This is a genomic window from Streptomyces sp. NPDC051913 (assembly GCF_044593635.1).
In the GTDB taxonomy this organism is placed as follows: domain Bacteria; phylum Actinomycetota; class Actinomycetes; order Streptomycetales; family Streptomycetaceae; genus Streptomyces.
In genome coordinates, this window is sequence record NZ_JBIUCI010000032.1 from 1 (window position 1) to 57219 (window position 57219).

At 71.5% G+C, this 57219-nt stretch carries 46 protein-coding genes and 1 pseudogene (1 of these 47 only partly in view); 29 read left to right on the forward strand and 18 right to left on the reverse strand.

The annotated features are described in order from the left end of the window. Together ACIHIX_RS46045 and ACIHIX_RS46050 are read left to right on the forward strand one after the other, a co-directional pair. Positions 1-512, forward strand: a 512-nt coding sequence (locus ACIHIX_RS46045; RefSeq protein WP_399966651.1) for a cbb3-type cytochrome c oxidase subunit I, incomplete at its 5' end; no start/stop codon positions are given. Next, positions 509-826, forward strand: coding sequence for a hypothetical protein (locus ACIHIX_RS46050; protein ID WP_399966652.1), 318 nt, complete (start codon positions 509-511; stop codon positions 824-826). The genes ACIHIX_RS46045 and ACIHIX_RS46050, both read left to right, overlap by 4 nt. On the opposite strand, the gene ACIHIX_RS46055 is transcribed toward ACIHIX_RS46050, so the two are convergent. After that, a complete protein-coding gene (locus ACIHIX_RS46055) occupies positions 823-2787 on the reverse strand; it encodes a ricin-type beta-trefoil lectin domain protein (protein WP_399966653.1) in 1965 nt (654 codons plus the stop codon). The genes ACIHIX_RS46050 and ACIHIX_RS46055 overlap by 4 nt on opposite strands. Positions 2788-2992: 205 nt before the next feature. On the opposite strand from ACIHIX_RS46055, the gene ACIHIX_RS46060 reads away from it, so the two are divergent. Beyond that, complete coding sequence (locus tag ACIHIX_RS46060) at positions 2993-4222, forward strand: glycosyltransferase (RefSeq protein ID WP_399966697.1); 1230 nt, start codon at positions 2993-2995, stop codon at positions 4220-4222. A gap of 63 nt (positions 4223-4285) precedes the next feature. Here the strand turns inward: ACIHIX_RS46060 and ACIHIX_RS46065 are convergent, their stop codons facing one another. Further along, complete coding sequence (locus ACIHIX_RS46065) at positions 4286-4939, reverse strand: TetR/AcrR family transcriptional regulator (RefSeq protein WP_399966654.1); 654 nt, start codon at positions 4937-4939, stop codon at positions 4286-4288. Positions 4940-5127: 188 nt separating this feature from the next. On the opposite strand from ACIHIX_RS46065, the gene ACIHIX_RS46070 reads away from it, so the two are divergent. Then, positions 5128-6372 (forward strand): YncE family protein, encoded by a 1245-nt coding sequence (locus tag ACIHIX_RS46070; protein ID WP_399966655.1) that lies wholly within the window; start codon positions 5128-5130, stop codon positions 6370-6372. Between the two features lie 3 nt (positions 6373-6375). Here ACIHIX_RS46070 and ACIHIX_RS46075 read toward each other — a convergent pair whose 3' ends face one another. The 4 genes from ACIHIX_RS46075 to ACIHIX_RS46090 all read right to left on the reverse strand — a co-directional run bounded on the left by ACIHIX_RS46075 (position 6376) and on the right by ACIHIX_RS46090 (position 12330). Further along, a complete protein-coding gene (locus tag ACIHIX_RS46075) occupies positions 6376-7569 on the reverse strand; it encodes a glycosyltransferase (RefSeq protein ID WP_399966656.1) in 1194 nt (397 codons plus the stop codon). Further along, positions 7566-8354 carry a MerR family transcriptional regulator gene (locus ACIHIX_RS46080; protein WP_399966657.1) on the reverse strand — a complete coding sequence of 263 codons (789 nt, stop codon included), beginning with the start codon at positions 8352-8354 and terminating at the stop codon, positions 7566-7568. Before ACIHIX_RS46080 ends, ACIHIX_RS46075 begins: the two co-directional genes overlap by 4 nt. A gap of 61 nt (positions 8355-8415) precedes the next feature. Further along, positions 8416-10278, reverse strand: coding sequence for an endoglycosylceramidase (locus ACIHIX_RS46085; protein ID WP_399966658.1), 1863 nt, complete (start codon positions 10276-10278; stop codon positions 8416-8418). An 87-nt stretch (positions 10279-10365) separates the two neighbouring features. Further along, positions 10366-12330 carry a GTP-binding protein gene (locus ACIHIX_RS46090; protein ID WP_399966659.1) on the reverse strand — a complete coding sequence of 655 codons (1965 nt, stop codon included), beginning with the start codon at positions 12328-12330 and terminating at the stop codon, positions 10366-10368. A gap of 242 nt (positions 12331-12572) precedes the next feature. On the opposite strand from ACIHIX_RS46090, the gene ACIHIX_RS46095 reads away from it, so the two are divergent. From ACIHIX_RS46095 to ACIHIX_RS46125, 7 genes are read left to right on the forward strand one after another with little or no spacing between them, the layout of a single operon-like run. Then, positions 12573-13046: a (2Fe-2S)-binding protein gene (locus ACIHIX_RS46095; RefSeq protein WP_399966661.1), complete on the forward strand. Its 474-nt coding sequence runs from the start codon at positions 12573-12575 to the stop codon at positions 13044-13046. Next, complete coding sequence (locus tag ACIHIX_RS46100; RefSeq protein ID WP_399966662.1) at positions 13043-15403, forward strand: xanthine dehydrogenase family protein molybdopterin-binding subunit; 2361 nt, start codon at positions 13043-13045, stop codon at positions 15401-15403. Before ACIHIX_RS46095 ends, ACIHIX_RS46100 begins: the two co-directional genes overlap by 4 nt. Then, complete coding sequence (locus ACIHIX_RS46105; protein WP_399966663.1) at positions 15400-16254, forward strand: FAD binding domain-containing protein; 855 nt, start codon at positions 15400-15402, stop codon at positions 16252-16254. The genes ACIHIX_RS46100 and ACIHIX_RS46105 overlap by 4 nt, the downstream gene beginning before the upstream one ends. Positions 16255-16311: 57 nt before the next feature. Further along, complete coding sequence (locus tag ACIHIX_RS46110; protein ID WP_399966664.1) at positions 16312-17175, forward strand: AAA family ATPase; 864 nt, start codon at positions 16312-16314, stop codon at positions 17173-17175. After that, positions 17175-18335, forward strand: a complete 1161-nt coding sequence (locus ACIHIX_RS46115; RefSeq protein ID WP_399966665.1) for a VWA domain-containing protein — start codon at positions 17175-17177, stop codon at positions 18333-18335. The genes ACIHIX_RS46110 and ACIHIX_RS46115 overlap by 1 nt, the downstream gene beginning before the upstream one ends. Then, the gene (locus ACIHIX_RS46120; RefSeq protein WP_399966666.1) at positions 18328-19431 is read left to right on the forward strand and encodes an XdhC family protein; all 1104 of its coding nucleotides are present in this window, start codon (positions 18328-18330) and stop codon (positions 19429-19431) included. Before ACIHIX_RS46115 ends, ACIHIX_RS46120 begins: the two co-directional genes overlap by 8 nt. An 11-nt stretch (positions 19432-19442) precedes the next feature. Next, entirely contained in the window at positions 19443-20042 is a 600-nt protein-coding gene (locus ACIHIX_RS46125) for an SRPBCC family protein (protein ID WP_399966667.1), read from the forward strand. 20 nt (positions 20043-20062) lie between these two features. On the opposite strand, the gene ACIHIX_RS46130 is transcribed toward ACIHIX_RS46125, so the two are convergent. Both ACIHIX_RS46130 and ACIHIX_RS46135 read right to left on the reverse strand, forming a co-directional pair. After that, the gene (locus ACIHIX_RS46130; protein WP_399966668.1) at positions 20063-20983 is read right to left on the reverse strand and encodes an aminoglycoside phosphotransferase family protein; all 921 of its coding nucleotides are present in this window, start codon (positions 20981-20983) and stop codon (positions 20063-20065) included. A gap of 100 nt (positions 20984-21083) precedes the next feature. Continuing rightward, the gene (locus tag ACIHIX_RS46135) at positions 21084-21584 is read right to left on the reverse strand and encodes a metallophosphoesterase family protein (RefSeq protein WP_399966669.1); all 501 of its coding nucleotides are present in this window, start codon (positions 21582-21584) and stop codon (positions 21084-21086) included. Positions 21585-21742: 158 nt separating this feature from the next. On the opposite strand from ACIHIX_RS46135, the gene ACIHIX_RS46140 reads away from it, so the two are divergent. After that, complete coding sequence (locus ACIHIX_RS46140) at positions 21743-23698, forward strand: glycosyltransferase family 2 protein (protein ID WP_399966670.1); 1956 nt, start codon at positions 21743-21745, stop codon at positions 23696-23698. Between the two features lie 76 nt (positions 23699-23774). Here the strand turns inward: ACIHIX_RS46140 and ACIHIX_RS46145 are convergent, their stop codons facing one another. The 4 genes from ACIHIX_RS46145 to ACIHIX_RS46160 all read right to left on the reverse strand — a co-directional run bounded on the left by ACIHIX_RS46145 (position 23775) and on the right by ACIHIX_RS46160 (position 29259). Next, positions 23775-24593 (reverse strand): hypothetical protein, encoded by an 819-nt coding sequence (locus ACIHIX_RS46145; protein WP_399966671.1) that lies wholly within the window; start codon positions 24591-24593, stop codon positions 23775-23777. Positions 24594-24635: 42 nt separating this feature from the next. Then, positions 24636-25610: a dTDP-glucose 4,6-dehydratase gene (gene rfbB, locus ACIHIX_RS46150; protein ID WP_399966672.1), complete on the reverse strand. Its 975-nt coding sequence runs from the start codon at positions 25608-25610 to the stop codon at positions 24636-24638. After that, entirely contained in the window at positions 25607-26674 is a 1068-nt protein-coding gene (locus ACIHIX_RS46155; protein WP_399966673.1) for a glucose-1-phosphate thymidylyltransferase, read from the reverse strand. Before ACIHIX_RS46155 ends, rfbB begins: the two co-directional genes overlap by 4 nt. A 140-nt stretch (positions 26675-26814) precedes the next feature. Further along, positions 26815-29259: a SpoIIE family protein phosphatase gene (locus tag ACIHIX_RS46160; protein ID WP_399966698.1), complete on the reverse strand. Its 2445-nt coding sequence runs from the start codon at positions 29257-29259 to the stop codon at positions 26815-26817. A 207-nt stretch (positions 29260-29466) separates the two neighbouring features. Here ACIHIX_RS46160 and lanKC point away from each other — a divergent pair, with 207 nt between their 5' ends. The 4 genes from lanKC to ACIHIX_RS46180 all read left to right on the forward strand — a co-directional run bounded on the left by lanKC (position 29467) and on the right by ACIHIX_RS46180 (position 35879). Continuing rightward, positions 29467-32064 (forward strand): class III lanthionine synthetase LanKC, encoded by a 2598-nt coding sequence (lanKC, locus tag ACIHIX_RS46165; RefSeq protein WP_399966674.1) that lies wholly within the window; start codon positions 29467-29469, stop codon positions 32062-32064. A gap of 61 nt (positions 32065-32125) precedes the next feature. Then, positions 32126-32242, forward strand: a complete 117-nt coding sequence (locus ACIHIX_RS46170; protein WP_329342519.1) for a SapB/AmfS family lanthipeptide — start codon at positions 32126-32128, stop codon at positions 32240-32242. A gap of 86 nt (positions 32243-32328) precedes the next feature. Then, complete coding sequence (locus ACIHIX_RS46175) at positions 32329-34032, forward strand: ABC transporter transmembrane domain-containing protein (protein ID WP_399966675.1); 1704 nt, start codon at positions 32329-32331, stop codon at positions 34030-34032. Next, positions 34032-35879, forward strand: coding sequence for an ATP-binding cassette domain-containing protein (locus ACIHIX_RS46180; RefSeq protein WP_399966699.1), 1848 nt, complete (start codon positions 34032-34034; stop codon positions 35877-35879). The genes ACIHIX_RS46175 and ACIHIX_RS46180 overlap by 1 nt, the downstream gene beginning before the upstream one ends. On the opposite strand, the pseudogene ACIHIX_RS46185 reads toward ACIHIX_RS46180, so the two are convergent. Then, positions 35802-36491, reverse strand: a pseudogene (locus ACIHIX_RS46185) (LuxR C-terminal-related transcriptional regulator); the annotation flags it as partial. The gene ACIHIX_RS46180 and the pseudogene ACIHIX_RS46185 sit on opposite strands and share 78 nt — an antisense overlap. A gap of 252 nt (positions 36492-36743) precedes the next feature. On the opposite strand from ACIHIX_RS46185, the gene ACIHIX_RS46190 reads away from it, so the two are divergent. Next, the gene (locus ACIHIX_RS46190) at positions 36744-38888 is read left to right on the forward strand and encodes a PP2C family protein-serine/threonine phosphatase (RefSeq protein WP_399966676.1); all 2145 of its coding nucleotides are present in this window, start codon (positions 36744-36746) and stop codon (positions 38886-38888) included. A gap of 68 nt (positions 38889-38956) precedes the next feature. Here the strand turns inward: ACIHIX_RS46190 and ACIHIX_RS46195 are convergent, their stop codons facing one another. Beyond that, positions 38957-40339, reverse strand: coding sequence for a S1 family peptidase (locus ACIHIX_RS46195; protein ID WP_399966677.1), 1383 nt, complete (start codon positions 40337-40339; stop codon positions 38957-38959). A gap of 199 nt (positions 40340-40538) precedes the next feature. Between ACIHIX_RS46195 and ACIHIX_RS46200 the strand changes: the two genes are divergently transcribed. The 5 genes from ACIHIX_RS46200 (at position 40539) to ACIHIX_RS46220 (ending at position 47587) form a co-directional block, all read left to right on the forward strand. Beyond that, on the forward strand, positions 40539-40952 hold the full coding sequence (locus ACIHIX_RS46200) for a PaaI family thioesterase (RefSeq protein WP_399966678.1): 414 nt from the start codon (positions 40539-40541) through the stop codon (positions 40950-40952). 458 nt (positions 40953-41410) lie between these two features. Next, positions 41411-41626 (forward strand): hypothetical protein, encoded by a 216-nt coding sequence (locus ACIHIX_RS46205; protein ID WP_046256964.1) that lies wholly within the window; start codon positions 41411-41413, stop codon positions 41624-41626. Positions 41627-41743: 117 nt separating this feature from the next. Next, positions 41744-42550 carry an HlyD family efflux transporter periplasmic adaptor subunit gene (locus ACIHIX_RS46210; protein WP_399966679.1) on the forward strand — a complete coding sequence of 269 codons (807 nt, stop codon included), beginning with the start codon at positions 41744-41746 and terminating at the stop codon, positions 42548-42550. Continuing rightward, complete coding sequence (locus ACIHIX_RS46215; RefSeq protein ID WP_399966680.1) at positions 42547-44769, forward strand: NHLP family bacteriocin export ABC transporter peptidase/permease/ATPase subunit; 2223 nt, start codon at positions 42547-42549, stop codon at positions 44767-44769. Before ACIHIX_RS46210 ends, ACIHIX_RS46215 begins: the two co-directional genes overlap by 4 nt. A 1-nt stretch (position 44770) precedes the next feature. Next, positions 44771-47587: an NHLP bacteriocin export ABC transporter permease/ATPase subunit gene (locus tag ACIHIX_RS46220; protein WP_399966681.1), complete on the forward strand. Its 2817-nt coding sequence runs from the start codon at positions 44771-44773 to the stop codon at positions 47585-47587. 7 nt (positions 47588-47594) lie between these two features. On the opposite strand, the gene ACIHIX_RS46225 is transcribed toward ACIHIX_RS46220, so the two are convergent. The 3 genes from ACIHIX_RS46225 to ACIHIX_RS46235 are packed head-to-tail and all read right to left on the reverse strand — an operon-like array spanning position 47595 to position 49305. Next, on the reverse strand, positions 47595-48104 hold the full coding sequence (locus tag ACIHIX_RS46225; RefSeq protein WP_399966682.1) for an SRPBCC family protein: 510 nt from the start codon (positions 48102-48104) through the stop codon (positions 47595-47597). A 5-nt stretch (positions 48105-48109) separates the two neighbouring features. After that, on the reverse strand, positions 48110-48442 hold the full coding sequence (locus ACIHIX_RS46230; protein WP_399966683.1) for an ArsR/SmtB family transcription factor: 333 nt from the start codon (positions 48440-48442) through the stop codon (positions 48110-48112). Between the two features lie 32 nt (positions 48443-48474). Continuing rightward, positions 48475-49305, reverse strand: coding sequence for an alpha/beta hydrolase (locus ACIHIX_RS46235; RefSeq protein ID WP_399966684.1), 831 nt, complete (start codon positions 49303-49305; stop codon positions 48475-48477). A gap of 124 nt (positions 49306-49429) precedes the next feature. Here ACIHIX_RS46235 and ACIHIX_RS46240 point away from each other — a divergent pair, with 124 nt between their 5' ends. From ACIHIX_RS46240 to ACIHIX_RS46250, 3 genes are all read left to right on the forward strand, one after another. Further along, positions 49430-50935: an MFS transporter gene (locus ACIHIX_RS46240; RefSeq protein WP_399966685.1), complete on the forward strand. Its 1506-nt coding sequence runs from the start codon at positions 49430-49432 to the stop codon at positions 50933-50935. Between the two features lie 145 nt (positions 50936-51080). Next, positions 51081-52088 (forward strand): Ppx/GppA family phosphatase, encoded by a 1008-nt coding sequence (locus ACIHIX_RS46245; RefSeq protein WP_399966686.1) that lies wholly within the window; start codon positions 51081-51083, stop codon positions 52086-52088. A gap of 14 nt (positions 52089-52102) precedes the next feature. Then, on the forward strand, positions 52103-52282 hold the full coding sequence (locus ACIHIX_RS46250) for a hypothetical protein (protein WP_399966687.1): 180 nt from the start codon (positions 52103-52105) through the stop codon (positions 52280-52282). Positions 52283-52445: 163 nt separating this feature from the next. Here ACIHIX_RS46250 and ACIHIX_RS46255 read toward each other — a convergent pair whose 3' ends face one another. Then, complete coding sequence (locus tag ACIHIX_RS46255) at positions 52446-52868, reverse strand: protease inhibitor (RefSeq protein WP_399966688.1); 423 nt, start codon at positions 52866-52868, stop codon at positions 52446-52448. A 324-nt stretch (positions 52869-53192) separates the two neighbouring features. Here ACIHIX_RS46255 and ACIHIX_RS46260 point away from each other — a divergent pair, with 324 nt between their 5' ends. From ACIHIX_RS46260 to ACIHIX_RS46275, 4 genes are all read left to right on the forward strand, one after another. Continuing rightward, positions 53193-53744, forward strand: coding sequence for a hypothetical protein (locus tag ACIHIX_RS46260; RefSeq protein ID WP_399966689.1), 552 nt, complete (start codon positions 53193-53195; stop codon positions 53742-53744). A gap of 201 nt (positions 53745-53945) precedes the next feature. Then, positions 53946-55529: a purine-cytosine permease family protein gene (locus tag ACIHIX_RS46265; RefSeq protein ID WP_399966690.1), complete on the forward strand. Its 1584-nt coding sequence runs from the start codon at positions 53946-53948 to the stop codon at positions 55527-55529. A gap of 106 nt (positions 55530-55635) precedes the next feature. Further along, positions 55636-56805, forward strand: a complete 1170-nt coding sequence (locus ACIHIX_RS46270) for a lactate 2-monooxygenase (RefSeq protein ID WP_399966691.1) — start codon at positions 55636-55638, stop codon at positions 56803-56805. Continuing rightward, positions 56802-57219 carry the 5' end (the start) of a 2-hydroxyacid dehydrogenase gene (locus tag ACIHIX_RS46275; RefSeq protein WP_399966692.1) on the forward strand. Its footprint extends 578 nt past the window's final position, so only the first 418 of its 996 coding nucleotides appear in the window; the start codon lies at positions 56802-56804; its stop codon lies beyond the right edge, outside the window. Before ACIHIX_RS46270 ends, ACIHIX_RS46275 begins: the two co-directional genes overlap by 4 nt.

Below are 57219 nucleotides of genomic sequence, written 5' to 3' on the forward strand. Positions count from 1 at the left end.
CCGACTCGTACTTCGTGGTGGCGCACTTCCACTACGTCGTCTTCGGCACCGTCGTCTTCGCGATGTTCTCCGGCTTCCACTTCTGGTGGCCGAAGTTCACCGGCAGGATGCTCGACGAGCGCCTCGGCAAGATCACGTTCTGGACGCTGTTCATCGGCTTCCACGGCACGTTCCTCGTCCAGCACTGGCTGGGTGTGAACGGCATGCAGCGACGGATCCCCGACTATCTGGCGGTGGAGGGCCTGACCACCCTCAACACCCTGTCGAGCATCTTCTCGCTCGTGCTCGGCGCCTCGCTCCTGCCGTTCTTCTACAACGTCTGGAAGACCGCCAAGTACGGCAGGCCGGTGGAGGCCGACGACCCCTGGGGCTACGGCCGTTCCCTGGAGTGGGCGACCAGTTGTCCCCCGCCACGACACAACTTCCTCACCCTGCCTCGCATCCGCAGCGAATCGCCGGCCTACGACCTGTACCACGCCCCGGCGCCGGCAAGGGAGTTGACCACGCGATGAACGACACCTTCCTGAACGACATCGAGGGCCACCTGCTGCTCAGCGCGACGCGCCAGGAGGGCCGTACCGCCGCCGAGCGCTTCAGCGCGCCGCTGCACTGGCTGACCGAGGCCCAACGGGCCGAGGTGGAGCGGCGTTTCGAGGCGGAGTACCTCGTACTCGCCCGCGCCTCCTGGCAGCGCACCGCGGTGCGGGCCGGGAGACTGCGGGACGAGTACGAGGCGAGGTACCGGAGCCTGCGCCGACGGCTGCTCGCGTGCCTGCTCCTGGGCTGCGCGGCGGCCGTCGGCGTCCTCGTCCTCTGTCTGGCCTAGCTCTGCGTCCACTTCTGGTTGGTCTGGCCGTTGCACGTCCACAGCACCATCAGCGTGCCGTTGGCCGTACCCGCGCTGTTGGCGTCCAGACAGAGACCGGCGTTGACATTGGTGATCGTGCCGTCGCTGTTGACGTTCCACTTCTGGTTGTTCTGGCCGTTGCAGTCCCAGATGACGACCTTGGTGCCGTTGGTGGTGCCGAGGTTGTAGGCGTCCAGGCACTTGTTGCCGTACACCACGAGTTCCTTGCGCGAGGTGTACGTCCACTGCTGGTTCTGGCCGCCGTTGCAGTCCCACAGCTCGGCCTGGGTGCCGTTGGTGATCGTGTTGTTGTAGAGGTCGAGGCAGCGGCTGGACTGGGTGCCGACCACCAGGGTGCTGTTGGCGCCGGGCAGCGGGCGGACCGTTATGTCGGCGAGGGTGGGCGCGTTCGTGAACGTCAGTGTGTTCGCCGAGCCCTTCGAGAGGCCGACCATCACCGAGACCGTGCCCTGGGAGGAGCCGGTGGGCGGGAACGAGACGGTGGTCGAGCCCTGGCCGTTGACCTTGAGGGTCGCGGTGCGGGCGCTGGAGGTGTTGTTGGTGTAGGCGACGTCGACGACCTTCACGCCGGTGCTGCCGGCGACCACGCCGGAGAAGCCCGCCGTGCCGGTGTAGGTGCTCGCCGACTGCTCGGTGCCGCCGGTGACGCTCAGCATGACCGACCCGCCCGCGGGGACGCTGGTGGTGTAACTCGTGCCGTAGGAGCCGATGGTGGAGCGGGCCCACAGATCACGCACGGTCGCGCTCGCGTTGGTCAGACCCAGGTCGGACCAGCGGACGGTGATGTTCTGCGCGGAGGACGTGCGGTTCATCAGCACGACGGCGCGGTTGCCCTGGCCGGACAGGACCTTGCCGTACACCTGGAGTCCGGTGCCGTCCTCGGCGACCTTGACGCCCTGGAGGCCGCGGGCGTCCTGGTCGACGGCGATGACCTCGGGGTTCTTGAGGATGTTCGCGGTCTCGGTGCTCATGGAGGCGAGGTTGTTGCCGGCGAGGAGCGGGGCGCCGGAGATGGCCCACAGGTTCATGTGGGTGCGGTTCTGGGCGGCGGTGAAGCCGGTCATGCCGACCATCAGCATGTCGGGGTCGTTGTAGTACCCGGTGTGCTGCGCGAGCGGGTGCAGGCCCTGGTCGAAGTTGGACAGCATGTTCGTCTGGGACGGGTTGTTGCCCCAGTAGACGATGTCGGTGCTGGTCCGGTACATGGGCGCGAGCCCGGGGGCCCAGTTCCAGGTGTTCTGGTAGCCCCAGTTGCAGAGGGAGAGGGTGAGCGGGCGCCCGGTGGTGGCCGTCGCCGCGGCCACGGCGTCGCTGATCGACTTGTACGTCGTAGCCGCGTCGAGCCCTTCCGCATCACCGCCGCACCAGTCGACCTTCACGAAGTCGAAGCCCCACTTCGAGAACTGGAGCATGTCCTGGTCGTAGTGGCCCTCGCTGCCGGAGCCGGGGGCGGCGGGGCGGCCGGTCGGGAAGTAGTAGCCGCAGCCGTCCTTTCCGGCGTCGGTGTAGATGCCCGCCTTGAGGCCCTTGCCGTGGATGTAGTCGGCGATGGCCTTCATGCCGCCGGGCCACTCGGACTCGTCGACGGTGATGTTCCCGGCGCTGTCCCGGGTGCCCTGCCACCAGCCCTCGTCGATGTTGATGTACTTGTATCCCGCGTCCGGCAGGCCGGCCGCCACGAACGCGTCGACCTGCTGCTTGATCACGTCGTAGTCGATGGCGGCGGCGAAGCTGTTCCAGGAGGCCCAGCCCATCGGGGCGGTGGGCACGGCTATCTGCCGGCTCGTCGCCGCCTGGGCCGGGGTGGGCTGGGCGAAGAGCAGGGCGGCGGTGGCGGTCAGGGCGAGGACGAGGGCCCGCACGGCGGCGGCTCTGGCGCGGCGTACGAACCCGCGGGGTGAGGGGGGTGGGGGAAACATGCGGCTCCTTCGGAGGGGAAGAACGCACGACAGGGTCGATATCTCGAACGAGGATCGAATACCCGAACGTATCGCGCGCCGAAAGTAGAGCCCCCGGAGGCGGAAGTCAACGGCTGCGACAGGCGTGAACTCGCCGCTTCGCACACGTCGTTCGCCCCGCTCGTGCCGCCGCCCCGACATACTGGCGCTCGTGCGCGTAGCAATCATGACGGCGGGTTCCCGGGGCGATGTCGCCCCCTTCACCGGACTGGGGCACGGCCTGCTCCGGGCCGGACACGAGGTCACCCTGGTCACCCACGGCGCCTTCGAGCCGCTGGTGGCGGGCTCGGGTCTCGGCTTCCACGCCCTCCCCGTGGACCCGCGGACGGTACTGGAGTCCGAGCGCGGCAAGGGCCTGCACCGCAGCGCCACCGGCCCGGGCAAACTGCTGCGTGCGGTCACGATGGCACGGGCGCTGGCGGGCACGATGGCCGACGACCTGGTGGCGGCTGCCCGCGCCGCCGACATCCTCCTCCTCTCGGCCTCCCTCGCCCCGCTCGGCCACACCATCGGCGAGGGCCTGTCCCTGCCGACCCTCGGCCTCAGCCTGCAACCGGTCGCCACGACAAGGGAGTTCGCCCCTCCCATGCTCGGCGGCGGCTCCTGGGGCGCCGTCGGCAACCGCGCGGCCGGACACGGCGTGGGCCTCGCCATCGAGCACGTCTTCTCGTCCGTCGTCCCCGAGGTACGCACCCGCCTCGGCCTCGGCCGGATCGGGAGCACCGCGGCACTACGCCGCCGGGAGCGCCGCGACTGGCCCGTCCAGCACGGTTTCAGCCCCCTGGTGGTGGCCCGCCCGCGCGACTGGCGGCCCGGCCTTGACGTGGCGGGCTACTGGTGGCCGTACGACGTCTCCACCCAACTCCCCCCGGAGGTGCGGGACTTCCTCGACGCCGGTCCGCCACCCGTCTTCGTCGGCCTCGGCAGCGCCACGGTGCCCGACCCCGAACGCCTCAGCGCCGCCGTCGTGCGGGCATTGCGCCGGGCAGGGCTACGCGGGGTGTTCCAGCAGGGCTGGGCGGGCCTCGCGGCCGACGGCGACGACATGCTGACCGTCGGCGAGCTCGCCCACTCGGCGCTCTTCCCGCACATGGCCGCCGTGGTCCATCACGCGGGCGCGGGCACGACCGGAGCGGGCCTTCGGGCAGGGGTGCCGGCAGTACCCGTGCCGATCCAGTTCGACGCGGGCTTCTGGTCTGAGCGGCTGGTCAAACTGGGCGTGGCTCCAGGCGCGGTACCGCTGCGCCGCCTGACCACGGACAGACTGGCGTCGGCATTGACGCGGATCACGCGCGACGACGGGTACCGGGAGCGGGCACGGGAACTCGGGGCGCGCATTCGCAAGGAGGACGGAGTAGCCCCGGTACTGGAGGCACTGAACCGTCTGAGCGACTGAGCGGCAACGCCCCAAGAGGCGCGGGGAACTGCGCGACCAGCCACAGCGGCGCCGCGCAGAACATCAGTCCTCCCACCCCACCGGCCGCAAAATAGCCAACAACTGCCGCACCAGTTCCTCCACCACCTCATCCAACGAGGCGTCCACCCACCCGGAGCTCCAGTCATGGAGCAGACCGTTCACGGCCCCGATGAACGCGGTGGCCGGCAGCCGATAGTCCCGGGGCGCCGCCTCCCCCCGCGCCACCGCCGCCCCCGCCTCCGCACACACCAGCTCGACCCACCGCGCCCGCCGAGCCAGCCGCTGCTCCTCCAACTGCGGACTGACCCCGATGATCTCGACGAAGGTGATCCGGACCCGGCGCGGATCACCGGTGACATTCGCCGCGTACGCCCGGAAGATCGCCGCGACCCGCTCGGCCAGCGGCAGCGCCTCCGCGTCGGTCACCGCCGCCACCACCGCCTCCTCCGCCCAGCCGTTGACCTGGAGATGCAGCGCGGCGAGGACGTCCTCCAGCGTGCGGAACTCCTCGTAGAACTGCCGCGTGGACAGCCCGGCGGCCTCGCTGAGCGCGGCGACGGTCGTGTTGCGGTAGCCCGGCGTGTCGCCGAACAGCTGGAGCGCGGCGTCCAGGAAACGCCGGCGCCGTTCCGCCTGCCGCTCCTCGGCGGTCTTGCCGCCGTAGCGGCCGGTCGGCGCCTTGAGCCTGCCCGCCACGGTCACCTCCGTTGATCGTCCGGTAGCTCGCCAATTTTGTCGTGCACGCAGTCTTGTGGACAGGGCGCCTCTTCCTTACTTTTCAGTAAGTTAACTCTGAAAGCATCCGTGTTCAGTTTCCGAGCCGCCTTCCCGATCCCGTCTTGGCATGTCCCACTCATGAACCCCACTCAGAGGAGAGAGCCGTCATGCCTGCCATCAGACCCCGTCATCTGTGTGCCCTGGCCGCAGCCGTCGTCCTGACCGCCACCGTCCCGGCGACCGCGGCGTCCGCCGCGGACGCCGCCGCCCTGCGCGAGGTGCTGTTCGTCGGCAACAACTGGGACGGCACCGCCGACGTCCTCCAGTCCAGCGGCAATCTGGCCAAGGTCGGCCGGATCAACGTCATCCCCGACAAGGACGCACGGATGGCGGAGATCAACGCCGACCCGATCAAGTGGATCTACTTCATGGCGATCCGCAACGGCGTCGGCGAGGGCCACGACCAGTTCGTCGACGACATGTACACCACCCCGGACGGCGCCTCGGTGGTCGTCTCCCGGCCGAGCTTCGCCGACGTCGTGTCGATCAACCTGGCCACCGGGGCCATCAACTGGCGCTTCCCCGTGTCGGGTTACCGCTCGGACCACATGGCGGTCTCCCCGGACGGCACCCGGGTCGCGGTGTCCGCGTCGACCGCGAACACCGTGCACGTGCTCGACATCAACACCGGCAAGCAGGTCGGCAAGTTCGCCACCGGTGACAAGCCGCACGAGAACATCTTCACCAAGGACGGCAAGTACATCTACAACATGGCGATCGGTGACGTGAACACGGACACCGACGCCCCGTGGCTGGACTGGACGAAGGGCGACCGGCACATCACGGTCGTCGACGCGAAGACGTACCAGCAGGTCAAGACCATCGACATGCGGCCGAAGCTGGACGCGCTCGGTCTCACCGACTACTCCGACGCGGTCCGCCCGGCCGTGTTCTCGCCGGACGAGTCGAAGCTGTACTTCCAGGTGTCGTTCTTCAACGGCTTCTTCGAGTACGACCTCGCCACGGACAAGATCACCCGGATGAAGACCCTGCCGAAGAACCCGGCGACCAGCGACGACCGCACCACGTACGTCAACGACTCGCGCCACCACGGTCTGTCGATGAGCCCCGACGGCAGCAAACTGTGCGTCGCCGGGACCATGGACGACTACGCGACCGTCGTCAACCGCACCACCCTCCAGGAGGGCCCGCTGGTCACCGCCTCCAAGCCGTACTGGGCGACGGTCAGCGGCGACGGCAAGAGCTGCGTCGTCTCCGAGAGCGGCGCCGACCAGGTCACGGCGATCGACTTCACCACCGGCCTGAAGACCGTGTCCGTCCCGGTCGGCGACCACCCCCAGCGGGTACGGCTCGGCCATGTCGCGGCGAACTGGACGAGCCCGACCTCCTGAGGTTCAACCCGCCAGTCGTTCGACGGCCTTCACCGCCGTGCCCGCCCCGTCCTCGGCGGCCATGAGCCGCGCGGCGCTCGCGGCGGCACGGCTGTAGGTCGGCCGCCGTACAACGCGGCCGAGCGCTTCGGCGAGCGTCTCGGCCGTGAGCGACCGGAAGGGGATCGGAGCGGGCGCGGCACCGAGGGCGGCCAGCCGCCCCGCCCAGAACGGCTGGTCCGCCGTGACCGGCACCGGGACCGCGGGCACCCCGGCCCGCAGTGCCGCGGCCGAGGTGCCCGCGCCGGCGTGGTGGACGACCGCGGCGACGCGCGGGAACACCAGCTCGTGCGGTACCTCCCCGACGGTCATGACGTCGTCGCCGTCGCCGGCGAGCCCCGCGGCCCCTGTCTGGAGGACCCCGCGCAGCCCGGCCTGCCGCAGCGCCCGCACGGCGAGCTCACTCAGCCGCTCCCCCTGTCCCGTTGCCATGCTGCCGAAGCCGATGAACACCGGTCGCGGTCCGGCGGTGAGGAAGTCCTCCAGTTCGGCGGGCAGCCGCCGCGCCTCGTCGACGTACGGCCACCAGGTGCCGACGACGTCCAGGCCCGGCCGCCAGTCGGCGGGGCGTGGCAGCAGCGCCGTGCTGAAACCGTGCAGGACCGGCCACCCCTCCCGCTCCTGCCGACGCCGCGTCGCCTGGGGTGTGAGCGGGGACAGGCCCAGGCCGCGACGGAGTTCCGCGACCGCACCGGCATACAACCGATCGGTCATGCGGAGCGCGAAGCGGCCGGCCGTGCGGTTGCCCAGCCGGCCCAGTGAGCGGGATCCGGTGATCACCGGCGGGAAGTCGCCGGTCGGGGCGGCGGGTACGACGTAGGCGCCCACGGTCGGTGTTCCGGTGGCCTCGGCCAGGTGCAGGCCGAGGGGTGCCGTGGTCGTCGACAGCAGGAGCAGGTCCGCGGACGATGCCGGTAGGTCCACGAAAGCCCGGCCGAGCTCCGTGACGTACTCGGCAGCGGCACGCAGCAGTCGACGGTCGCCTCCCCCGGCCCCCGGAAGCCCGTGGAACTCCGGTCCGGCCTCCTTCACCAGGGGTGCGAAGCCGTCCGGGGCGGCGACCGTCACCTCGTGTCCGGCCCGGCGCAGTGCGGCGCCCAGACCCGTGTAGGGGGCGACGTCGCCGCGTGATCCGGCGGCGGCGATCAGGATCCTCATGCTGCGTCCTCCGGGGAGCCGGTGCGGGCCGCGTTGGCGTGGACGGCCTTGGCCAAGTAGGCGGCGAGGCTGCCCCGTTGCTGCGACGGGGGGACGACGAGGGCGAAGGCGCGCGGGTCGGCCACGAAGTCGTCCGCGATCCGCCGGTGCATGGCGGGCGGGCAGGTGGTGAACCAGCGGGTGATGTGGAGGCGGTGCTCCTCGGCGAGGCCCATGGCCGCCGGCCCGTCGCTCGGTTCCCCGGCGTCGAAGGCGGCGAGCAGCCGTACGCGCCACTGTGCGGCCTCGCCCATCGCGCGCCGCCAGTCCTCCTTGGTGAGGGCGGCGGCCCGCGCCATGGCCTCGCGATGTCCCGCCGAGTCGGCCCATCTCACCTGCCGTTCGGTGGCGTAGCTGAGGTCGAAGCCGATCTCGCCGAAGACCTCGAAGCGTTCCCGCGGGGTGAGCGTCACGCCGGTCTGCTGGACCTCGATGGCCCGTTCGGCGACCTCGGAGAGCCGCTGGAGCCGCTCGATCTCCTCGCTCAACTGCCTTTGCCGGGACCGGAGATGATCCAGGACGTTCGCCTGCGGGTCCTGGAGGATGGTGCCGATCTCGTCGAGGGAGAAGCCGAGCTCCCGGTAGAAGAGGATCTGCTGGAGCCGGGCCAGGTCCGTCTCGTCGTAGAGGCGGTATCCGGCCCGGCTGCGGGTGCCGGGCGTGAGCAGGCCGGTCCGGTCGTAGTGATGGAGCGTGCGCACCGTCACTCCGGCCCAGGACGCGACCTGCCGCACGGAGTAGCTCATTCACCTGCCCTTTCGTCGGGGTCCAGGCTCAACCCTGACGCAAGGAGAGGGTCAAGCCCGCTCAGCTGAACTTCGCCGCCATCCAGGTCGCCAGTTCGGACTTGGCCGCGCTCAGCACGGACGCCGAGGGCGCGGCGGCCCCGTTGGTGACGAGGGCGTAGTGCAGGGTGCCGGAGTCCGAGTCGGTGAGGAGAAGGCGGCGGCTGCCGGTGCCGCCCGGCTCGGCGGCCGTGCCGACGGGGGTCGAGGACGTGTAGGCGGGCGGGGCGTAGGCCGTCCCCAGGTCGGAGACGACCGTGGTGGTCGCCGTCGGGAACGAGGCGGGCAGATGAAGTTCGGTGGGAGTCGTGCCGCTGCCCGAGCGCCACACCAGCAGCCCGTACTGCCCGGAGCCGACCAGTGCGGACACGTTCGGCAGCGAGCTCGGCACCGGGTTCCAGGTCAGGGTGGTGGAGCCGTCACGGGAGCGGTCCTCGTAGGTGAAGGCGAGGGTGCTGCCCGAGGTCGCGCTCGGGTAGAGGCGGTCGAGGAGCCTGGAGTCCTGACGGAGCGTCACCACGCCGTTGTCGTCGAGGCGTACGGCTGACAGGTCCTCGTCGTTCCAGGCGTCCCCGCTGGTCTGCACCTTGTCGGGGTTGCCGTTCATGAGCTCGCTGTGGCGGCCGTTGTAGATGTCCCACTGCCACTGCGAACCGGACAGCACCGGACCCGAACCAGCGGGCGAGGCCCACCAGTTGGCGCCCTTCACCCGGGAGTCGAGGGCCTGGTACATCGCCTTGAGGACGGTCGGCGCCTTTCCGGCGGTGGAGCCGTTCAGGGGGTGGCCGAACTCGCTGACGACGGCCGTGGTGCCGAGCGCCGAGGCGCGGTCGCGGACGGTGCCGAAGTCGGTGACGTACTGGCCGTCGGAGGCGTTGCCCCACATCAGGATGCCGGAGATGGCCTTCTGGTCGTAGAAGTGGGTGTTGAAGACGTACCGGGAGCCGATGCTGCCCGCGTCGAGGAGGCCGCCCTCCTGCTTGCTGACGTTGCCGTTCCAGAAGAGGTTGGGCTCGACGAGGGCGGGCTTGTCCTGCCAGCCCGCCGCGTCCATGCGGGCCCGGAACTTCACATAGAAGGGCCACAGCACGTTCTGTTCCCAGGTGCGGCTGGCCTGGCCGGAGTCATAGGTGCCGGCGTACGGCTCGTTGTAGGGGTCGAAGCCGAGAACGCCTGCGAACTCCTCGGTGGAGACGTTCTGTTTGATGTACGCCATGACCTTCTGGGCCGTGGTGAGGAAGGCGTCCTGGAGACCATAGGCGTTGTGCCAGAAGTCGTACTGGCCGGCCTTCACCGCCCCGTTCTGGGTGATGTTCTGGCCCCACATGATGCAGATCCCGCACGATTCGTCGGGGTAATCGCCCAGGTCCACGGCCCACTTGGGGGCGCCGTCGCCGGTGTACCAACTGTCGTCGTCGAAGAGGTACCGGGAGTACAGGTCCTGGTGGAAGTCGGGGTAGACGCGGATGCCCGCGTCCAGGAAGGCGCGCATCTGGGCGGTGGCGGCGGCCAGATAGGCGGTGTCGACCTGGCCCTGCACCGGTTCGGCGTAGGCCCAGGAGAGCAGGAAGCGGACGGAGTTGCCGCCGCCGAGGGCGCGCAGGGCCTTCGCCGACTTCTGGGCGTCGGCGACGGAGGCGAAGGGCAGGCCGTGGTTCTCGGCGAGCTTGGTCTCGCCGGAGACGTTGTAGCCGCGCAGCACGACCTCACGGCCGTGTCCGTCGATGAAGCGACCGCCGGACACCGTGAGCGCCGTGCCGTCGAAGGAGAGGGAGTCGGGGACGGTGGCCGCGGTGGCGGGCGGGGAGCCCGCCACCGTCAGGAAACCGCAGAGTCCGCAGAGGACAACCAGAACAACCAGCAGACGGGCCCGGATATTCGGCATGTTCACTACAGTCCGGGGAGATCAGGACACCGTCAATACCTTCTGACTCATGAGTAAGTATCAGGTTTTCCCGACCCTTTGGCCTCACTAACCCCTTCGGCCCGTTACGTTCAGCAGGTACTCCTTGCGGTTGAGCGGGTTGTGGTCCGTCCGGGGGCGCTCGGGGACGTCCTCCCGGCCCGCGACCGGCGCATAGTCCTCGAAGGCGCTCTCCCACTCGGCCTCGCCCCGGGTCAGACCCGGCAGCCGCTGTTCGAGGCCGTGCACCCGGGCGGCCGGGACCACGCCTTCCAGCACACACAGCGCGCCCCGGGTCTCGGTCGTCTCCGGCACCGCCCGCGCCGCGGAGAGCACCGGCAGCAGCGCGCCCAGCGTGTCCGCCGGTGCCTCCAGACGGAAGCGGTGCATCGGCTCGTACACCCGGGTGCCCGCCCGGCGCAGCGCCTCGGCGAGGACCAGCGGGGTCAGACCGCGGAAGTCGGCGCCGGTGGTCGACATGCTCTTGTCGAAGCCCTGGTGGGCATGGCTCTGCCGGGGCCAGTAGCCGGAGTGGGTCATGGTGACGGCGCAGTCGGCGACCTGCCAGCCGTGCAGCCCCTGGGTGAGGGTCTCGCGGACGGTGTCCTCGACGGCCCGGAAGAAGGCGTACGGCATCGCCCCCAGCTCCACCTCCAGGCCGAAGGTGACGCCGCTGCCGGGCGGGGTCGGGTCGACGCGCAGACCGACCGTGGCGAGGAACGGGTTCGCGTCCTTCTTGATGAACTCGGCGGCGGCGCCCGTCCCCAGGGGGCGTTCGACACACAGCGGTGTGGTCTCCCGGAAGCCGACGGCGAGCCCGAACTCCTCGGCGAGGGTGGCCTCGATGACCTCCTTCTGGACCTCGCCGTAGAGGGAGACGGAGAGTTCCTGGCGTACCTCGTCGTGGCGCAGGCCGATCAACGGGTCCTGCTCGGCGAGCTGGGTGAGGGCGAGGTGCAGCGCCCCGCGGTCGGTGCCGGGGCCGGGGACGACGACGGTCTCCAGGGTGGGCGGGGAGAAGAAGTGGCCGTGCCGCTTGCGGGGTTCGCCGATCGTGTCGCCGATGCGGATGTTCCCCAGCCCCCACAGCCGCGCGATCCGTCCCGCCGGTACGGCGTCCGCGCGAAGGTCCGTGCCGTGGTCGAAGACGCTGACGGCGGTGACCCTGCCCTCCTCCCGTCCGGGACCGAAGGGGACACGGTCACGGGTGCGCAGAGTCCCGGAGAACATCCTGGCGTACGCGACCTTCTCCCCCGCCGGCCCCCTCTCCACCTTGAACACGCTGCCGGAGACGGGCCCTTCGGGATCACCGTCGGCGGCGGGCAGCAACTCCTTGATCCCGGCGATCAGTTCGGGCACACCCGCACCGGTGACGGCGGAGCCGAAGTACACGGGATGGGCGAGGGCCTGCCCGGTCCGGGCGACGAGAGCCGCCCGCACCCGATCGTCCGCGAGTGACCCGTCGACGTACGCGGCGAGCAGCTCGTCGTCCTGGTCGGCGAGGACATCGGGTGCCACCGCACACGGCACGAACCGCGCCTCGCGCGTGCCGAGTCCGACGGCCCGCCCCATCGGCACGACCGCGGGCGTGAGCCGCTCGGCGAGGGCGTCGAGGACACCCTCGTACCGCGCCCCGCGTCGGTCGATCTTGTTCACGAAGATCAGCGCGGGGATGCGCAGCCGCTGAAGCGTCCGCATCAGCACACGCGTCTGCGCCTGGACGCCCTCGACGGCCGAGACGACGAGCACGGCGCCGTCGAGCACCCCGAGGACCCGTTCCACCTCGGCGATGAAGTCCGGGTGGCCGGGGGTGTCGATGAGGTTGACGGTGACGTCGTCGACCGCGAACGAGACGACGGCGGACTTGATGGTGATGCCGCGCCGGCGCTCCAGCGCGAGGGTGTCGGTGTGTGTACTGCCGGCGTCTACGCTGCCGATCTCGTCGATCACCCCGACCGAGTGCAGCAGCCGCTCGGTCAGGCTGGTCTTACCGGCGTCGACATGGGCGAGAATCCCGAGGTTGAGCAAGTGCACGAAGCGTCATGTCCTTCGAAGAGGGGGTCATTCCTTCTTGGGTGGACATGCGTGCAGAGCGCACTACTGCTCTCCTTCATCGATCGCCGATCGGTCGCCGACGGGTTCCTTGCAGTGCAGCAGACCCACGCTCGGGACGCCAACGGATTAACGCTCAACAAAGCCGCGTCACGGCCCTCGCCGCCTCCTCCGACCAGTCCTAGAGTGACGCCCATCACGTCCGGTGTTTCCTGGGAGGGCACATGACCCGTGTCTCGGTGAAGGTGGACGGAACGAACTACGAGGACGAGGTGGAGCCCCGTCTCCTCCTGATCCACTACCTGCGTGACCGTCTCGGCCTGACCGGCACCCCGATCGGCTGCGACACCTCCAACTGCGGGGCCTGCACGGTCGACCTGGACGGCGAGAGCGTCAAGAGCTGCTCGGTGCTGGCCGTCCAGGCGGACGGCAGTGAGGTGACCACCGTCCAGGGCCTCGCCGACGAGAACGGCGAGTGGACGGCGCTCCAGCGAGCCTTCCACGAGCGGCACGCCCTCCAGTGCGGCTACTGCACCCCGGGGATGATCATGGCCGCCCGGGATCTGCTGCGGGACAACCCGAGCCCCACCTCGGACGAGGTACGCCACGCCCTCGAAGGAAACCTGTGCCGCTGCACGGGTTACCAGAACATCGTGCGGGCGGTGCTCGCCGCCTCCGGACAGGAGGTCGGCACATGAGCGACACCGTCGAGCGGGAGGTCGGCCGGGCCCGGCCCCGCAAGGAGGACGCGCGGCTCGTCACCGGACAGACCCACTGGACCGACAACATCGCCGTCAACGGCCTGCTCCACCTCGCCGTCCTGCGCAGCCCCATGGCCCACGCCCGCATCGACCGTGTCGATGTGAGCCCCGCCCTCGAACGCCCCGGGGTGGTCGCCGCGTTCAGCGGCGCCGACCTCGCGGAGGGCCTCGGTTCACTCCCCTGTGCCTGGCCGGTGACCGAGGACATCGTGCTGCCCGACCATCCCCCGATCGCCACCACCGAGGTGCGCCACGCCGGTGACCCGGTGGCGGTCGTGGTGGCCCGCGACCGGTACGCGGCGGCGGACGCCCTGGAGGCGATCGACGTCGAGTACACGCCGCTGCCCCCGGTCCTCGACCTGGAGGCCGCACTGGCCGAGGGCGCGGCCCTGGTCCACGCCGACAAGGGCACCAACCGCTGCTACGACTGGCCCCTGAAGGTCGGCGAGGACTTCGAGGCCGTACGGCAGCGCGCCGAGGTGACGCTGAAGCGCCGCTACCACCAGCAGCGCCTCATCCCCAACGCGATGGAGCCGCGCGCGGTCGTGGTCACCCCGCTCACCGCGTCCGGCGAGTACACCCTGTACTCCTCCACCCAGATCCCGCACATCCTGCGGATCATGCTCGCCGTGGTCACCGGCATACCCGAGCACAAACTGCGGGTGATCGCCCCGGACGTGGGCGGCGGCTTCGGCTCCAAGCTCCAGGTGTACGGCGAGGAGGCCATCGCCCTCGCGGTGGCCCGCCGCACCGGCCGGCCGGTGAAATGGACGGAGTCCCGCAGCGAGGGCTATCTCGCCACCCATCACGGGCGCGGCATGATCCAGGACATCGAGATCGCCGCGCACCGCGACGGCACCCTGCTCGGCCTCAAGGCCGATCTGCTGGTCGACATGGGCGCCTATCTGATGCTCGTCACACCGGGCATCCCGATCCTGGGCGCGTTCATGTACCCGGGGATCTACAAGATGGGTTCCTACGAACTGAACGTCACCGGCGTCTTCACGACCAGGACCCCGACGGACGCCTACCGGGGCGCCGGACGCCCGGAGGCGACGTACGCCATCGAACGGATCATGGACGAGCTGGCGGCCGAACTCGGTCTGGATCCGGTGGAGTTGCGCCGCCGCAACTGGATCGGCCACGAGGAGTTCCCGTACACGACGGTCGCGGGCCTGACGTACGACAGCGGCAACTACGAGGCCGCCACCGAGAAGGCCCTTGCCCTGTTCGACTACGACAAGCTGCGCGCCGAGCAGGCCGACCGCAACCATCGGGGCGACAGTGTGCGGTTGGGCATCGGGGTGTCGACGTACACGGAGATGTGCGGGCTGGCGCCGAGCCGGGTGCTGCGGGATCTGCGGTACGCGGCCGGTGGCTGGGAGGCGGCGAGCATCCGCATGCTGCCCACCGGCAAGGTCGAGGTGGTCACCGGCAGCAGCCCGCACGGGCAGGGCCATGTGACCTGCTGGAGCCAGATCGCCGCCGACGTGCTGGGCGTGCCGTTCGAGGACGTCGAGGTCGTCCACGGCGACACCCGGGCCGCCCCGCAGGGCATGGACACCTACGGCTCGCGCTCGCTCGTCGTGGGCGGCACGGCGGTCCATCACGCGGCGGTGAAGGTGGTGGAGAAGGCCCGCAAGATCGCCGCGCATCTGCTCGAAGCCAGCGAGCGGGACCTGGAGTTCACGGACGGCGCCTTCTCGGTGAAGGGCTCGCCGGACGCCCGCAGAACCATCCAGGAGGTCGCCTTCGAGACGTTCACCTCGCACGACCTGCCCGACGGCCTGGTGCCCACCATCAACGCCGAGCACCTGGTCGACCCGGACAACTTCTCCTACCCGCACGGCACCCACCTGTGCGCGGTCGAGGTCGACACCGAGACCGGGCAGACCCGTATCAGGTCGTACGTCTGTGTCGACGACGTCGGCCGGGTCGTCAACCCGATGATCGTGGAGGGGCAGGTGCACGGCGGTCTCGCCCAGGGCATCGCGCAGGCGCTGTTCGAAGAGGCGGTCTACGACGACCAGGGCAACCTCGTGTCCGGGACGATGGCGGACTATCTCGTGCCGTCGGCGGCGGATCTTCCGGAGTTCACCACGGACCGCACGGAGACGCCCGCCACCTCGAACCCGCTGGGCGTCAAGGGAGTCGGCGAGGCGGGCACGATCGCCTCCACGCCCGCCGTCGTCAACGCGATCGTGGACGCGCTGCGCCCGCTGGGCGTGCGTGACGTGCGCATGCCCTGTACACCCGAGCGGGTCTGGCAAGCGGTGAGGGAGGCCTCGCGATGATTCCCCCGGCATTCGAGTACGCCCGCCCGGCCGGCGTCGACGAGGCGGTGCGCGCGCTCGCCGACGCGGGCGAGGACGCCAAGGTGCTGGCCGGCGGGCAGAGCCTGCTGCCGCTGCTGCGGCTCCGGCTGGCCTTCCCCGAACTGGTCGTGGACGTCGGCCGTATCGCCGAGTTGCGCGGCGTGCGCGAGGACGGCGACACGCTCGTCATCGGCGCGATGACCACCCACCACGAGGTGATCCGCGACCCGCTGGTCCGCCGCCACGCCGGTCTGCTGGCCGCCGCCACGGCGACCGTCGCCGACCCCGCCGTACGACATCGCGGCACGCTCGGCGGCTCCCTCGCGCACGCCGACCCGGCCGGCGACCTGCCCGCGGTGGTCCTCGCGCTGGACGGGCGGCTGGTGGTGCAGGGCCCGGGCGGACGGCGCACGGTCCCCGCCCGGCAGTTCTTCGTCGACTACCTCCAATCCGCCCTGGAACCCGACGAGTTGCTGGTGGAGGTGCGGCTGCCGAAGACCGACGGCTGGGGCTTCCACTACGAGAAGTTCCACCGGGTCGCCCAGGCCTGGGCGATCGTCGGCGTGGCCGCGCTGGTACGCCGGGACAACGGCCGGATCGCCGAGGCACGCGTCGGTCTGACCAACATGGGCACGACCCCCCTGCGCGCCACGGCCACCGAGGAGGCCCTCACCGGTGCCGGGGACGCCGAGGCGGTGGCGCGGGCGGCGGAGTCGGCGGCGGTGGCCACCCAGCCGTCCCGGGACACCTCGGCCTCTCCGGAGTACCGGGCGCATCTGGCGCGGGTGCTGACCAAGCGCGCGGTGCTGGCCGCCGCCGGGATGGGGTGAGCGGCGATCACGGAGATCGACGGCCCGTTCCACGGCTCGTTCGATGGCCCGGAACAGGTGAGGGCCGGTCTGGAGGCGACCGGGTATCTCGTCGACGAGGGGCTGGCCGTCGCCTGCTTCCTGGCCCTGCGGCTGGCCCGGCCGATCTTCTGCGAGGGCGACGCGGGCGTCGGCAAGACCGCGCTCGCCGCCGCCCTCGCCGAGGCGCTCGGCGCCCCGCTGATCCGGCTCCAGTGCCATGAGGGCATCGACGCCTCGCAGGCCCTGTACGACTGGGACTTCCCCCGTCAGCTGCTGCATCTGCGAGCCGCCGAGGCGGCGGGGATCACGGATGCCGAGCGGCTGGAGAGCGAGCTGTACGACCGGCGTTTCCTGGTCGCTCGGCCGCTGCTGCGGGCGTTGGAGACGCAGCCGTCGGTGCTGCTGGTCGACGAGATCGACCGGGCCGACGACGAGTTCGAGGCGTTCCTGCTGGAGCTGCTCTCGGACTACGCGGTGACGGTTCCGGAGCTCGGCACGCTGCGGGCCGAGTCGCCGCCCGTGGTCGTGTTGACCTCCAACCGCACGCGTGAGGTGCACGACGCGTTGAAGCGGCGGTGTCTGTATCACTGGTTCGACCATCCCGGCTTCGGTCGTGAACTGGCCATTGTGCGGCTGCGGTTGCCGGGTGTGTCGGTGCGGTTGGCTGAGCAGGTGACTGGGCTTGTGCAGGCGCTGCGGGCTGAGGATCTTGTCAAGCCGCCCGGGGTTGCGGAGACCATCGACTGGGTGCAGGCGTTGGATGCGCTGGGGGCGAGTGAGGTGGATGCGGAGTTGGCGGTGTCCACGTTGGGGTCGGTTCTCAAGTATCGGGAGGATGTGGAGCGGGGGCGGGGGTTGGATTTCACCGCGTTGCTCAGTGTTTCCACGGAAGTTCAGTGATGGAGTCGTCTGCGGGTTCGTCGTGGCTGGTCGCGCAGTTCCCCGCGCCCCTGAGCGGCGTGGACGCAGGCCTTCTTGGATTTGCTCGGGCCCTTCGCGCGGCGGGGGTCGGCGCCAGTGCCGAGCGGGTGCATGCCTTCTTGCGGGCCGTGGATGTGCTGGGGCCCGCGCGGCGAACGGATGTGTATTGGGCCGGGCGGCTGACTCTCTGCGGGGAGCGGGACGATCTGGAGCGGTATGAGCGGGTGTTCGCCGCCTGCTTCGGCTCCGTCGAGTCGACGGCGCGCCCGCTGCCCGTCCTTCCCACCATAAGACTGCGGGCCGTCCCGCGGGACGCCGCCGGGTCTCGTACCACCACCCAACGCGAAGCCGAAGCACCTCCCATGGCCGCCCTCGCCGGTTCCGCCGAAGTGCTGCGCCACCGGGACTTCGCCCAGCTCAACGCCGATGAGAAGGCTCAACTGCACCGGATGCTCGCCGCGTTCGCGCTGCGCGGCGAGACGCGGCGCAGCGCGCGACGGCGGCCGGCCCGGCGTGGCGACGTCGATCCGCGTCGGACCGTGCGGGAGCTGTTGCGGCGCGGCGGTGAGCCCTCTCGGCTGCTACGGCACACCCAGGCCGATCGCCCCCGGCGGGTCGTGCTGCTGGTGGACGTCAGTGGATCCATGACGCCGTACGCCGACGCGCTGCTGCGGTTCGCTCATGCCGCCGTTCGGGGGCCGCGCACCGAGGTGTTCACGGTCGGGACCCGGCTGACACGGGTGACGCGGGAGCTCTCGCACCGTGATCCGGATCTGGCGATGGCCGCGGTGTCGGCGGCCGTGCCCGACTGGCGGGGCGGTACCCGGCTGGGCGTGTTGGTGCGTGAGTTCCTGGACCGGTGGGGGCAGCGCGGGATGGCTCGTGGTGCGGTCGTGGTGCTGCTGTCCGACGGGTGGGAGCGTGGCGATCCGGAGCTGCTGGCGGCCCAGATGCGACGCTTGCGGCGGCTGGCGCACCGGGTGATCTGGGCGAATCCCCGCAAGGCTCGCCCCGGGTACGCGCCCCTGGCCGCCGGGATGGCGGCGGCGCTGCCGAGCGTGGACGCGTTCGTCGAGGGGCACAGCCTGGCCGCTCTGGAGAGCCTGGCGGCGGTCGTGAGAGGAGCGGATCGTGCGTGAGATTCTGCCGGCGCTGAGCGCCTGGTACGCGGCGGGATCGCCGTTCGGGCTGGCGACCGTCGTCGCCGTGAGCCGTAGCGCGCCGCGGGACCCGGGGGCCGCGATGGCGGTCGGGCCCGGTGACGAGGTGGTCGGCAGTGTGTCCGGGGGATGTGTGGAGGGGGCGGTGTTCGAGCTGGCGCAGGAGGTGGTGGCGAGCGGCGAGGCGCGGTTGGAGACCTTCGGGTACAGCGACGAGGACGCCTTCGCGGTCGGTCTCACCTGCGGCGGCGAGATCACGCTGTTGGTGCGGCCCGTCACCGCGGCGCTGGACCCGTCGTTCGGCGAGGTCGCCGATTCCGTGGCCGCGGGTCGGCCGGTGACCGTGGCCACGGTGACCGACGGTCCGGCGCCGCGCGGCGCCACGCTCGCGGTGTGGCCGGACCGGGTCACCGGCACCCTCGGGGCGACCGGTCTCGAGGTGGCCGTCACCGCCGACGCGCGCGGTGAACTCGCCCTCGGGGCCACCGGGTTGCGGCACTACGGGCCGCACGGTGAACGGCGCGAGGACGCGGTGAGCGTCTTCCTGCACTCCTTCGCGCCGCCCCCGCGGATGCTGGTCTTCGGCGCCATCGACTACGCCGCCGCGGTCGCCCGGATCGGCGACTTCCTCGGCTACCGGGTCACGGTCTGCGACGCCCGCCCCGTCTTCGCCACCCCCAAGCGCTTCCCGCCGGGCGTGGAGGTCGTCGTGGACTGGCCGCACCGCTACCTCCAGCGGACGGACACCGACGAGCGCACGGTGATCTGCGTCCTGACCCACGACCCCAAGTTCGACGTCCCGCTGCTCCAGGAGGCGCTGCGCCGGCCCGCCGCCTACATCGGCGCGATGGGCAGCCGACGTACCCACGACGACCGGATGAAGCGGCTGGTCGACGGCGGCCTCACCGACCATGAGCTGTCCCGGCTGCGCTCCCCGGTCGGGCTCGACCTCGGCGCCCGTACCCCCGAGGAGGTGGCCGTCTCCGTCGCCGCGGAGATCGTCGCGCTGCGCTGGGGCGGCACGGGCACGCCGCTGACGGCGACCGCCGGGGCCATCCATCCCCAGGGAACCTGACGGAGGAAGTCATGGAACTGCACCACGAGTTCACCGTGCCCGTCCCGGTCGACGACGCCTGGCGGGCGCTCCTCGACATCGAGCGGGTGGCGCCCTGTATGCCGGGGGCGAGCGTCGAGGACTACGACGGCAAGACCGTGACCGGCTCCGTGAAGGTCAGGGTCGGTCCGATCACCGTGACGTACCGGGGCACCGCCGTCTTCGAGGAGCAGGACGACGCCGCCCACCGCATGGTGCTCATCGCCGGTGGCCGGGAGACCCGGGGCCAGGGCACCGCCCGCGCCACCGTCACCGGCACGCTCACCGCACAGGACGGCGGCGGTACGGCCGTGCAGGTGTGGACCGATCTGACGGTGACCGGGCGCCCGGCGCAGTTCGGGCGCGGGGTGATGGCGGAGGTGGGCGACCGGATCATCGGCCAGTTCGCCGCGTGCCTCGCGGAGAAGCTGGCCGCGGTGCCGGACGACACGGCGTCCCCCGCGGAGGAGGAGTCGCTCGACCTGCTGCGCACGGCCGGGGTGCCGCTCGCCCGGCGCCTCGCGCCGGTGGTCGTGGCGACCGTGGCGACGGTGCTGGTCGTGTCGCGGCTACGGCGGCGATGGCGGCGCTGAACCCCCCGCCGCCCGCCGGTTCACGCGTACCGTCGGTGATCCTCGACGACCTGCGCCAGATGGTCGAGGGCCGCCGTCACCCGCGCCGGGTCCTGCTGGAAGAACGGGTCGTCGGGTACCGGCAGCGATCCGGCGAGGGCCCAGCCGCGAGCCCGTGCCCAGGTGGCGTCGTCGGCGTCGACCGCGGCGCGGAAGGCGTCGCGAGCCCGCGCGGGCAGGAACATCCACGCCGGTTGCAGGTCGACCGCCGGATCGGCGACCGCGAGCGTCCCGAAGTCGATGACGGCGCTCAACCGGCCGTCCCGCATCAGCAGATTGCCGGTCGCGAGGTCGCCGTGGATCCACACCGGCGGCCTGTGCCAGGCCGGTGCGGCGAGAGCCGCCTCCCACACCTCCGTCACGGCGTCGATGTCGACCATCCCCGTCCCCCGCAGCGCCTCCAGCTTGGGCCGAACCCGCGCCTCGGCGGCCAGTGAGTCGCGCGGGTCGCCCATGGGGACGCCGCGGAAGGCGTTGCTCTGCTCGGGGCCGGGACCGCCGGTCGCGTCGATGTCCTGCAACGCGGTGACGAACCCGGCGAGGTCGAGGGCGGCCCGCACCGGGTCGGCGAGTGCCTCGGTGGTCGCCGTCTCCCCGTCCAGCCAGCGGTACACGGACCACGGGTAGGGGTAGCCCTCTGCGGGTTCGCCGATCTCCAGCGGCTCGGACACGGTCAGCGGCAGGTGCGGGGCGAGCTTCGGCAGCCAGCAGTGCTCGCGGGCCACCTGGCCCGCCCAGTGGGCGTACCGCGGCAGCCGTACGGACAACTCGTCGCCGAGGCGGAAGGTCGCGTTGTCCATGCCGGACTGCGGCACCGGGGCGAGCGGGAGGTGGGCCCATTGCGGGAACTGCGCGGTCAGCAGACGGCGTACGAGCGTGGTGTCGATCAGCACGTCCCCCATCTCAACGGGGTGACGGGGTCAGCGTCCAACGAATTAAGGGGTGGAGACCCAGCCTGGGACGTCCCGGCGTCGGCGAGGACTCCTGCTCCTGCGGCGGTGGTCAACGGGGCGGGAGAAGGTGCAGTTCGACGTCGCTCAGCCGGCCGTCGGCCACTTCGCAGGTCAGATAGCTGCACCGCGGCTGACGGCGGCGGTCCGTCGGGGAACCGGGGTTGAGCAGCCGCAGCCCGGTCGGGGCGGTGGTGTCCCAGGGGATGTGGCTGTGCCCGAAGACCAGCACGTCGGTCTCGGGGAAGCGGGCGGCGCAGCGTGTCTCGCGGCCCTGCGCGGGACCGGTCTCGTGGACCACCGCGAAGCGCAGGCCGCCGAGTTCGGCGTACGCGACCTCGGGCAGCCGGGCGCGCAGCGGCGGTCCGTCGTTGTTGCCGTACACGGCGACGAGCCGCCGGCTGAGGCGTTCCAGCAGATCGAGGGTGGCGGTGTCCACCCAGTCCCCCGCGTGGAACACCACGTCGGCGCGCGGGAGTTCGGCCAGGAGCGGCGCCGGAAGCTCTTTGGCGCGCTTGGGCAGATGTGTGTCGGACATCAGGAGCAGTCGCACGTGGTCAGACTATCCGCACAAGATCGTCAACCTTGACACGATCGGTATGTGTTCCGAGCGGTGGTCGAAACATCAACCGCCCCGGCGGCGGGTTAGCATCTGGCCACAAGCACCGCACCATGACAGAAACGACAAGCGACCCAAGGGGGACCGAGCTCATGCCGGTCAAGGTCAGCGTCGTCGTCCCCGTGTACAACCCCGGGGTCTACATCGAGGACTGCATCGCGTCTCTGAAGAGGCAGTCGCTGCCTCCCGACGAGTACGAAATGATCTTCGTCGACGACGGTTCCACCGACTCAACGCCCGGCCGGCTCGATGAGCTCGCTGCCGAGGACCCACGCGTCCGTGTCATCCACCAGGAGAACTCCGGCTGGTCCGGCAAGCCCCGCAACGTCGGGATCGAGGCCGCCCGAGGCGAGTTCGTGATGTTCGTCGACAACGACGACTACCTCGGCGACGAGGCCCTGGAGCGGATGTACGACTACGGCGTGGCCAACGGCGCCGATGTGATCGTGGGCAAGATGGCCGGCAAGGGACGCCCCGTGCCGGTCGAACTGTTCCGCCGCAACCGCCCGCGCGCAAGCGTCGAGAACGCGCCGCTGATCGACAGCCTCACCCCGCACAAGATGTTCCGACGGGCCTTCCTCGACGACATCGGCCTGCGCTTCCCGGAGGGCAGGCGGCGCCTTGAGGACCATGTCTTCATCGCCGAGGCGTATCTGCGCGCGGACAACGTCTCCGTGCTCAGCGACTACGTGTGCTACTACCACGTACGCCGGGACGACGCCTCCAACGCCGGCTTCCAGCAGTTCGAGCCGGCCGGGTACTTCAAGAACCTGCGCGAGGCGCTCGACGTCGTCGAGACGTACACGAAGCCGGGCGACCTGCGCGACCGGCTCTTCCGTCGCTGGCTGCGCAACGAGATGGTCGAGCGGATGCGCGGCAGGCGGCTGCTGGGGCTCCCCGAGGACTACCGGCGGGCACTGTTCGCGGAGATCCACTCGACCGTCGTGGACCGCTTCGGTCCCGGTGTCGCCGCCGGACTCCCGCCCGCCCAGCGGGTGGTGGCCGCACTGATCACGGCGGACCGCCTCGACGACATCGTCGCGTTCGCCGAGTGGGAGGCCGGAATCGCCCTGACGGCCGTCCCCGAGGGCGTCGAGTGGCAGGACGGGGTGCTGGAGGTGTCGCTGAGCGCCGAGTTCACCTCGGGCGGCGAGCCGATGCGGTTCCCCGCGCGAGGCGCCCTGGCGAAGGACGCTCCGCCGCTGGACGCCGCCGAGGCGATCGCCTGGGTGTGCGCCGACTCCGCCGCCCGTTTCGACCAGGCCGCGGGCGACCTGCTGCTGCGTGAACGGGCCAGCTCCGCCCAGCACTTCCAGCCCGTGCGGGTCGTCCGGGAGAAGGTGCCCGACAAGGGCGGCGACCGGGTACGCCTCGTGCTGCGGGCGTCCGCCTCCGTCGACCCCGCCACGGCGGCCGGCGGGACGGCGCCGGACGACGGCCTGTGGGACGCCTTCGTACGGGTCCGGCTGGGTGGCTGGACCAAGGAGTGCCGGCTCGGTCCGGCCCCGGCCGAGGACCGGCCCACACCGCAGGCCGGGGTGGCGGGCGGGCGTGTGGTCCTGCCGTACTGGACCCATCCGCACGGCAATCTCGCCCTCGACGTGGACCGGGCGACCAAGCGGCTCGGTCTCGACCGGGTCACGCCGGGCACCGTCGCGGTCGACGGGCCCCGGATCAGCACGGTCGTGCCGTTCCAGGTGGCCGAGGAGACGAAGGTGGTGCTGCGGCTCGGCGCGGCCGAGATCGTCGATGTGCCGGGCACCCTCTCCCCCGCCGACGACGAGAGCCTGGGCTCGGTGCTGGAAGCCGATCTGCCGCTGGCCGAGTTGAGCGGCGCGAGGTGGCGGGTGGCGCTCAGCCCGGTGCCGAACGCGCACGAGCCGCGTTTCCTCGTCCTGCCGCTCGCCCTGCGGGTCTCCGGCGAGACCGTCCGCGCGGTGGCCGCGCCCGGCCACGGCGGTGCGCGGCGGCTGGCCCGCAAGGTCAGGCGCACGCTCGGCAGGGTGCTGCGCGGGGCGGCGCACCGCGTCAGGAACCGCGGCCAGTAGCCGACAGCGACTGAGCGCGGCCCCCGTGAACTTCACGGGGGCCGCGCTCAGTTGTTCTCCCGGACGGGGACGCGGATCACTTCTTGGCGTAACGCGCCTTCAGGGCACTGCGCTTGTTGGTGCCCTCGGCGTTCTTGCCCTTCTCGATGATCACGAGGTTGTGGTAGAAGTGCACGCCCACGATGTTGAGGTCCGTGTAGCTGGGCTGGTAGTGCTCGTCCACGAACTCCTCGTAGTTCAGCCCGTCGGTCAGCCGCTTGAGCATCGCCATGCTGGTGTTCGGGTCGTCGAGGTCCTCGCTGCCCATCCACTCCGGCCAGTACGACGACTGCGTGTCCTCGACGACGTAGATGCCGCCGTCCTTGAGGCGCGGGAAGAGCGTGGCGAACGTGGTGAGCACGTGCGGGGGACGGTGGCTGCCGTCGTCGATGATGACGTCCAGGTCACCGATCTTGTCGGCGACGGCGTTCAGGGACGAGGGGTCGGACTGGTCGCCGATGAACGTCGTGATGCGGTCCTCGTCGACATGGGACTTGTCCTGGATGTCCATCCCGAAGATCTGCGCCTTCGGGAAGAACGCCTTCCACATGCGCAGCGAGGCGCCGCCCTGACCGGGCCGGTTGTAGCCGCCGATGCCGATCTCCAGGAGGTTGAACTCCTCGTTCTTCAGGTGCTGGAGATGCCGCTGGTAGTGCTGGGTGTAGCGGTGGGCCCCCCACTTGTCCGTCTTGAAGTGCACGGCGAGCTTGTTGAGATCGTGGGAGATCGCGGCCAGTCCGGTGGGCTTCTTCTTGACCGGCTGCGGGGGCTGGCCGGAGATACGTCGCTTCAGCTGGCGCACCACACGCACGTTCTTCTCACCCAACACGTTCTTCACAGTTGTTCTGATCGACATGGTTCGACGGGGTCCTTTCACAGGTGAACGGTCGGATGGTTCTCAGTGCGGGGTGGTGCGTCGCTTGAGCGGTTCCCACCAGGTGCGGTGGTCCCGGTACCAGGCGACGGTGTCGGCGAGGCCGGTCGCGAAGTCGTGCCGGGGCTCGTAGCCGAGTTCGGTGCGGATCTTCGTCCAGTCGACGGAGTAGCGCAGGTCGTGGCCCTTGCGGTCCTCGACGTGACGGACCCTGTCCCAGCCCGCGCCGCACGCTTCGAGGAGCAGGCCGGTCAGTTCCTTGTTGCTGAGCTCGGTGCCGCCTCCGATGTTGTACACCTCGCCGGCCCGGCCGCCGGTGCGGACGAGGTCGACGCCCTGGCAGTGGTCGTCCACGTGCAGCCAGTCGCGGACGTGGCGGCCGTCGCCGTACAGCGGGACGTTCCTGCCGTCGAGGAGGTGGGTGATGAAGAGCGGGATCACCTTCTCCGGGAACTGGTGCGGCCCGTAGTTGTTGGAGCAGCGGGTGACGCGGACGTCCAGGCCGTGGGTGCGGTGGTAGGCGAGGGCGAGCAGGTCGGAGGAGGCCTTGGAGGCGGAGTAGGGCGAGTTGGGCGCGACAGGGTGGGTCTCGGGCCAGGAGCCCTCGTCGATCGAGCCGTAGACCTCGTCGGTGGAGACGTGCACGAACGGTCCGGTGCCGTGCCGCAGGGCGGCGTCCAGCAGGGTCTGGGTGCCGACCACGTTGGTGAGCACGAAGTCGCCGGCCCCGGTGATCGACCGGTCGACATGGGACTCGGCGGCGAAGTGCACGATCTGGTCCGCGTCGGCCGTCAGCTCGTCGACCAGCTCCGCGTCCCGGATGTCACCCTGCACGAACTCCAGGCGGGGGTGGTCGAGTTCGAGGTTGTCCAGGGTGCCGGCGTAGGTGAGCTTGTCCAGCACGGTGATCCGCGGCGCGTCCGAGGACTCCGAGGCGAGGAGCCTGCGCACGTACTGGGAGCCGATGAAGCCGGCGGCGCCGGTGACGAGAAGCTTCATGAACGGATCTGCACCTTGCTGTGGTCTCCGAGCACCAGACGATGGGCAGCGGGCATACCGGTCGTCGGGGTCACTTCCACGTGACGGCCGATGAGGGAGGACTCTATACGTCCCACGCCCCGGATCGAGGAGTCCCTCAGCACGATCGAGAACTCCAACTCGCTGTCGGTGATGCGGCAGTTCTCGGCGAGGGAGGTGAAGGGGCCGATGTAGGAGTCCTCGACGACGGTGCCGGCGCCGATGATCACGGGTCCGACGATGCGGGAGTTGACGATCCGCGCGCCCTCCTCCAGGACCACGCGACCGACGAGCTCGGAGCCTTCGTCCACCTCGCCGTCGAGGCGGTGCTCGACGGTCTCCAGGACGGTGCGGTTGACCTCCAGCATGTCCGTGACGTTGCCGGTGTCCTTCCAGTAGCCCTTGATCTCCGTGGAGCGGACGTCGGCGCGTTCGTCGATCAGGTGCTGGATGGCGTGGGTGATCTCCAGTTCGCCGCGCCAGGAGGGGGTGATGGCGCGGACCGCTTCGTGGATCACGGGCGTGAACAGGTAGACGCCGACCAGGGCGAGATCGCTCTTCGGGGTCTCGGGTTTCTCCTCCAGGCCGATCACCTGGCCCGCGGCGTCGAGTTCGGCGACGCCGAAGGCGCGTGGGTCGGGGACCCGGGTGAGGAGGATCTGCGCGTCGGGGCGGTGGGTGCGGAACTCGTCGACGAGGGCGGCGATACCGCCGACGATGAAGTTGTCGCCGAGGTACATCACGAAGTCGTCGTCGCCGAGGAACTCCCGGGCGATCAGCACCGCGTGGGCGAGACCGAGGGGGCGCTCCTGGGGAATGTAGGTGACCTCCAGGCCGAACTTGGAGCCGTCGCCGACCGCTTCCTCGATCTCGGCGGCGGTGTCCCCGACGATCACGCCGACTTCGGTGATGCCGGCGGCCGCGATGGATTCCAGGCCGTAGAACAGCACGGGTTTGTTGGCCACGGGAACGAGTTGCTTGGCCGAGGTGTGGGTGATCGGCCGCAAGCGGGTTCCGGCACCACCAGAGAGGACAAGAGCCTTCATTTGGTTCACCTTAGACCCGTTCACCCGTTACCGACCGTGCGCGGTGCGGCTTGCATGCTACGAAAGGCCGAGGTGGCGCGGGGTGGATTCGATCAACTGGCGTCGTGCGCGATCGGTTCACGGTGCACTCGTACGAGTGGTCACAGCGTCACCTCGCTCCACACCTGCTTGCCGCCGCTGACCGGCAGGCTCCCCCAGGCCGCCGACATGGCCTCGACCAGCAGGATGCCGCGCCCGCCGGTGGCCTCCCAGCCGATGCTGGTGGGCTTGATCGGGGTGCGGGGCGAGGAGTCGGCGACGGCGACGCGCAGCCGGTGGTTGACCAGGGTGAGGTCGAGGCGGACCCGGCCGTCGGTGTGCACGAGGGCGTTGGTGACGAGTTCGGAGACGATGAGCAGGACGGCGTCCTGGGCGTCGCCGGTGACGTTCCAGGAGCGCAGGGTGCGCCGGGTGAAGCGGCGGGCGTGGCCGACGGCCTGCGGGACCCGCCACACCGTCCAGCTCTCGCGCAGCGGAAGCGAGGCCATGCCGTCGTAGCGGACCAGGAGCAGGGCGACGTCGTCGCTGCGGCGGGCGTTGCCGAGCAGGGCGTCGGCGACCAGGCCGAGGTGGGTGGGGTCGGAGACGGACAGCTCGCGGGCGAAGCGGTCCATGCCCTCGTCGATGTCGGAGTCGGCGGACTCCACCAGCCCGTCGGTGGTCAGCGCGATCAGGGTGCCGGGCCGCAGCCGCAGCGGGGTCATCGGGAAGTCCGCCTGGGCGACGACCCCGAGCGGCGGGCCGCCCTCGGCCTCGGCGATGTCGGTGGTGCCGTCCGGGTGCCGCAGCACCGGCGGGAGGTGGCCGGCCCGGACGCACCAGGCGGAGCCCTCCTCCATGTCGAGGTCGACATAGGCGCAGGTGGCGAAGAGGTCGGTCTCCATGTCCGTCAGGAGCCGGTTGGCGTGCGAGACGACCACGTCCGGGGGGTGGCCCTCGACGGCGTAGGCGCGCAGGGCCGTGCGCATCTGGCCCATGAGGGTGGCGGCGCCCGCGCTGTGGCCCTGGACGTCGCCGATGACGAGGGCGACGTGGTTGTCGGGCAGCGGGATCACGTCGTACCAGTCGCCGCCGAGCTCCAGGCCCGCCGTGCTGGGCAGATAGCGGGCGACGGCGGTCGCGCCGGGCAGTTTGGGCAGCCGGCGGGGCAGCAGCTGGCGCTGGAGCATGCCGACGAGTTCGTGTTCGGCGTCGAAGGCGTGGGCGCGCATCAGGGCCTGTCCGGCGAGGCCGGCGGAGGCGGTGAGCAGGGCGCGTTCGTCGGGGCCGAAGTCGTGCGGGGTGTCCCAGCCGATGAGGCAGGCGCCGGCCATGCGTCCGGCGGCGGGCAGCGGCAGGACGGCGAGGCCGCCGGGGCCGACCTCGGCGAGGGCGGGCTCCAGGGCGGTGCCGGCGGGCCAGATCTGGGCGCGGCCCTCGCTGAGGGCGGTGGCGAGGGTGGGCATGGCGCGCACGGGGGCGTCGGGCCACTCGGTGCGCCACTCCAGGCGCCACAGCTCGGGCCAGGACTCGGGGTCGGGCGGGTCGAGGACGGTGACGACGAGCCGGTCGTTCTCCAGCTCGGCCAAGGCGATGCGGTCGGCCCGCAGGGGCTTGCGCAGGGCGGAGACGACGGCCTGGCTCACGTCACGGACGGTGCCCGCGGTGGCGAGGGCGGCGGCCAGGCGCTGGACGCGGGCCACGTCGGTGACGTCGGAGCGCAGGGTGGAGGCGTCGGCGACGGTGCCGACGAGGCGGGCGGGCTGGCCCTCGCCGCCGGGCAGCAGCCGTCCGCGCAGTCTGAGCCACTTGGGTGGTCCGGTGGGCTGAAGGGCCCGGAACTCCAGCTCGCGGTCGCCCAGGGACATGTGGTCCGCCTCGGTGACCGACATCAGGGCGGGCAGGTCCTCGGGCACGGTCAGCGCCAGCAGGGTCTCCACCCGGCCGTCGAAGTCGTCCCGGCCCAGGGCGAACAGGTCGAGGATGTCGTCGCCGACCTCGACGCGCCCGGTGTCCATGGCGAGGCTGAACGCGCCGGCGGGCAGTTCCCCGCCCTCCGCGGCCTCGGCGGCCGGGACGGGGCAGGAGACGGCGTCGGCGAGCAGTTCCAGGCATTTGCGGTCGTCGGTGTCGAAGCCGTCGAGGCGCTCGCTCACGGCGACGAGACAGCCGCCGCCCCCGTCGCCGTGGGCGGGCAGGGCCGCCAGATGGAAGTCCCGGGACGGGACGCGCCGCGCCTCGGCGGACTCGGCGAGGTCCTGCGGGCCCAACCAGGCCGCCCGTCCGGTGCGGTGCACGTCGGCCACGGGGGATCCGCCGGCCCTGGGATAGCCGTCCCGCAGCCCGTACAGGGTCCGCGGTACGCCGACGGCCTCCACGAGGCAGAGCAGCTCGCCGTCGTCGCTGGGGGCGTACACGGCGGCGAAGGACGCCCTGGCGAAGACGAGTACCTGTTCGAGGACGCTCCGTAGTCGTTCGGGTGCGCCGGGACCGGCCGTGAGCGCTTTGAGGGCAACTTCGGCACGCAGCGTTCTCGTTCTGCGTCCCGCAGCTCCCTCACTGACCACGTCCGCCATTACAGCGCTTATGCGGCACCCGCGCAGCCCCTGTGACCGTTCCGTGGAGTCTCTGCGGGGACGGCGCGGGGGCGAGGCTCGAAAGTCGCCGAACAAGTCTTTACGCATGCGTTCCGCACGGTGATCTCGTGACAGCGGCGACTGTCCGCACCCCGTGCCGCCGCTGGAAGCTCGTTGCCGGGCCAGGGAAGGGGAGGCATGGACAAGCGGTACGAGGTGTACGCGCTCGCCGACCGGCACTTCTACGACACGCCGGACCGGCTGTCCGCGGGAGCACGGCAGGCCACGCCCCTGTACGAGGCGGCGCGGCGCGAGGTACCGGAGGGCTGGGACGCGACACGGATCGGCGACTGGCTGACGCTGACGCCGCTGGGGACGGACGGTGAGCGGGTGGCCGGCCCGGCGCAGGGCTGGAAGGTCCACGCCTCGGCCACTCGGGCGAACGCGGAGCGGATCGCGGCGATCGTGTGGGACTACTGCGTGCCGCGGCGGATCCCGTTCAAGTTCGTGCCGGGACCGCATCTGCTGCATCTGCGCAACACCAAGTACGCGGCCCGCGACAGCAGCGGCAAGTTCGTCACCCTCTACCCGGCCGACGAGGAGCAGCTGCATCTGGTGCTGCGCGAGCTGGGGAAACTGCTCGAGGGGTTCGAGGGGCCGTACATCCTGACCGATCTGCGCTGGGGCGAGGGACCGCTGTACGTCCGCTACGGGGCGTTCGCACGCCAGTTCGTCGTCGACGAGCGGGGTTCGCTGGTGCCGGCGGTGCGCGACGGCGAGGGAACCCTGGTGCCGGACCGCAGGGCGCCGTCCTTCCAGGTCCCCGAATGGGTGACGCTCCCGGCGTTCCTGGCCCCGCATCTGGCGGCGCGCAACACCACGACGGTGGGCGAGCTGCCGTACCGGATCGAGAAGGCGCTGCACTTCTCCAACGGCGGCGGGGTCTACTCGGGCACCGACACCAGGGACGGCAGCAGAGTCGTCCTCAAGGAGGGCCGGCCGCACGCGGGCCTGGCCGCCGACGGGGCGGACGCCATCGCCCGCCTGGAGCGGGAGAAGGACGCCCTTGAGCAGGTGGCGGGGACGGGTGTGGTGCCGCGGGTGCGGGACTGGTTCACGCTCGGCGACCACCGGTTCCTGGTCATGGACTTCCTTGAGGGACGCCCGCTGAACTCTTTCTTCGCCGAGCGCCACCCGTTGCTCACCCCGGATCCCGATCCGACGGCCGTCGCCGACTACACGGCGTGGGCGCTGCGCGTGTACGACGGCGTCGAACGGGCCGTGGAGGCGATCCACGCGCGCGGGATCGTCTTCAACGACCTGCATGTCTTCAACATCATGATCGGGCCCGACGGGGAGTCGGTGTCGCTGCTCGACTTCGAGGCGGCGGCGCCGGTCGGCGAACAGGGCCGCCAGGTGGTCGCGCACCCCGGCTTCTTCGCCCCGCCGGACCGCACGGGCGTCGACGTCGACCGTTACGCGCTGGCCTGTCTGCGGATCGCCCTGTTCCTGCCGGTCACCACGCTGTTCGTGGTCGACCGCGGCAAGGCGGCCCATCTGGCCGAGGTGATCTTGCGTCAGTTCCCGGACGTGCCGAAGGAGTTCCTCGACGACGCGGTCGCGGAGATCACCCGGGAGACCGGAACAGCGGTCCCCGCCCTGGTGAAGCCCTTCGTGGAACCCGCCGACTGGCCCCACAGCCGTGACTCCATGGTCAAGGCGCTCCTCGCCTCGGCCACGCCGGAACGCGACGACCGGCTCTTCCCTGGCGACATCACGCAGTTCAACGACGGCGGCGGCCTCGGCCTCGCACACGGCGCGGCCGGCGTCCTGTACGCCCTGGACGCGGTCGGCGCCGAGCGGTACGAGGAGGGCGAGCGCTGGCTGCTGGCCCGCACCGCGCCACCGCCCACCGGCACGCCGCTCGGGCTGTACGACGGGCTCGCGGGCGTCGCCCATGTGCTGGACCGGCTCGGCCACCGGCAGCGCGCCCTAGACCTGGTCGGCTCGATCCTCGCCGAGCGCTGGCAGAACCTCTCCTCCGACCTGCACGGGGGTCTGGCCGGTCTCGGCCTGGTTCTCGCCGAACTCGCCCGCACGAGCGGCGAGTCGGAGCTGCGGGACCGTGCCGCCGAGGCGGCCGACATCCTCGTACGACGTCTGGAGGAGCCTCTCGCGGACAGCCCCCGGCGGCGCCGGGCCGGGCTGATGCGGGGGGCGAGCGGGCCCGCGCTGTTCCTGCTGCGGGAGTACGAACGCACCGGTGAGGAGCGGCTGTTGAAGGCGGCCGGGACCGCCCTGCAACGGGACCTCGACGTCTGTGTGACGCACCCGAACGGCTCACTCGAGGTCGACGAGGGCTGGCGGACGCTGCCCTACCTCGGTGAGGGGAGCGCGGGCGTCGGCATGGTCCTGGACGACTATCTCGCCCACACCGGTGGCGAGTTGACGGACGTCAGGACCGGCATCCTGACCGCCGCCACCTTCCGCTTCTACGTACAGCCGGGCCTCTTCCAGGGCCGGGCCGGGCTGATCCTGCACCTCGCCCGCACCTCCACGCCGGGCGCCAGGGCACGGCTCGCCGAGCAGATCGACGGACTCGGCTGGTTCTCCATGTCCTACCAGGGCCAACTGGCCTTCCCCGGACACCAGATGATGCGGCTGTCGATGGACCTGGGCACCGGTACGGCAGGTTGCCTGCTCGCGCTCGGCGCGGCCCTCGACGCCGGGGCGGACCCGCATCTGCCCTTCCTCCCGCCGCTCCGGCGGCCCCCACAGCGCGGTTCCGTGAACTGACGGAATCGTGATCCGACCCCGTCCCCACAGGTGACGGCAACCCCGAAGAGAGGAAACCGACATGGCACTTCTCGACCTGCAGACCATGGAGTCCGACGAGACGACGGGCGGCGGCGGCGTCAGCAGCCTCAGCCTGCTCTCCTGCGTCAGCGCCGCGAGCATCACGCTCTGTCTCTGACGCACCTCGTGCCTCCAAGGCTCCGGGCGGCCCGCTCCCGCGAGGGAAGGGCCGCCCGGGGTCCCGCACGTACCGGGGAGGGCCCCATGACGACCGCACCGGCAGCGCGTACCACCACGACGGTGTTCGGGCCCCTGGGTCCGGCCCCCGCCCGGTGTCTGGCCCTGTGCCTGGTGAGCACGGCCGCCACCGGCGCCGGGCTGCTGCTGCCCGCCGTGCTGGGCCGCGCCCTCGACCTGCTGCTGGCCGGAGCCCCGGCGACCCGCTGGGTGGCGTACTGCGCCGCGCTCGTCGCGCTGCTCGCCCTGCTGGACGCGGTCGAGACCGTGCTCGGCGGCACCCTCGACGCCCGCACCACCTCCTGGCTGCGCAGGCGCCTGACCGGACATGTCCTGGCCGTCGGCCCACGCGCCGCCGAACGCTTCGGCCCCGGCGACCTCGTCGCCCGCCTCGTCGGCAACGCCGCGCAGGCCGGCACCGCGCCCACCGCCCGCGCCGCCCTGCCGGCCGCCCTCGCCGGACCGGTCGGCGCACTCGTGGCCCTCGCCCTCATCGACCCGTGGCTCGCGGCCGTACTGCTGGCCGGGGCACCCGTACTCGCGCTGCTGCTGCGCGCCTTCGCCCGCGACACCCGGGAGTGTGTCGCCCACTACCAACGGGAGCAGGGACGCATCGCGGCGGCTCTCTCGGAGGCCGTCGGCGGCCACCGCACCATCCAGGCGGCCGGTAGCGCGCAGCGGGAAGCCGAACGCGTCCTGCGGCCGTTGCCCGAGCTGTCGCGGGCCGGGCACCGCATGTGGCGGGTGCAGGGGCGGGCCGCGGGCCAGTCCGTCGCCGTCGCCCCGCTGCTCCAGCTCGGTGTCGTCGCCGTCGCCGGGCTGTTGCTCGCTTATCACCGGCTCACCGTCGGCGAGTTGCTCGCGGCCTCGCGGTACGCGGTGCTCGCCGGCGGCGTCGGCATGCTCGTCGGGCAGCTCGCGAGCATCGCCCGCGCCCGCGCCGCCACCGGCCGCCTCACCGAGGTGCTGGCCGAACCCGCCCAGCCGTACGGAGACCGGCGGCTGCCCGCCGGACCCGGTCGGTTGGAACTGCGCGGGGTCACCGCGCGTCGGGGCGGACGGGTGGTCCTCGACTGCGTCGACCTCGTCGTGCCCGGCGGGACGACCCTCGCCGTGGTCGGCCGGTCCGGCGCCGGCAAGTCACTGCTGGCCGCGCTCGCCGGGCGGCTCGCCGACCCGGACGCCGGGGAGGTCCTCCTGGACGGCGTCCCGCTGGGGGAGTTGACCCATGACGAGCTGCGCGGGGCGATCGGCCACGCCTTCGACCGGCCCGCGCTGCTGGGCGGCACCCTGGAGGAGGAGATCGGCCTCGGGCCCACGCCCCTCTCCCCCGCGCGCGTACGGGAAGCGGCCCGCACCGCGCACGCGGACGACTTCGTCAACCGGCTGCCCGCCGGGTACGCCACACTCTGCGCCGACGCCCCGCGCTCCGGCGGCGAGGCCCAACGCCTGGGCCTGGCCAGGGCGTTCGCCCACGGCGGTCGGCTCCTCGTACTCGACGACGCGCTCTCCAGCCTCGACACCGTGACGGAGGCCCAGATCACCGCGTCCCTGGTGGGCTCCGCCACGCACGGCACCCGGCTGCTGGTCGCCCACCGGGCGGCGACCGCGGCCCGGGCGGACGCGGTGGCGTGGCTGGACGGGGGACGGGTGCGGGCGGTGGGTCCGCACGCCGAGTTGTGGCAACTGCCGGACTACCGCGCCGTGTTCACGGACGGGGAACAGCCGTGATCACCCGGCGGGGGCTGCGCTTCCTGCGGGACCGGTGGCGGGTCGTCGCACGACTGGCCGCCTGGTCGGTGCTGGAGACCGGGCAGACGTTCCTCACCGGCTACGCCCCCGCCCGCGCCCTGGACGACGGGTTCCTGGCGGGACGGGCGGGCGTCGGACTGGCCTGGCTCGGCGTCGCCGGGATCGGGGTCCTGGTCGGGGCGTTCGGCACGGCCCGGGTCTACGGCGCGGTGGCCGAACTGGTCGAACCGCTCAGGGACGGCTTGGTGACCCGGGTCGTGGCGCACGGCGTACGGGAGGGCGACCGCAGGGCGCTGTCCGGGCTCACCCAGCAGACCGAGATCGCCCGGGACACGTTCGCGGGGCTGGTCATGGTGTCGCGCTCGTTCGTGTTCACCGCGGCCGGAGCGCTGATCGGCCTGTTCTCGCTCGCCGCACCCCTCCTCCTGGTCGTCGGGCTCCCGTTGCTCGCCGGAGTGGCCCTGTTCCTGACGACGCTGCGTCCGCTGGCCCGCCGCCAGGAGGTGTTCCTGGTCGCCGACGAGGCGCTCGCCGAACGCTACGGGGCCGTCTGTCCCGGCCTGCGGGACATCACCGCGGCCGGGGCGGAGGAACGGGTCGCCGCCGACACCGGGTGCCACGTCGACGCCGAGCGGCGGGCCGCGACCTCGCTGGCCCGCTGGGGCGTCCTGCGGGTGGCCGCGCTGACCATCGGCGGCGAACTCCCCATCGTGCTGCTGCTGTTGGCCGCGCCCTGGCTGCTCGGTCACGGCGTCACGCCGGGCGCCCTGGTCGGCGCGCTCTCCTACGTCACCCAGTCCCTGCTGCCCGCCCTGCGCAACCTCGTCCACGGCCTGGGCACCAGCGGCTCACGGCTGGCGGTGGTGCTGCGCCGGCTGGTCCGCGAGGACGGTACGACGTCCGCCACCCCGACGGGCCAACTGCGGCGTCCCGCCGAAGATCCGCCGCCCGGCATCCCCGCCCTCACCCTCAAGTCGGTCACCTTCTCCTACGGCCCCGCCGCGGCCCCCGTCGTCGACGGCCTCGACCTCGAACTCCGCCCCGGTGCCCATCTCGCCGTCGTCGGCCCGAGCGGCATCGGCAAGTCCACGCTCACCGCGCTCGTCGCCGGGGTGCTGGAGCCCGGCAGTGGCGTGATCCGGGTGTGCGGGTACCCGGTGCCCGGGGCCGAGGCGGCGGCCCGCCGGGTCCTGGTCCCCCAGGAGGCCTATGTGCACTCCGGCACCCTCGCCGAGAACCTCGGGCTGCTGCGCCCCGACCCGGTGCCCGAGGCAGAGTTGCTCGCTGCGGCCGAGGCGGTGGGATTGACGCCCCTCCTGGAGGCGCTCGGCGGCCCCGCCGCGACGGTCGACCCGGTGGCGCTCTCCGCGGGCGAGCGGCAGCTGATCGCCCTCACCCGGGCCCATCTGTCGTACGCCCCGCTCGTCCTCCTGGACGAGGCGACCTGTCATCTCGACCCGCGTGCCGAGGAACGTGCGGAGCGGGCCTTCGCGGACCGGCCCGGGGGCACGCTGGTGGTCGTCGCGCACCGGATCAGCTCGGCGCGACGGGCCGACCGGATCCTGGTGATGGACGGCCGGACGACGCAGTACGGAACACATGACGCGCTGCTGGAGCGCTCGGCGCTCTATCGCGACCTCGTCGGGAGCTGGTCGCCGCAGCCGTCACAGCCAGCCCTCTCCCTGGGAGATCCGGATCGCGTCGATGCGGTTGCGGGCGCCGGTCTTGCGGGTGATGGCCGCCATGTAGTTGCGCACCGTCCCGTGGGACAGGTGCAGGCTTCCGGCGATCTCCGCGACGGAGGCGCCCTCGGCGGCGAGGGATAACACGCTCAGCTCGCGACGGGTCAGCGGCATCTCGGCGGCCTTGAGGAAACCGAAGCCGAGCGAGTCGTCGATGAAACGTTTTCCTTCGGCGACGCGGCGGATCCCGTGAACCAGGCGGTCCGGCGAGCCCTCCTTGTCGACGTAGCCGAGCGCCCCCGCCTCCACGGCCCGTTTCAGCAGGCCGGGGCGGTTCGCGCTGGCGAGCACGAGGAGCCGTGGCGGTGCCGCCCCGCCCGATCTGGCGTCCAGCTCACCGAGCGGTGGGATGCCGTAACTGTCCGAGCACTCCAGGTCGGCCGCGCAGACGTCCGGCCGCAGGGTTCGCAGCCGGCCCGGCGCGCTGCGCCACGGGGCGTCTTCCACCCCCAGGTCGGGTTCCCTGCGTAACCACTCCGCCAGGACCGACCTGACCAGACACTCGTCGTGCACCAGAAGAACCCGGATCACTGCCCGTCCCCTCGCGTTGCCGTTCGCCGGTTCCATGGGTGAGAAGCGACTGCCCCATTGTTCGCGTCCCGCACCTTCCCCGGGCGCGAAGAACCGGCCATCAGGTTGCGCGGGGGCGCACTGGCGGCTCCCGTACGCCGTGCCGCGCTTCGAATGGAGGGGCATGGGGTGAGGGGGAGGGGGTATAGGGCGGGGCGGCCGTGGGGGGTGGCTGCGGGGCGGGGTGCGGGAGGGGGCCGGCCGCCCTCGGCAGGCCGGGCGGGGGCCCGGCGGCTCGCCGCCGTCGCGCCCTCGCGCCAGCCCGGCCTGACGCCCTCGTCGGCCGGGGCCCCCGTGTGCTCGCCGTGCGCGTCCCTGCGGCAAGGGGCAGATTTGATCCCGGAGCCCGTCGTATGCCGGGCTGTGGGGTGTTTGGAGGTGGGCGGCGTGGGTGATGGGGGCAGGGGCGTGCAGGCGCCGGCTGCCGCGCGGACACGGGTCGGGCGGCCGCTGCTGTCGCTGGCGCTGGCCTCGATGATGGACGAGGTGCACGCCCACTCCGGTGCGGTGTATCTGCTGGCGTCCGGCGAGCCGGTCCTGGAGATGGCGGTGATGGCCGGGCTGCCCCGGGCCTTCGCCGCGCCCTGGGAGCGGGTGGGGCTCAGCGCCCCCATCCCGGTCGCCGAGGCGGTCCGGCAGCGGCGGCTGGTGTGGGTGGGCGGTGAGGAGGAGATGGCCCGCCGTTATCCGCGGATCGCCGTGGTGCTTCCCTATCCCTTCGCGCTCGCCGCGCTGCCGGTGGCGACGGACACCAAGGAGTACGGCGCGATCTTCGTGACCTGGCCCGGCTCGCATCCGCCGGAACTCTCCGACCGGGAGCGGGATCATCTGGGCGCGGCCTGCGGACGGCTCGCGGTGCGTCTGGAGCGGGCCGCCGCGGACAGCCGCCCGGTCTTCCCGGAACCCGATCTGCTGACCGGCACCCCGGTGGCCGGCGCGGCGGGCACGCTGGGCACGGTGGAGGCGGCCCGGATGGTGTCCCGGCTGCCGTACGGGCTGTGCTCGCTCGATCTGCACGGGCGGATCGCCTTCGCCAACGCCGCCGCGGCCGAGCTGATCGGCGTCCCGGTCAGCAGCCTGCTCGGCACCCAGCTGTGGGCGTCGGTGCCCTGGCTCAACGACCCGGTCTACGAGGACCGTTACCGCGCCGCGCTGCTCAGTCAGCAGACGACGTCGTTCGTGGCGCTGCGACCGCCCGGCGACTGGCTGTCGTTCCGGCTGTACCCGAGCACCACCGGCCTGAGCGTGCGCGTGAGCCGGGCGCGGGCCGTGGCGGAGATGAGCCGGGCCGCGCCGCAGCCGGGCGGCGCCCAGTCCCGGCTGGTCACCATCTCGCAGGTGCTGAGCCTGGCCGGGGCGCTCACCGAGGCGGCCGGTGTGGAGGACGTGGTCCAGCTCGTCGCCGACGAGATCGTGCCGGCGGTGGGCGGCCAGGCCCTCGTCATGCTCGGCTCCCGGGCGGGACGGCTGCATGTCCTGGGCCATCGCGGCTATTCCGACCCGCATGTCGTGGAGCGCTTCGACGGGCTGCCGCTGAGCGAGCCGACGCCCGGCGCACAGGCCCTGAGCAGCGGGGTACCCGCGTTCTTCGACTCGCGCCGGCAGCTGGAGCACCTGTATCCGGTCCGGCACACCACCCCCGACGGCTTCGAGGCCTGGGCGTATCTGCCCCTGATCGCCTCCGGCCGGCCGGTCGGCACCTGTGTGCTGGCCTACGCCGAACCGCACCCCTTCCCGGCCGACGAACGGGCCGTCCTGACGAGCCTCGGCGGACTGATCGCGCAGGCCCTGGAACGCGCGATGCTGTACGACGCCAAGCACCGCCTCGCCCACGGTCTCCAGGAGGCGCTGCTCCCCCACTCGCTGCCCGCCCTGCCCGGCGTCGACGCGGCCGCCCGCTATCTGCCCGCCACCCAGGGCATGGACATCGGCGGCGACTTCTACGACCTGGTGCCCTCGCACGGAGCGGCCTCGGCGGTGATCGGCGACGTACAGGGGCACAACGTCACCGCGGCCGGGCTGATGGGGCAGATCCGGACCGCGGTACGGGCGTACACGACCGTCGGACAGGCCCCGCAGGACGTCATGAGCAGCACCAACCGGCTGCTCATCGACCTCGGCTCCGACCTCTTCGCGAGCTGTCTGTACCTCCGCCTCGACCCCGCCCACGGCCGGGCCGTGATGGCGCGGGCCGGTCATCCCCCGCCCCTGCTGCGCCGACCGGACGGAAAGGTGCGCGTCCTCGACCTGGCAGGCGGCCCGCTCCTGGGCATCGACGGCTCGGCGACGTATCCGACGACGGAGGTCGATCTGGCGCCGGGCAGCGTGCTCGCCCTCTACACCGACGGCCTGATCGAGTCGCCCGGTGTCGACATCGAGGACGCTCTCGCCGATCTGGGGCAGCGGCTGGCGCAGGCCGGGGACCTGCCGCTGGACGCGTTGGCGGACGAACTGGTGGCGTACGGCGGGGCGGGCGAGGAACGCATCGACGACGTGGCGTTGCTGCTGCTGCGGGCGCGCTGACACGGACTCGGTCCGGCCCTCCCGCCGGAGGGCCGGACCGAGTCCGTGAACTGGTGGTGGGGCGTGGGTCAGTGGGTCTCGGTCAGCCCGGAGTCACCGTTGTCCGCACCCGCGCCGGCCTCTTCACCGCCGACGTCCTGGCCACCGGCGTCCTGACCGCCGACCTCCTGGCCGGCGTCCTGACCGCCGACTTCCTGACCGGCACCGGCTTCCTCGCCGCCGGCCTCCTGACCGGCACCGGCCTCGTCGCCCGCGCCCGCTTCGTCGCCGGCACCGGCTCCGGCCTCGTCACCGGCGCCCGCCTCCTGGCCGCCGCCCGCCGCGTCGCCCGCGCCGAGGGTCGCGCCGACCGCCTCCAGGGCGGTGGTGACCGGCTGGAAGAAGGTCTCGCCGCCCACCGTGCAGTCGCCGCTGCCGCCGGAGGTCAGGCCGATGGCCAGCCCGTCCTGCGTGAACAGCGAGCCGCCGCTGTCGCCGGGCTCGGCGCAGACGTTGGTCTGGATGAGCCCGGTGACCGTGCCCTCCGGGTAGTTGACGGTGGCGTCGAGTCCGAGGACCTGGCCGTCGTTGAGCCCGGTGGTGCTGCCCATTCTGAAGACCTGGAGGCCGACCTCGGCATCGGCGGCCTGGGAGATCTGCACGGTCTGGCCGTCGCCGACGTTGACCTCGCTCGGCGCGACGGTGGCCGGGTCGTCGTACTTCACCAGTGCGAAGTCACCGTCGCCGGGGAAGGTGGCCTGGTCGACGGTGGCGATCGGCTGGCCGTCCTGCGCGTCCGACCACTGGGCCGCCGCGACACCGCAGTGACCGGCGGTCAGGAAGGCCGGACTGCCGTCGCCCGCGGTGACGTTGAAGCCGGCCGAGCAGCGGGCGCCGCCGCCGAAGATGGCGTCGCCGCCGGAGAGGAAGGTCTTGAAGGTGCCGGCCGACTTCTTGATGGTCGCCATGCCCGAGCCGAGGGTGTCGACCGTCGACTCCAGCTGGTCCCACTTGGCGCCGGTGACCGTGCTGTCGGCGGTGACCAGGATCTTGTTCGTCCTGGGGTCGACGGCCCACGAGGTGCCCGGGATGGTCGCGTCGGCCTTCAGCGTCGCGGCGCCCGCGGCGAGTTCGGTGAGGCTGTTGTCGACCTCGCGTATCTTCGCGCCGGCCTTCTTGGCCTGGACGATCACGTTGTTGTTGTCGCCCGAGATGACGTTCACGACGAGCTGCTGCTGGTCCGTGTCGTAGTACGAACCGGCGAACGCGTCGCCGAGCAGTTCCTGGAGCTGTGAGGCGAGATCCGAGGCGTCCGACGCCTTGAGGGTCTTCGGGGCGGCCGCGGCTCCGTTCGACGACGAGCCGTCCTGGGACGCGTTCGCGTTGGGCAGGAGAATCGCCGCCGCTCCGAGCGCCACCACGCCGCCTGCCGCGATCGCGGCCTTGCGCTTGGGGATTCGCTTGTGACTCAAACTTCTCGACCTCCTGAAGGACGGGGTCAGTGCCACCGTTCGTCGGCGGCTGTTCGGGGCGCCTGGATGGCAGTGGGTACGCAGGAGGCGCCTGGGGCGTTCAATTCCGTTTGTTGGCAGTCCCTTTGCAGTGCCGAATCGGCCACGGGACCGGCCGGGCTCCGCGTCCGGCGGCCCGGGAGCGGGAACAATCCCCCATATGACGATGACCACCGCCGAAGCCGACAAGATCCTCTCCGCCAACTTCGCCCCTTGGGTGCTCGACCTGGGGCTGACCGTCGAGACCCTGGGCGAGGACCGGGCGACCCTGCGACTTCCCTGGTCGGACCGCCTGTCGCGGGAGGGCGGGGCGCTGTCGGGCCAGGCGCTGATGGCCGCCGCGGACACGGCCACGGTGATCGCCGTGTCCGCGGCGCGGGGCGCCTACGGACCGATGACGACCGTGCAGCAGTCGACCTCGTTCCAGCGCGCGGTGTCCGGTTCGGATGTCCTGATCCAGGCGGTGATCACCAAGCTGGGCCGGCGCATGGCGTTCGCCGACATCACGATGCATGACGCGGAGTCAGGCGAACTCGCGGCCCGCGCGAGCACGGTCTACGCACTTCTCGGCTGACAACCAGACAGACACGGTCCGCGATCGGTCAGCGACGTTCCGTCTCGAAGTTCCCCCGGAATCCCGGCTTCAGGGAATCTGCACATCCAATACCCAACCAAGTCACCGTGCGCGGCGGATCTGCACAAGCGCGATCCGCCGCGTACGCCATTGGGGCGGGAGTGTCGGATTCGCCTCCCGGGCCGCAAGCCCTCGTGTGAACCGAAGACGTGCCGGGTGTGAAGAACTCGGCGGCGAGACGTGCGCACGCCTGCACGCTTCGGTACCTCCGGGACCCAAGTGCCCAGGTGAGGCCGTTGGTTGATTGGAAGCCCGTGCCCGCCGCGTGCTTTTATCCATCGCACCGCGGCAGCCGCGAACGGCTCCCGGAAACGGGTGTCTGGCGCCTGCGGCACGCGGCCGCCCCTGCCAGGGGTCCGCTCCCCCTTGTGAATATCCATATGAAGGGAAGTTCCACCATGAACTCCACCCCCCAGGTTGAGACCGTCGAGATCTCCGACGCGGAGCTCGACAACGTCTCCGGCGGCCTGCAGCTGAACGCCCTCGGCACCGTCACCGGCCTGGTGGACGGCATCGCCCCGGTCTCCGGCCTGGTCGACACGGCCGTCGGCACCGTCGAGGGTGTCACCGGCCTCTCCGTGGCCCCGGTCACGAACCTGGTCGCCGGTCTCTGATCGCACCTTGTGCCCTGAGTCCCGGAGCCGCTTCCCGGCTCCGGGACTCTCGGACGTCATGAAACAACCGGCTGCCAGCAGTCGGTCCTTCCTCGTTTTCAGGTGAGGGAAAGTTCCGTGCAGTTCCGCCAACAGGCCCTCGCCAAGCTCCAGTCGCCGGAGGAGCTCGACCTCCCCGTGCGTTTCGCCCGCCCTCAGGGCTGGCTCGCGCTCTCCGTGACGGTGGTCGTGATGGCCGCCGCGTCGGTGTGGGCGGTGACCGGTTCGGTCGCCTCCACCGTGGGCGCGCCCGCCATCCTCACCCACGGACAGGGCAGTTACATCCTCCAGAGCCCGGTCGCGGGCCAGGTCACCGCCGTGCTCGCGAAGCAGGGCGAGCGGCTGCCCGCCAACTCCCCGGTGTTGAAGGTGCGTACCGCCGAGGGCGACACCGTCGTCCGCTCGGTCGCCGCGGGCCGTGTCACCGCGCTCGCCGCCACGATCGGCCAGATCATCCGGACCGGCGCCGATGTGGCCGCCGTGGAGAAGGTCGCGCACACCTCCGATCCGCTGTACGCCACCGTGTACGTCCCGGCCGAGAACGCCGCCTCGATCCCCGCGAACGCCGCCGTGGACCTGACGGTGTCCTCCGTGCCCACCCAGGAGTACGGCGTGCTGCGCGGCCATGTGAAGTCGGTGGACCGTTCGGCGCAGTCGGCCCAGCAGATCTCCGCGTTCCTCGGGGACAGCCAGCTCGGCGAGCAGTTCACCAAGGACGGCAGGCCGGTGGCCGTGACGGTGAAGCTGGACAAGGCGTCCGGCACGAAGAGCGGCTACGAGTGGTCGTCCGCCGACGGGCCGCCGTTCTCCCTCACCTCCATGACCGTGGCCCAGGGCTCGATCCGCCTCGCCGACCAGCGTCCCGTCGATTGGCTGCTGCCGTGAGCACCGCACAGGAGACCCGCGGCCGCCGCCGCTCCGCCCCGCCCAAGCGCCCGGTGCCGAAGGGCAGGGGCAGGACGATCCGCACGCCCACCGTGCTCCAGATGGAGGCCGTCGAGTGCGGCGCCGCCTCCCTCGCGATGGTGCTCGGCCATTTCGGCAAGCACGTCCCGCTGGAGGAGCTGCGCATCGCGTGCGGTGTCTCGCGGGACGGCTCGCGCGCCAGCAACCTGCTGAAGGCGGCCCGCAGTTACGGTCTGACCGCCAAGGGCATGCAGATGGACACGGCCGCCCTCGCCGAGGTCAAGGCGCCGGCGGTCCTCTTCTGGGAGTTCAACCACTACGTCGTCTTCGACGGCATGGGCCGCCGCTTCGGCCGCCGCGGGGTCTACATCAACGACCCTGGCAAGGGCCGCAGGTTCGTGCCGATGGAGGACTTCGACTCCAGCTTCACCGGTGTCGTCCTGATCATGGAGCCGGGTGACGGTTTCACCAAGGGCGGCCGCAAGCCCGGTGTCCTCGGCGCGATGCCGGCCCGGCTGCGGGGTACGGCGGGCACCATGCCGGCCGCGGTGCTGGCGAGCCTGCTGCTGGTGCTGGTGGGCGCGGCGGTGCCCGCGCTGAGCCGTACCTATATCGACATGTTCCTGATCGGGGGCCAGACGTCCCTGCTGGGCGTGCTGTTCGCGTCGATGGGCACCTGTGTGGCGCTCACCCTGGTCCTGACCTGGCTGCAACAGGCGAACCTGCTGCGCGGCCGCATCATCTCCTCCACTCTCTCCAGCGCCCGCTTCCTGCGCCATCTGCTGCGGCTGCCGGTGACGTTCTTCTCCCAGCGCAGCCCGGCCGACCTGGTGCAGCGCCTCCAGTCCAACGACGCCGTCGCCGAGACACTGGCCCGTGACCTGGCGGCGGCGGGTGTGGACGCGGTGGTCGTCGTCCTGTACGCCGTCCTGCTCTACACCTACGACCCGCAGTTGACGTTCGTCGGCATCGGTGTCGCGCTGCTGAACATCGTCGCCATGCGGGTGGTCATCCGTCTGCGCGCCACCCGGACCGCGAAACTGCGGGCCGACAGTGCCCGGTTGACCAACACCGCCTACACGGGCCTTCAGTTGATCGAGACGATGAAGGCGACGGGCGGTGAGGACGGCTATTTCCGCAAGTGGGCCGGGCAGCACGCCACCACCCTGGAGGAGCAGCAGCGGCTCGGGGTGCCCTCGGCCTGGCTCGGCGTGGTCGCGCCGACGCTCGCCTCGCTCAACAGCGCGGTGATCCTGTGGGTCGGCGGTATGCGGGCGGTCGAGGGCGGTATCTCGGTCGGCCTCCTGGTCGCCTTCCAGTCCCTGGTCACCCGCTTCACCGCGCCCATCACCCGCCTCAACGGCGTCGCCGGGCGCATCCAGGACTTCGCGGCCGACGTGGCCCGGCTGAAGGACGTGGAGAACTTCCAGGCCGACCCGCTCTACGGCCGGCCGGGCGCCGGCGACTCGACCCGCCGGCTGCACGGGCACGTCGAGCTCCAGAACATCTCCTTCGGCTACAACCCCCTCGACAAGCCCCTGTTGACCGGCTTCGACCTCACCGTCGGCCCCGGACAGCAGGTGGCCCTGGTCGGCGGCTCGGGCAGCGGCAAGTCGACGGTCTCCCGGCTGATATCCGGCCTGTACGCGCCCTGGGAGGGCGTCATCCGCATCGACGACCGGCGTCTGGAGGACATTCCGCGCGGCGCCCTCGCCTCCTCCGTGTCCTTCGTCGACCAGGACGTCTTCCTCTTCGAGGGCTCGGTGCGCGACAACGTGGCGCTGTGGGACCCCTCGATCCCGGACGACGCGGTGGTGGACGCGCTGCGTGACGCGGCGCTCTACGACGTGGTGATGCGCCGCCCCGGCGGCATCAACAGCCGGGTCGAGCAGGACGGGCGGAACTTCTCCGGCGGCCAGCGGCAACGCCTGGAGATCGCGCGGGCGTTGGTGCGGCGGCCGAGCATCCTCGTCCTCGACGAGGTCACGAGCGCGCTGGACGCCGAGACCGAACAGATGGTGATGGACAACCTCCGCAGACGCGGCTGTGCCTGCGTGGTGATCGCGCACCGGCTCAGCACCGTGCGCGACAGCGACGAGATCGTCGTACTCCAGCACGGCACGATCGTGGAACGCGGACGGCACGAGGAGCTGGTGGCGCGCGGTGGCGCGTACGCGGCTCTGGTCAGGGAGCGCTGAGATGACGACCGCACCCGAAGGGGACCTGGTTCTCCAGGCCCTCGGCGCCATGGGCACGCCGTTCGACCTCGCCGGACACAACCGGCTGGACCTCGAAGGGCCGCAGGTGCTGTGGCTGGTGGCGTCCGGCGCGGTGGACCTGTTCGCGGTGGACGCCGAACAGCAGGGCCACTGGCACCACTTGGGCCGCCTGGAGGCGGGCTCACTACTGCTGGGCCCGACGCCCGGCCCCCAACACACGCTCGTGGCGCGCCCGTTGCGGGACTGCGTGGTGCACCGCATCGGCCTGCGCGAGCTGTACCAGCCCGCGAACACCCAGACCTGGTCCTACGACGAGTACGGCAACCCGCAGTACGTCCCGCCGACGACGAGCCCGCTGGAGTACGCCCTCGCCCTCGGCGTCGGCCGCAGCCTGTCCATCCTCTTCCAGGCGCCGATGGCGAACGAGCGCGCCGCGGAGATCACCGACGACGACGTCTTCTGGATGCAGGTGCCGCCGGGCAGTGTGCAGTACGGCTCGCTGTACGGGGCGCAGGCCGCCGCCGATCTGCTGATGGACCCCGCGGTGTGGCAGAGCATGGTCGACCAGCAGTACCGGCTGCTCACCACGCTCGACCGCTGGATCGAGCAGGTGGAGCGCACCCACGAGCACCGCACGGCCGAAGGCATCAAGGCCGGTGAGGCGGTCCGCGCGCAGGCCGACCGGACGCTCCTCGCGTCCATCGGCAAGTCGTCGGGCAAGCGCGCCACGGCCGCCGACGCGGACGCCTCGTACGCGGCGTGCAAGCTGGTCGCCCGGGCGGCCGGGATCACGCTGGCCGATCCGGCGCAGTCCGGCACGGGCAGCGACCGGCTCGACCCGGTCGAGCAGATCGCGCTCGCCTCCCGGGTGCGCGCCCGGGCCGTGCGGCTCGACGGCGTCTGGTGGCGGGACAACGTCGGTCCGCTGGTGGGGCATCGGGCCCTGTCCGGGGCGCCGGTCGCGCTGCTGTGGCGGCGCGGCGGCTATGTGGCCGTGCATCCGGCGACGGGCCGGGAGACGCCCATCGAGAAGGCCAACGCGGAGGAGTTCGAGCCGCGCGCGGTGATGTTCTACCGCCCACTGCCCGACCGTGCGCTCAGCCCGCTCCGGCTGCTGCGGTTCAGCATGCAGCACATGGGCGGCGACCTGACGAACCTGCTGCTCAGCGGTCTGGTCACGGTCGCGATCGGCGCCATCGTGCCGATCGCCACCGGCCGGGTGCTCGGCGAGTTCGTGCCGAAGGCCCAGACGCATCTCATCGTCCAGGTCTGTCTCGCGGTGATGGTCAGCAGTCTCGTCGCCGCGACCTTCATGCTGTTGCAGAACCTGACGATCCTGCGTCTGGAGGGCCGTATCGAGGCGACCCTCCAACCGGCCGTGTGGGACCGCCTGTTGCGGCTGCCGACGAAGTTCTTCACCGAGCGCTCGACGGGTGAGCTGGCGAGCGCCGCGATGGGCATCAGCTCGATCCGCCGCCTGTTGGCCGGAGTCGGGCCCGTGGTGGCGCAGTCGGTGACGGTCGGCGCGATGAACCTGGGGCTGCTGTTCTGGTACAGCGTGCCGATGGCGTTCGCGGCGATCGGCATGCTCGTCGTGATCGCCGGGGTGTTCCTGGGGCTCGGACTGTGGCAGGTGCGCTGGCAGCGACGCCTGGTGGTGCTCGGCAACAAGCTGAACAACCAGGCCTTCCAGACCCTGCGCGGACTGCCCAAGCTGCGGGTCGCGGCGGCCGAGAACTACGCGTACGCGGCCTGGGCCTCGGAGTTCGCCCGCAGCCGTGAGCTCCAGCAGAAGGTGGGCCGGATCAAGAACCTCACCACGGTGCTGGGCGCGGTCTATCTGCCGGTCTGCACCCTGCTGATGTTCATGCTGCTGGCGGGCCCGGCGCGTGGCTCGATGTCGGCGGCGGCGTTCCTCACCTTCAACACCTCGGTGACGATGGTGCTGACGTCGGTGACCCAACTGACCGGCGCGTTCGTGTCGGCGGTGGGCGCGCTGCCGCTGTTCGAGGAGATCAAGCCGGTCCTGGAGGCCACCCCGGAGGTCCGCACGGCGAGCACCCGGCCGGGCCCGCTGTCCGGTGGGATCGAGGCACGCCGGCTGTCCTTCCGCTACTCGGACGACGGCCCACTCATCCTCGACGACGTGTCCTTCGACATCCGTCCCGGCGAGTTCGTGGCCATCGTCGGCCCGAGCGGCTGCGGCAAGTCGACGCTGCTCCGGCTGCTGATCGGCTTCGACCCGCCGGTCTCGGGGAGTGTGCTGTACGACGGCCAGGACCTGGCGGCGCTGGATCAGTCGGCGGTGCGCCGGCAGTGCGGGGTGGTGCTCCAGCACGCCCAGCCGTTCACCGGCTCGATCATGGACGTCATCTGCGGCACCGAGCCCTACACGCCGGAGGAGGTGATGGCGGCGGCGCAGATGGCGGGGCTCGCGGAGGACATCCAGCGGATGCCGATGGGCCTGCACACCATCGTCTCCGGCAGCGGTGCCGTCTCCGGTGGCCAGCGTCAACGGCTCATGATCGCCCAGGCGTTGATCCGCCGCCCGCGCATCCTGTTCTTCGACGAGGCGACCAGCGCCCTGGACAACGAGACGCAGCGCACGGTCATCGAGTCCACCAAGGCTCTCAACGCCACCCGTGTCGTCATCGCGCACCGGCTGTCGACGGTGCTGGACGCCGACCGGGTGATCGTGATGGAGGACGGCAAGGTCGCCCAGCAGGGCCCGCCCGCGCAGCTGCTCGCGGACACGAACGGGCGGCTGCACGAGCTGGTGCGCCGGCAGATGGCGTAGCGCGGATTCAGTCGAGGCCCGGGACGGGGGCGCCGGAGGGAACACCGGCGGCGAGATAGCCGTCGTAGAACTCCTTCCAGGGCACCCGGCTCCCGGGCGAGCCGTCGGCATGCCGCTCCAGGGCGGCCAGACAGACCTCCCAGCCGGCGCCGTTGCGGGCGGCCGTGTTCGCCTCGCTGAGCACGTTGGTGAGTGTGAAACGGGTGCTGTTGTCGCCCAACTCCGCCAGTTCGAAGCGCAGTTCGTCGTCGCCCCACGCGAAGGAGAGGTGGTGGGGCGCGTCGACGGCGAGGACCCGGCCCGTGGATTCCGGCATGTTGGGGTCGCCGCTGAACCTCACCTCGCCGCCGGGGCGCAGGTCGATCTCGGCGCGGGACGGGAACCAGTGGGCGAGTTCGTCGGCGTCGGTCACGAACTGCCAGACGCGGTCGATCGGATGGTCGTAGGTACGGCTGAACCGGACGGCGGGGCGGCCGTCGTCCAGGGTCAGATAGGTGCCGGTGAGGTCTGCGGACATGGGGATCAGTCCTTCGAAGGGGGCGGTTCCTCAGCGTCGTCCAGGCGTTGCGCCAGCATGTCCAGGCTGCTGTTCCACAGCCTGCGGTAGGGGGCGAGCCAGGCGTCGAGGGCGGCGATCGGGGCCGGTTCGAGGGCGTAGACGCGGCGTTGCGCGTCCTGTCTGACCCGGACCAGACCGGCGTCTTTGAGCACTCTCAGATGCTTGGAGGTGCTCGGCTGGCTCAGGCCGCATGCCTCCACGATCTCCCCGACGGGCCTCGGTCGCTCCAGGAGCAGGGCGACGATGGCCCGCCGGTGGGGGTCGGCGAGGGCGGCCCAGAGCGCGGCTTCGGACATGCCTCTAATATGCCTCTTTGGTTATATGCCGGTCAAGGCATACGCGGCTCAGGCGGTCGGTCGTCCGCGTACACCCAGGTCGCCAGCGCCCGCAGCGCCGCCGCGAACCGGTCGGGCCGGCGCAGGAACTCCATGTGGATGCCGGGGAACTCGACCCAGGGCGCGCCGATCCGCAGGGCGATCTCGACGGAGGGGCGGGCGTAGTAGGTGTCGCGGTCTTCCGCGCCGGCGCCCAGGACGATCGGGAACGGCACCGACTTCAGCGCGCCCTCGTCGGGCCGGAAGCCGGCGAAGCCCGCCCACTCGCTGCCGAAGAGATGGTCCTGGTTGCCCAGGAACCGTCGCCACAGGTCGTCCGGCCAGCGATACGCCCCCTCCCCGCGGACGGTCTCGGCGAACCGGCGACCCGCGGCCGGGGCACCGCCGCGCGCGTACCGTTCGGCCACGTCGGCGAAGAAGCCGCGCGCCGGGTCGTCGGCGGGCAGGACGTTCACAGCGGGCGGCTCATGGGCGATCAGGCCCGCCACGCACGCGGGGTGGAGCGCGGCCAGCGTCAGCCCGATGATCGCGCCCCCGCTGTTGCCGAAGACCAGCGCCCGGCCACCCGCGAGACCCGCGACGAGGGCTTGGGCGTCGGCCGCCTGCCCGGCGAGGTCCATCGGCGCCCCGGAACGGCCGGTGCTGCGGGAGTTGCCGCGCCGGTCGTAGGTGATCACGGTGAACGCGTCGGCGAGGTCCGCGGCGACCTCCGTGTAGTAACCGGCGTCGCCGCCCGCGCCGCTGATCATCAGCAGTGGCGGACCGCTCTCCCGTAGCTCGTAGTACAGCTCCGCATCCTCGACCCCGAACGTGCCGCTGATCACACTCGACCTCCCTCCCCAGCGAAACGTTGCCGTTTCGCTGGGGATGCTCTAGCCTCGATGTGTACGAAACAGTTTCGTTTACGGCTTCGTAAATTCCGAACGACTTCCCTGGAGTGGTTCCGCCATGTCCCAGAAGACCCTGACCGACAGCGCCCAGGCGGGCGCCGTCGAGGCGTCGCCCGAGGCCGCCTCCACCAAGCGGTGGTGGATCCTCGGCGTCATCGCCCTCGCGCAGCTGATGGTGGTCCTCGACGCCACCATCGTGAACATCGCCCTTCCCTCGGCCCAGGCCGACCTCGGGTTCTCCGACGGCAACCGGCAGTGGATCGTCACCGCCTACGCCCTGGCCTTCGCCTCTCTCCTGTTGCTGGGCGGCCGGATCGCCGACCTCTTCGGCCGCAAGACGGCCTTCCTGATCGGTGTCGTCGGCTTCGCCGCGGTCTCCGCGCTCGGCGGCGCCGCGACCAACTTCGAGATGCTGGTCACCGCCCGCGCTCTCCAGGGTGCCTTCGGCGCACTCCTCGCGCCCGCCGCGCTCTCCCTCCTCAACACGACGTTCACCGACGCCAAGGAGCGCGCCAAGGCCTTCAGCGTCTACGGTGCCATCGCTGGCGCCGGCGGCGCGGTGGGTCTGCTGCTCGGCGGCGTCCTGACCGACGCACTCGACTGGCGCTGGACCCTCTACGTCAACGTCGTCATCGCCGTGGTCGCCTTCGCCGGCGGCTGGATGCTGCTGCACAACCACCGTGACGCCGGAAACTCCAAGCTGGACGTGCCGGGCACGGTCCTGGTCGCCGCCGGTCTGTTCTCCCTGGTCTACGGCTTCTCCAACGCCGAGACCCACGACTGGAACTCGCCCGCCACCTGGGGCTTCCTGATCGCCGGCGGTGTGCTCCTCGTGGCCTTCGCCTGGTGGCAGACCAAGGCCGCGCACCCGCTGCTGCCCCTGCGCATCCTGCTCGACCGCAACCGCGCCGCCTCCTTCCTCGCCGTACTGATCTCCGGCGGCGGCATGTTCGGTGTGTTCCTCTTCCTCACCTACTACCTCCAGCTCAACCTGGGCTTCAGCCCGACGAAGACCGGTGTCGCGTTCCTGCCGATGGTCGCCGCGCTGATGGTGGGCGCCCAGCTCGGCACGACCAAGCTGGTGCCGCGGATGGGCCCGAAGGCCGTCATCCCGCTGGGCTTCGGCATCGCGGCCGTCGGTATGGCCTGGCTGACGGGCATCGGGGTCGCGTCGTCCTACACGAGCGCCGTGCTGCCGCAGCTGATCGTGGTCGGTTTCGGCCTCGGTCTGGTCATGCCGCCCGCGATGCAGCTGGCCACGGGCGGCGTCGCCGCCGAGGACGCCGGTGTCGCCTCCGCCACCGTCAACGCCATGCAGCAGGTGGGCGGTTCGATCGGTACGGCGCTGCTGAACACCCTGGCCGCGAGCGCCGCGACCGACTACCTGGCCGGCAAGGACCCGAGCAACAAGCTCGTGCAGGCCCAGGCCACCATCGAGAGCTACACCACCGCGTTCTGGTGGTCGGCCGGCCTCTTCGCCACCGGCACGCTGATCGCGTTCCTGCTCTACCGCCGCGGGGTGCCGGAGCAGGACCCGGACGCCGCACCCGTCGTCCACATGTAGTTCCCCCAGGACCGAGGGGCCGCCGTCATCAGGGAGACGGCGGCCCCTCTGCGCTGCCCGTGCCGGCGGGCCGTTCCTGGCCGGTTGCCGCACACCACACCCGGGCGCGGTGCGGGAGGGCCCCGAAACGGGTACTCACCGGTCCATGCGAATGAGCGTGGTGGATGTGGGGTCGAACACGGTCCGGCTGGTGGTCGCGGACGCCGAGGGCGGGGTTCCGCTGCCGGTGCACACCGCGAAGTGGCGGCTACGCCTGTCGGAACAGGTCGAGCCGGGCGGCCCGGTGCCGGCGGAGGCGGTCGACAGACTCGTCACCGCCGTGGCCGAGGCGGACCGGACGGCGACCGAGTGGGGTTCCGCGCCGCCGCTGGCCTTCGCCACGGCGGTGGTCCGCGGTGCGCCCAACTGCCGGGCCGTGCTGCGTGCGGTACGGACCCGCACGGGGGTCGAACTGTGCACGATGCCGGGCGAGCTGGAGGCGGAGCTCACCTTCCTGGGGGCGCGGCGCTGGATGGGGTGGCGATCGGGGCCGCTGGCCCTGCTGGACATCGGCGGCGGTTCTCTCGAAGTGGCCTTCGGACGGGGACGGTTACCGGATTTCGTGGCCTCGCTGCCGCTGGGCGCGGGCCGGCTCACCCATGAGTTCCTCGCCGACGAGGATCCACCCTCCCCGGAGCTGCTGCGGGCGTTGCGGCGCCGGGTCCGGCATCAACTGCGGGACGTGGCGGCCCGGATCCGCTGGGAGGGACCGCACACGGCGGTGGTCACCTCCCGTACGTTCCAGCAGCTGGGCCGGTTGTGCGGGGCACCGCCGGGACGGCACGGGCCCTTCGTGGAGCGCCAGTTGCACCGCTCGGACCTGAAGGCCGCGATCGCCCGCCTCTCCGCCCTGCCCACCGCCGAACGCGCCCGGCTCCCCGGCATCTCGGCGCCCCGCGCCGCACAGAGCCTGGCCGGCGCGATGGTCGCGCACACGGCACTGAAGCTCACCGGCATCAGGACCGTCGGCATCTGCCCGTGGGCGATCCGCGAGGGCGTCCTGCTGCGCCACATCGAGGACGGCCCCTCCTGGTGGGCGGGTGTCAGCCGCCGCGCCGAGGAACCCGGGGACCAGGACCTCGTGCCGCTGCGCATCGCGGCGGCGACGAACTGAGAAAGGACACCGTGATGACCCACGACAAGAAGCATCCCGAGACCGCGGTGGAGGAAGTCCTGCGGGAGTTCGAGGAGACGGAACGGCGCACCCAGGACTCCGAGGCCCAGCGCCGGCGCCGGGGCGAGCCCTGTCGGGTGAAGTGCGCCGCGAACTCCATCTCACGGGCGGGCCCCATGAGCCCGCACCGGTGAACACGCGTTACGAAGGCCGGCCGGGCGGCCCCACTCCGCCCGACCGGCCCTCGGTGCGAGATCGCACCGGTCCCCGCGACGGCGCCCGCGCTCCCCAGCCACGGGCGGCCCTCCGGTTCCACGGGGACCGTGCGACCTCGGTCCTCAGGGGGTGAAGAGACTTCTAGAAGCTGAAGAGACTCGACCCGAGGGAGCTCTTCACGCACTCGTTGGCGAAGGTGCGCTCATAGGAGACGCGTCGGCCCTGCCAGACACCGTCGACGGTGACAACCACGGGGTCGTACTCCTTGGTGCACATCACGTCGTCACGGGCCTCCAGCGCGTCGAAGTCCCCGCCCACACCACGCAGTTCGGCACAGGCGAGGGCGGCCGCGGGGTGGGTGCCGGACGGCGTCGGGGCGCAGGTGAGGGTGACCGCGCGGGCCGGGGTGACGGTGGCGGCGCTGTCACCGTGGCCCGTGGTGAGGACCAGGGCCGAGGGGGCGTAGAGCGAGTCCGTGGCGGCGAGCGCGGTCCCGGTGAGGGGGCCGCAGACGGCGGTGGCCGTGAGAGCGAGGGTCGCCGCCCAGCGCGCGGTGTTCCGCATGATGAGCATCCTTCCGCTGAGACGAGGGTGATGCCGCGCCCGGCACGATCGGCGTCGGTGCGGCGAGCGCGAGTCTGCCGAGTCGGCGGCCGGAACACACATCGACCCCACGTGATTCAGTAACCTTGCGTGTTGAATCAGTGGCGCGAAGTCACGGAATTCGAACACCGGAACCCAGTAACCACGCGGTTCTTGATCGTCCGGCCCGACCGAATGGCCGGTTCACACCGGCTCCGCAATCGGCCTGAAACATTCCGGTTGAGCTCTCGGCTGACCTCTCCCCGCCCCCTTGCGTTCATGCTCCGGCGGAGTAATCGTCATTACATGATTACGACAGAGCAGCACGAGAAACTGCGCGGCTGGTTCGCCGGGCGGCTGCCGGACGACCTCTTCGAAGAACTGGCCGAGCTGTCGGTCGACCGCGAGGAGATCACCGTCATCGGCCGCATCCCCGCGCCGCGGCTCGCCGAGGGCGCCCCGGCCACCGAGCGGGAGGCGGCCGTGCGCAGCCGCGTCCAGGAGTTCCGCGAGCGCACCCGCGACGCCCGGATCGAGGTGGCCCGCGAGGCCGAGCACCGGTTCCGCCGCAAGGTGTCCTGGGGCGTGGAGTGCGCCGGGGAGCGCGCCCTGTTCACGCACGTGGCCGCGCCCGTGATGACCCGGCTGCGCCAGCCCGAGCGCCAGGTCCTGGACACGCTCATCGCGGGCGGGGTCGCGCGCAGCCGCAGCGACGCGCTCGCCTGGTGCGTCCGCCTCGTCCAGCGGCACACCGACGACTGGCTCACCGAACTGCGCGACTCCCTCGAACACGTCCAGCGGGTACGGGCACAGGGGCCCGACGCCGAGCCCGAGGAGGCGCCGACGGACACCGAGTGATGGAGGTTTCGTACATCTGTGACGCGAGGAATGGATGAAACTTCCTCTGGTGCGGCCGTTGACCCCGGCCTTACCGTCGGCAGACCCCCGAGAGGACGGCCCCTCTCCCGCCGCACACCCCCGCGACGGCGCCCGGCCCTCCCCCGCCCCCTCCCCGCGCCACGACGCGCTCCACCGCCGATCCCCCTCGCTGGAGCCCCCTTGTCCCCGCAGCCCGACCCCTCGTCCGCGCCGTCCCTGACCGAGGTCGAGACCCACGGCGTCGACCGCATCCCCGACGCGGACCGCACCGCCACGCCGCTGGACCTGTTCCGGCTCGCCTTCGGCGGCGCCAACACCTTCTCCACCTGCGTGCTGGGCGCCTTCCCGATCCTGTTCGGCCTCTCCTTCTGGCAGGGCCTGGCGGCCACCCTCCTCGGCGTGGTCGCGGGTGCGCTGATCCTGTGTCCGATGGCGGTGTTCGGGCCGGTCAACGGCACCAACAACGCCGTCTCCTCCTCCGCGCACCTCGGTGTGCACGGCCGGGTGGTCGGCTCCTTCCTCTCCCTGCTGACGGCGATCGCGTTCTTCTCCATCTCGGTGTGGAGCTCGGGCGACGCCCTGGTCGGCGGTGCCCACCGGCTGTTCGGGCTGCCGCGCGGCGATCTGAGCTACGTCGTGGCGTACGCGCTGTTCGCCTGTCTGGTCCTCGCGGTGTGCGTGTACGGCTTCCGGTTCATGCTGTTCGTCAACAAGGTCGCGGTGACCTCGGCGAGCGTGCTGTTCGTGGTCGGCGCGATCGCCTTCGCCGGGGACTTCGACCCGTCGTACGCGGGCGTCTTCACGGACTCGGCGGACGCGGCGACGCAGTCCCTGTTCTGGCCGTCCTTCATCGGCGCCGCGCTGATCGTGCTGTCGAACCCGGTGTCGTTCGGCGCGTTCCTCGGCGACTGGTCGCGCTACATCCCGGCGAGCACCCCGCGCCGCCGGGTGGTCGGCGCGGCGTTCCTGTCGCAGATCGCCACGCTGCTGCCGTTCCTGTTCGGCCTGGGCACCGCCAGCATCATCGCGACCAAGGCCCCGGACTACGTCGACCCCGCGGCCCCCGACTTCGTGGGCGGGCTGCTCGCCATCTCGCCGAGCTGGTTCTTCCTGCCGGTGTGTCTGCTGGCGCTGATCGGCGGCATGTCGACGGGCACGACCGCCCTGTACGGCACCGGCCTCGACTTCTCCTCGGTGTTCCCGCGGCTGTCCCGGGTGCAGGCGACGCTGCTGGTCGGCGTCGCGTCGATCGCGTTCATCTTCATCGGACGGTTCGGCCTGAACCTCGTGCAGTCGATCTCGACGTTCGCCACGATGATCATCACCTGCACCACGCCGTGGATGGTCGTGATGATCCTCGGCTTCTGGACCCGGCGCGGCTGGTACGACCCGGACGCCCTCCAGGTCTTCAACCGCCGTCAGCGCGGCGGCCGTTACTGGTTCGCGCACGGCTGGAACTGGCGCGGCATGACCGCCTGGTGGGTCTCCGCGCTGCTGGGTGTGCTGTTCACCAACATCCCGGGCCAGTTCGTCGGCCCGCTGGGCGATCTGGCCAACGGCATCGACATCAGCCTGCCGCTGTCGCTGGTGGTCTCCGCGGTGCTGTTCCTGACCCTGCTGCGGGTCTTCCCCGAGCCCCGTGCCGTGTACGGGCCCGAGGGCGCGCGGCTGGCGCGGACCGTCGACGTACCGGTGCCGGCCATCTCCGGACCGGGCGCGGTGCCCGGCGAGCCGGAGCCCGTGGCGGCGGCGAACGGCGGCTGACCCGGGCCTGGCGAACGGCGGCCGACCCCGGTGTGCTGACCGGCTCTTACTCGCCAGTATCGTCGGAGCGCAACGCGTTCTCAGCGACGAGAGGCGGGACCCGCGGATGGCCAAGCACTGGGCGGACTTCCAGTACGAGATCTATCTCAACGGGATGTCGGGGGCCGTACCGCGGCTCCCGACCGATCTGACCCGCCTGGAGGAGCTCACCGAGCAGCGGCTCGGGCCGGGGCCGGTCGGTTATGTGGCGGGCAGTGCGGGTGACGGCAGTACGGCCCGCGCCAACCGGGCGGCGCTGGAGCGCCGGCGGATCGTGCCGCGCATGCTGCGGGACGTGCACGAGCGGGACCTCGCCGTCGAGGTTCTCGGCCGCTCGCTGCCCGCCCCGCTGGCCCTGGCACCGGTCGGCGTGCTGTCGATCATGCACCCGGACGCCGAGTGCGCCGCCGCCCGGGCCGCCGCCGCGCAGGGCGTCCCGTACATCCTGTCCTCCGCCTCCAGCACACCGATGGAGCAGGTCGCCGAGGCGATGGGTGACGCCGAGCGCTGGTTCCAGCTGTACTGGCCCAAGGACCCGGAGGTCGCCGGGAGCTTCCTGCGCCGCGCGAGGGCGGCCGGGTTCACCGTGCTCGTGGTCACGCTGGACACCCCGTTGCTGGCGTGGCGGCCCCGTGACCTGGACCAGGCGTATCTGCCGTTCCTGCACGGGGTCGGCACCGCCAACTACTTCTCCGACCCGGCGTTCCAGGCGGCCCTGGCCAAGCCGGTGCACGAGGACCCGAACGCGGCGGTGCTGCACTTCGTCAGCATGTTCGCGGACCCCGCCAAGACCTGGCCGGACCTGGCGTTCCTGCGGGAGAACTGGGACGGCCCGATCGTCCTGAAGGGCATCCAGCACCCGGACGACGCACGTCTGGCCGCCGACGCGGGAATGGACGGCGTCGTCGTCTCCAACCACGGCGGCCGGCAGGTCGCCGGGGCGATCGGCGCGGCCGACGCGCTGCCCCTGGTCGCCGAGGCGGTCGGCGACCGGCTCACCGTCCTGTTCGACAGCGGCGTCCGCACCGGCGACGACGTCTTCAAGGCGCTCGCGCTCGGCGCGCGGGCGGTGCTCGTCGGACGGCCGTACGTGTACGGCCTCGGCCTGGACGGACAGGCCGGCGTCGAACACGTGATCCGCTGTCTGCTCGCCGAACTCGACCTCACCCTCGCCCTGTCCGGCCACGCCTCCCCCACCACCGTGGGCCCCGCCGACCTCACCGAGGACCCCGTGTGACCGGGTCGAAGAACGTACTCGCCGTCATCTCCCCGCACGTCGGAGGGCGCGGCGCCGGAGCCGGGCTCGCCACGCTCTTCCCCGCCGACGCCGAGGTCACCGTGGTCGAGCGCGCCGACGAGGACCCGACGGCCCTGCGCGCGGCCCACGTCGTCATCACGGCGCTGGCCCCCCTCACCGCCGAACACCTCGCCGCGGCACCCGAGTTGGAGCTGGTGCAGTGCGCGAGTCACGGCTTCGACCACGTCGACGTCGAGGCCGCGCGCGACCTCGGGGTGCCCGTGTGCACCATCGGCTCCACCGGCGCCGAGGCGCAGAACGTGGCCGAGCAGACCTTCGCCCTGATGCTGGCGCTGGCCAAGCGGGTGGTCCCGGCCCACACCGCGCTCGTCGAGGCCGACTGGGCGCTCCCCC

What these genes read in the sequence shown, in the direction of transcription:
- ACIHIX_RS46050 (WP_399966652.1), top strand. Translation starts at nt 509, where the DNA reads ATGAACGACACCTTCCTGAACGACATCGAGGGCCACCTGCTGCTCAGC.
- ACIHIX_RS46055 (WP_399966653.1), bottom strand. Translation starts at nt 2,787, where the DNA reads ATGTTTCCCCCACCCCCCTCACCCCGCGGGTTCGTACGCCGCGCCAGA.
- ACIHIX_RS46060 (WP_399966697.1), top strand. Translation starts at nt 2,993, where the DNA reads ATGACGGCGGGTTCCCGGGGCGATGTCGCCCCCTTCACCGGACTGGGG.
- ACIHIX_RS46070 (WP_399966655.1), top strand. Translation starts at nt 5,128, where the DNA reads ATGCCTGCCATCAGACCCCGTCATCTGTGTGCCCTGGCCGCAGCCGTC.
- ACIHIX_RS46075 (WP_399966656.1), bottom strand. Translation starts at nt 7,569, where the DNA reads ATGAGGATCCTGATCGCCGCCGCCGGATCACGCGGCGACGTCGCCCCC.
- ACIHIX_RS46080 (WP_399966657.1), bottom strand. Translation starts at nt 8,354, where the DNA reads ATGAGCTACTCCGTGCGGCAGGTCGCGTCCTGGGCCGGAGTGACGGTG.
- ACIHIX_RS46085 (WP_399966658.1), bottom strand. Translation starts at nt 10,278, where the DNA reads ATGCCGAATATCCGGGCCCGTCTGCTGGTTGTTCTGGTTGTCCTCTGC.
- ACIHIX_RS46095 (WP_399966661.1), top strand. Translation starts at nt 12,573, where the DNA reads ATGACCCGTGTCTCGGTGAAGGTGGACGGAACGAACTACGAGGACGAG.
- ACIHIX_RS46100 (WP_399966662.1), top strand. Translation starts at nt 13,043, where the DNA reads ATGAGCGACACCGTCGAGCGGGAGGTCGGCCGGGCCCGGCCCCGCAAG.
- ACIHIX_RS46105 (WP_399966663.1), top strand. Translation starts at nt 15,400, where the DNA reads ATGATTCCCCCGGCATTCGAGTACGCCCGCCCGGCCGGCGTCGACGAG.
- ACIHIX_RS46115 (WP_399966665.1), top strand. Translation starts at nt 17,175, where the DNA reads ATGGAGTCGTCTGCGGGTTCGTCGTGGCTGGTCGCGCAGTTCCCCGCG.
- ACIHIX_RS46125 (WP_399966667.1), top strand. Translation starts at nt 19,443, where the DNA reads ATGGAACTGCACCACGAGTTCACCGTGCCCGTCCCGGTCGACGACGCC.
- ACIHIX_RS46130 (WP_399966668.1), bottom strand. Translation starts at nt 20,983, where the DNA reads ATGGGGGACGTGCTGATCGACACCACGCTCGTACGCCGTCTGCTGACC.
- ACIHIX_RS46140 (WP_399966670.1), top strand. Translation starts at nt 21,743, where the DNA reads ATGCCGGTCAAGGTCAGCGTCGTCGTCCCCGTGTACAACCCCGGGGTC.
- ACIHIX_RS46145 (WP_399966671.1), bottom strand. Translation starts at nt 24,593, where the DNA reads ATGTCGATCAGAACAACTGTGAAGAACGTGTTGGGTGAGAAGAACGTG.
- rfbB (WP_399966672.1), bottom strand. Translation starts at nt 25,610, where the DNA reads ATGAAGCTTCTCGTCACCGGCGCCGCCGGCTTCATCGGCTCCCAGTAC.
- ACIHIX_RS46155 (WP_399966673.1), bottom strand. Translation starts at nt 26,674, where the DNA reads ATGAAGGCTCTTGTCCTCTCTGGTGGTGCCGGAACCCGCTTGCGGCCG.
- lanKC (WP_399966674.1), top strand. Translation starts at nt 29,467, where the DNA reads ATGGACAAGCGGTACGAGGTGTACGCGCTCGCCGACCGGCACTTCTAC.
- ACIHIX_RS46170 (WP_329342519.1), top strand. Translation starts at nt 32,126, where the DNA reads ATGGCACTTCTCGACCTGCAGACCATGGAGTCCGACGAGACGACGGGC.
- ACIHIX_RS46175 (WP_399966675.1), top strand. Translation starts at nt 32,329, where the DNA reads ATGACGACCGCACCGGCAGCGCGTACCACCACGACGGTGTTCGGGCCC.
- ACIHIX_RS46200 (WP_399966678.1), top strand. Translation starts at nt 40,539, where the DNA reads ATGACGATGACCACCGCCGAAGCCGACAAGATCCTCTCCGCCAACTTC.
- ACIHIX_RS46205 (WP_046256964.1), top strand. Translation starts at nt 41,411, where the DNA reads ATGAACTCCACCCCCCAGGTTGAGACCGTCGAGATCTCCGACGCGGAG.
- ACIHIX_RS46220 (WP_399966681.1), top strand. Translation starts at nt 44,771, where the DNA reads ATGACGACCGCACCCGAAGGGGACCTGGTTCTCCAGGCCCTCGGCGCC.
- ACIHIX_RS46225 (WP_399966682.1), bottom strand. Translation starts at nt 48,104, where the DNA reads ATGTCCGCAGACCTCACCGGCACCTATCTGACCCTGGACGACGGCCGC.
- ACIHIX_RS46230 (WP_399966683.1), bottom strand. Translation starts at nt 48,442, where the DNA reads ATGTCCGAAGCCGCGCTCTGGGCCGCCCTCGCCGACCCCCACCGGCGG.
- ACIHIX_RS46240 (WP_399966685.1), top strand. Translation starts at nt 49,430, where the DNA reads ATGTCCCAGAAGACCCTGACCGACAGCGCCCAGGCGGGCGCCGTCGAG.
- ACIHIX_RS46245 (WP_399966686.1), top strand. Translation starts at nt 51,081, where the DNA reads ATGCGAATGAGCGTGGTGGATGTGGGGTCGAACACGGTCCGGCTGGTG.
- ACIHIX_RS46250 (WP_399966687.1), top strand. Translation starts at nt 52,103, where the DNA reads ATGACCCACGACAAGAAGCATCCCGAGACCGCGGTGGAGGAAGTCCTG.
- ACIHIX_RS46255 (WP_399966688.1), bottom strand. Translation starts at nt 52,868, where the DNA reads ATGCGGAACACCGCGCGCTGGGCGGCGACCCTCGCTCTCACGGCCACC.
- ACIHIX_RS46260 (WP_399966689.1), top strand. Translation starts at nt 53,193, where the DNA reads ATGATTACGACAGAGCAGCACGAGAAACTGCGCGGCTGGTTCGCCGGG.
- ACIHIX_RS46270 (WP_399966691.1), top strand. Translation starts at nt 55,636, where the DNA reads ATGGCCAAGCACTGGGCGGACTTCCAGTACGAGATCTATCTCAACGGG.